Origin of the sequence: Micromonospora sp. DT81.3 (assembly GCF_049847225.1) — a bacterium.
Lineage (GTDB): Bacteria > Actinomycetota > Actinomycetes > Actinomycetales > Microbacteriaceae > Microbacterium.
In genome coordinates, this window is the sequence record NZ_JBNCNY010000006.1 from 223,494 (window position 1) to 278,655 (window position 55,162).

A 55,162-nucleotide genomic window follows, 5' to 3' on the forward strand; every position below is an offset into this window, starting at 1 on the left:
AGGTCCTCGAGAAAGGCGACGCTGGGAACATCCCATGGTGACGCGAACCACTCGAGGCCGCGCAGAAGCGCGTGGTCGCCGATTTCGATGTACTCGTCGCGGCCGAACTCGACGCGGCGTCGGTAGTCGAGGTAGGTCATCGTGCCCCACGGCGTCTCGCGCAGCACCTCGCGCATGTGGTGGGGGGTGGAGATCTCGGGGGTGCGCTTCTGGAACTTGACGGCGTCGGCGCCGGCGTCGGCGGCGACGTCGATCAGCCGCTTCGCGATGTCCACGTCGCCGTTGTGGTTCAGCCCGATCTCGGCGATGACGTAGGCGGGGCGACCCCCGCCCACCACGCGGGTTCCGATGGTGACAGTCATTGCTGGTTCCTTTCGGCCGGTACGGCGCTCTCGTCGGGCAGGGGCGAAGGACGGCGAGCGCGCAGCACGCGGTCGGCGAGCTCTCGAACTGCTCCCGCACCTCCCGGCCTCGCGACCACCGCCCTGGCCGCGGCGAGCACGAGAGGATGAGCGTCCGGCACCGCGACGGGCCACCCGACCAGCTCGAGGCAGGCGAGATCGTTGATGTCGTTTCCCAGGTACGCGATGCGCGACAGCGGGATGCGCCGACTGGACGCCCACTCCCGAAGGGCTGCGGCCTTGTCGTCGAGGCCCTGGCGCACGTCAACGCGCAGCTTCGCCGCTCGGGCCGACACGACCGGGCTCTCCTCCGTCGAAAGGATGAGCACCGGAATCTCCGCCCGGCGAAGACGCGCGATGCCCATGCCGTCCGAGCGGCTGACGCGCACGTATTCGCGGCCGTCCGAACCGATGGTCGCGGTGTCGTCGGTGTGCACGCCGTCGAAGTCGGTCACCACGGCGTCGGCGTGGATCGCCTCGCCGGCGTCGGCCACGGCGACGAGCGGCGCGATCGCCCGCGCCAGGGCGAGCTGCTCCTCCGAGTCGATCTCGAGCGCCGTTCGCTCGGGGACAGGGACGAACCCGGTGCGTCCGAAGAACCGGTGGCGGGCGTCGCGGAAGCCGGCGGCATCCATCACGTAGAACGCGCCGGTCTCGAGGAAGTGCGGCTCGCGATCCTGCCGGCGCGGGCGGTGCTCGCGGTCGTGGCCGAGGGCCTTCGCATCGCCCTTCTTGCCCCGCGACCAGAGGAATCCGTAGCTTTCGGTCGCGCTGAACGCGCTGTCGAAGGTGTGACTCTCGACCAGGTCCACCGCGTCGGCGAGCGCCGACACGTCGATGAACGGCGAGGTGGCCTGGAGGAACGCCAGCACGCCCACCTCGACGCCGCTCGCGTCCAGGTGTGCGAGGGCATGGAGCAGGGCGCTCTCGGATGGCGCCGTGTCGCCCGCCAGGTGGGCCGGCCGGTGCACGATCTCGGCTCCCCACTCCTGCGCCGCGGCCGCGATCTCGGCATCGTCGGTGGAGACGAGCACCCGATCGATGCGGTCCGACGCCAGCGCCGCGGCGATGGCGCGCCCGACGAGGGGCACGCCGCCCACTCGTCGGAGATTCTTGCGCGGGACACCCTTCGATCCGCCCCGGGCGGGAATGACCGCCACCGTCTCCCTCATCGCAGAACCCTCTCTCGGCACCCTTCGCCAGGCGCCCATTCCCGGATCACGCTGCCGGTCCCCTCGAGCACCAGGGGCAGCGTGGTCGTCGTGCTCGATGCGAGCGTGAGCACCTCGAGTGGGCGCGATGCGCCCGCCAGCACGAGCTCAGCAGGAAGGCGCAGATCGCTGATGCGCACGCCGGGGATGGCCCGCACGGCATCCAGCTGCGTCACCGGCTCCCGCCGGTGGGGCAGGTAGGTGAGCGGGGCGATGGATGCCTCGGCGGCGACCCACGCGAGATACACGGCCAGGTCGAGCCGCCCGTCGACGGGTCGTGCGCTGCCGAGCAGCACGCGACCCGATGGGGTGACGTCTTCCCTCGTGCCGCGGGTGGCGCTCTTGCGCGTCCATTCGAAGCGGTGCGACTCCAGCCGCACGCCGCGCTCCTGCAACGCCTCGCGGCGGTTCAGCCCGAGCTGGAAGGCCGTGAACATCTCCAGCGCACCGACGCGCGCCCGATCCAGCAGCAGCTCGAGTGCGAACGGCGCGGCGAGCGTCGTCGCTCCGCGTTCATGCACGCCGGGGCGCACGTAGTCCCGTCGCCCGAGCAGCGTGTCGGCGAACGCGAGAGAGTTGGCGCCGTCATCCAGCAGCGTCACACGCCGCGGTCGGAGCACCGCGGCCGCGAGGCGGAACTGACCCGAGAAGGCGTCGCCGACCAGCCAGTGCCGGTTCTCGGCGAGAAGGCGCCACGGGATGCCGATGTAGGGCTCGAGGCGACCGAACATCGCCTTCCTCGCGACGAGCTCGTCCGCCGTCTCGGACATTTGATCGGTGAGGCGTCCGGCGATGGGCACGCGCTGCCCATGCGCAGCGGCCCACTCGGCCGCTCCGACGAGCTGCAGCGGGGACTCGACCCAGGCGATGATCGACGGCGCGTCGCGATGCACGACACCTCCCGCTTCCCCGACCGAGGACCGGCCGTGCGGCCCATCGTGCGGGGTGCGGATGAATGGCGGCGGCGGTGCACGTGTCGCGCGCGGGAAGAAGAGGTGAACCGTGCGTATCGCACTTCGCAGCGGCCGGCGCTTCGCGCGCGAAGGGCGGATGCCGCGGCTCGCGCGGCATCCGCCCTTCGTCTGGACCTACGGTGTCGGCGACCCTCCGGTCACGCTCAGCGTCTCGCCGGCGACGTAGCTCGACTCCGGCGACGCGAGGAAGACGTACGCCGGCGCGAGCTCGGCCGGCTGACCCGCCCGCCCCAGCGGCGTCTGCTCACCGAAGGAGGGGATCTTCTCCTGCGGCTGACCGTCGCTGACCTGCAGCGGCGTCCAGATCGGCCCCGGTGCCACGGCGTTCACCCGGATGCCCTTCGGCGCGAGCTGCTGGGCCAGCGCCTTCGTGAACGCGTTGATCGTGGCCTTCGTCGACGCGTAATCGACCAGGATCTCGGACGGCTGGTATGCCTGGATCGACGTCGTGTTGATGATCGTCGAGCCGGGCTTCAGGTGCGGCAGCGCCGCCTTCGTGATCCAGAACATCGCATACACGTTCGTCTTGAACGTGTCGTCGAACTGCTGGTCATCGAGCGTCGCGAGGTCCTCGTTGTAGATCTGCTTGCCGCCGTTGTTCACGAGGATGTCGAGCCCGCCGAGGCCTTCGACGGCGCGAGCGACGAGGTCGCGGCAGTACGAGGGGTCCTTCAGATCGCCGGGCAGGGTGAGCACCGTGGCGCCGGCGTCCTGCAGGATGCCGGCGATGCGCTGTGCATCCGGCTCCTCCTCGGGCAGATACGACATCGCCACATCGGCGCCCTCGCGCGCGAAGGCGATCGCCGTCGCCGCCCCGATGCCCGAGTCGGCGCCGGTGATGAGCGCTTTGCGACCGGTCAGGCGGCCGGTGCCCCGGTAGGTGCTCTCGCCGAGATCCGCCTTCGGCGTCAGCTCGGCGTCGAGGGCGGGCTCCGGCTGGTGCTGCTTGTCGGGGCTGAAGTCCGCGTAGAGCTCAGCGGGGTTGGTCAGGGTGTACTGGTCCCTTGTCATCTCTCTCTCCTTCTCTGGTGGTTCCGCCCTGGTGGGGCGGTGCGGGTCAATGACCGCGCAGCCTGTCTTCGTCGACGAGATCGCGGATCGTCAGCGCGGTCCTCACCAGCGCGAGGTGGCTGAGCGCCTGGGGCAGGTTGCCGCAGAAGGCGTTGTCGGATGCCGAGATCATCTCGGCGAAGATGTGCACGTCGTTGCCGAGTCGTACGAGTTCGTCCATGGCGGCGATGCCCTCGTCGTGGCGCCCGACGCACACGAGCGCCGCCGCCCGCTCGTCGAGCAGCCGCCCGAAGACGGGCATGTCGTCGAGGCCGGGCAGCGGCATCCAATCGATCTGCCCCCTCAGCCCGACGAGCGCGACCGTCCGCCCGTCGCCGATGGGCGCGTACGAGCGGAGGTACTCACCGCCCGTGGCGCTGCGTCGCTCGACATCACCCGGCATGCCACCACGGTAAGTACGGTCTGCTGGATCCCGTCGGGGGTTGCACCGGGGCCTGCGAATCGATACAGGCGTGTGGACAGACGGACGGGCGAGGCGTCGGGTCACGCCGTCTGCATGATGCGAGGCCCTGCCACGCCGAATAGCTTGTGAGACGCACCGCCGGGGGGCCCTGCAGTGCGGTCCGCATCCACTCGAGACAGGACGGAACACCATGACCACAGTGACAAGGACCGGATGGGTCGGTTGGGGCATCTTCGCGGGGGTGATCCTCCTCGTGAGCGGCTTCTTCAGCGTCATCCAGGGGATCGTGGCACTCGTCGGGCCCGACACCTACTTCGCCCTCGCCGGCGGTTCGCTCTTCCTCTTCGACGTGCAGGGCTGGGGCTGGTGGAACATCATCCTCGGAGCCCTGCTGGTGCTGACCGGAGCCGCTCTCCTCGCCGGGCAGACGTGGGCCAGGGTCATCGCCGTGATCCTCGCCGTCCTGAGTGCCGTCATCCAGCTGCTGCTCATTCCCGCGCAGCCATGGTGGTCGTTCATCGTCATCGCGATCGACGTGCTGATCATCTACGCACTGACGGTCCACGGACGGGAGATGCGCGAGGTCGCGTAGCCCTGCTGCGTGGTACGTTCCCACTCACGCGGACGTTCCATCGTTCCGGAGGGAGCACGACCCACCATGAGCCTCGCCATCCCCGATACGGATCCGAACGTCACCCCGAAGCGCCTCGCGGTGCTCGCCGTGCCGGCCATCCTGATCGGAGTGCTGAGCGCGCTGGTCCTGTGGACGCTCGAACAGGCCGCGGATCTGCTGGGCGGAGTGCTCTACAAGGCGCTGCCGGGGGCACTCGGCGTCGACCCGTCCGGCTGGTGGATCATCGTGGTGCTCACCGCGACGGGTCTCGCCGTCGGCATCACGCTCACGCTCCTGCCCGGGCACGGCGGACCCGACAGCGCGACGACCGAGCTGATGGGTCCCCCGCTGCCGCTGAGGACCCTCCCCGGACTGGCGCTTGCGACCATCCTGAGCCTCGCCGGAGGCGTGAGCCTTGGACCGGAGAATCCGATCATCGCGATCAACGCCGCGGTGGTCGTGGCCATCCTCGCGCGGCTGATCCCGAAGGTGCCGGTGCAGCTGGCCATCCTTCTGGCCGGCGCCTCGACCATCGGCGCCCTCTTCGGGACCCCGGTGGCTGCGGCACTGCTGTTCACCGGCATCCTCGCAGCGCTGAAGGCCGGCGGCTCGCTCTGGGACCGCCTCTTCCTTCCCGTTGCCGCGGCCGGCGCCGCCGCCGTCACGATGCACCTCCTCGGGGCACCGCCCTTCGCGTTCGATCTTCCGGACTACGGAGCACCGCAGGCGATCGACTTCGTCACGGGCTCGCTGCTCACCTGCGCGATCGTGCTCGTCGGGCTGGTGATGCTGTACGCCTTCCCGCTCGCCTATCGGGCGATGCATGCGCTCCGGCATCCGATTCTCATCACGACGTTCGGTGGCCTGATCCTCGGCATCCTGGGCTTTCTCGGCGGGCCCATCACGATGTTCAAGGGCCTCACCCAGATGGGAGAGCTGCTGAAGGATCCCGGCGCATACGACGCCGGTCAGCTCGCCGTGATCGCCGGGATCAAGATCCTGGCGCTTCTCATCGCCGCATCCGCGCTCTTCCGCGGCGGCCGGATCTTCCCCGCCACCTTCGTGGGAGTGGCGCTCGGCCTGCTGGGCAATGCGCTCTTCCCATCCATCCCGATCGGCTTGGCGGTCGCGTGCGGGGTCATCGGCATCCTGGTCGTCGTCACCCGCGACGGATGGCTGGCGCTCTTCATCGCAGCGGCGGTCGCCGGAGACATCACACTGCTGCCGATACTCTGCGTCATCATCCTGCCCGCGTGGCTGCTCGTCACGGCGGCTCCCGAGTTCCGCATCGTTCCGCCTGCCGATCCTGCGACCGCGGATGCTCCGAGGGCCGCGCCCGCTACGAAGCAGTCGAAACGGGCTCGCGGCGGCGCACCGACGTCGTGACCCGCTCGGGGTGCGTGTAGACGTTCATCGAGGCGCCCCGCAGGAACCCGACGAGAGTGAGACCGGATGCGTCGGCGAGCTCGACCGCGAGCGATGACGGCGCCGAGACTGCCGACAGCATCGGGATGCCTGCCATCACGGCCTTCTGCACGAGCTCGAAGCTCGCGCGGCCCGACACCATCAGCACATGGCCGCTCAGTGGCAGCCGGTCGTTGAGCACGGCCCAGCCGACGACCTTGTCCACGGCGTTGTGTCGTCCGACATCCTCGCGCAGCACGACCAGCTCGCCGGTGTTCGCGTCGAACAGGCCGGCGGCGTGCAGGCCGCCGGTCTTGTCGAAGACGTCCTGCTGGGCTCGGAGCGTATCGGGGAAGGTCGTGAGCAGCGCGGCGGACACGGTCGCGGCATCCGCCCGCGCGTCGTAGGAGGAGACCGTCTCGACGGCCTCGATGCTGGCCTTGCCGCAGAGACCGCACGAGCTCGTCGTGTAGAAGTTGCGGGCGAGGTCGGGGTCCGGAGGGGCGACCCCCGTGCCGAGGGTGACATCGAGCACGTTGTAGGTGTTCTCGGCGCTGGAGATGCCGACCGCGCCCGTGCCCGGACCGCCGCAGTGGATCGCGGAGCGGAAGTCGGAGCCGCGGGCGATCACTCCCTCGGAGACGAGGAAGCCGACGGCGAGCTCGACGTCGTGTCCCGGCGTTCGCATCGTGATCGCCAGCGACGTTCCGCCGACGCGGATCTCGAGCGGCTCCTCGACGGCGAGCGTGTCGGAGCGCCGGCGCTCGTTGTCACCGTCGGTTTCGGATACCGTGATGCGCGTGATCGGCCGCCGCGCCGTGATGCGTCCCATGGTGCAATGCTAGGCGCGCGGGGCGGCGTTGACGCGGGGGGAGCCGTTGGGCGGTGGCGGCGGTCGGGCGTCCGTGGGCTGGTGTGCCCGGGCTCAGCCGCCGATGGCGTTCATCCCGCGAGCCGGCTGCAGGAAGCTCGGGTCGTTGATGGCGTGCCCCGGCAGTTTGCCCCAGACGCACGCGCGCAGCACGGACTCGATGCCCGCGGCATCCGGGTTTCCGTCGCTCGAGCGCAGCACGGGAATCAGGTCGAACTCGCTCGTGGAGAAGAGGCAGTTGCGCAGCTGTCCGTCGGCGGTCAGTCGCAGCCGGTCGCAGTTGCCGCAGAAGGGCGCGGTGACCGACGCGATGACGCCGACGGTGTGCGGGCCGCCGTCCAGCATCCATGTCTCGGCGGGCGCTCCGCCTCGGCCCGGGATCGGGTCGAGCCGCCAGCGAGCGGACAGGGAGTCGAGGATCTCGTCGCGGGTCACCATCGTCTGGCGGTCCCAGGTGTGCCCGGCATCCAGCGGCATCTGCTCGATGAAGCGCAGCTGCGCGTCGTGTGCGGTGGCGAACTCGACGAGCTCGACGAGTTCGTCATCGTTGACGCCGCGCATCGCCACGGCGTTCAGCTTGAGCGGACGGAGAGGGGATGCCGCGGCCGCCGCGATGCCGAGCAGCACATCGTCGAGGCGATCGCGGCGGGTGAGATCGTGGAAGCGATCCCGGCGGATCGTGTCGATGGAGATGTTCAGGCGGTGCAGGCCGGCGTCGATCAGGGCAGGCAGGAACTCGGGCAGGCGGATGCCGTTGGTCGTCATCGCGATGGTGACCGGTCCGGACGGGTCCTCGATGCGCGAGAGTCGTCGCACGACCTCGACGATGTCGTTCCGCAGAAGGGGCTCCCCGCCGGTGAGGCGGAACGTCGTGATCCCGGCGCCGGCCGCCACCCTGGCGACCGTCTCGATCTCATCGAGCGTCAGGATGCTGGAGCGGGCGAGCCATTCGTTGCCCTGCTCGGGCATGCAGTAGGTGCACCGCAGTGAGCACCGGTCGGTGAGCGAGATGCGGAGGTCGCGATGGATGCGTCCGTGCGTGTCGACGAGAGCGCCGGCGGGGGGCGCGACGGTGGTTGTCGGGGTCCGCGGCGCGATCGTGACGGGAATCGCAGCCATGCTTCGAGGGTACGCGCTGGCGGGGGCTGCGTCGGCGGGTCGGTTGCCGGTGTGGGGCTGCGCCGCGGGTCGGGTGTCACCCAGTCCCTTTGGATTCCCACGTTGAGTGCGTCGGCTGCCGGCCCCAGCTGCAACGGGATTCGGATGGAAGTTCGAATGTCGGTGGCGCTCGATACGTTGAATCATGCGATTCTTTCCGGGAGTGGACGCGGGGCTTTCGTCGCTGCGCCGCGTGCTCGGGGAGGAGCTGACGGATGCCGGTCTGCCGGGTATGGTCTCCGGTCTCGGAGATGAGGATCTGGTCGGGGTGCTGCGAAGCACGTCGACGCTGATCCAGGCATTGGAGACCGTGCGGATCGCCGCCACAGGTGCGGTGACGGCCCGGTCCGGGCGGGAGCGTGGGCAGGGCGGGTTGGCGCAGGTGCGGGGGCACCGGTCCCCGGTGACGCTGGTGCAGGAGATCACCGGGTCCACCCGTGGTGACGCGGTGCGGCAGGTGCGGCTCGGGGAAGCCCTGCACGCGGGGGTGCCGGTGAGCGACGCGGATGCTGGCCTGACGGATGTCGGCGGAATGGTGCCGGTGCCGTGGCATGCGGGGCTGGGGGCGGCGCTGCTTGCCCGGACGATCACGTCCGCGCAGCACGACGCGATCCTCCGCGGGCTCGGCGAACCGCCCTCCACCGGGACCGGTGCTTCCGCTTCACCGTCGGCTCGCGGTGCGGACATCGGCGCCGATGCCGATGCCGATGCCGATGCCGATGCGAGCGTGGCCGCGGACGCCGTGTGGCGGGATGCGTGGACGGTGGCGGCGGAGCAGCTGATCGTAGAGGCGCCGGCGTGCACCGTGGAGGATCTGCTGCGCACCGCGCGGGCGGTGCGGGACACGCTGGACCCTGACGGGGCTGCTCGACGGTTCGATGACCGGTTCCAGGCCCGCTCGTTCCGGATGTGGGTGGACGAGCACGGCACCCGGCGCGGTTCGATCAGCTTCGATGACGAGATGGCGGCGTGGGTGCAGGCGATCACCGATTCCGCGCTGCGTCCCCGCCGCGGCGGTCCCCGGTTCGTGGACGCCGACGAAGCCGCCCGCGCCCGGCAGCTGGAGGCGGATCCGCGCACGAATGATCAACTCACCTACGACCTGATCATGGACACGCTCCGCGCCGGGGCCCTCGCCGACACCGAGCAGGTCTTCGGCACCCGGCAAGCGGGAATCCGGGTCGTGATCACCGCCGCCGCCCTGCACACCATCCCCGGCGCCACCGACGCGGATGCGAGTGCGGCGGGAGTCGGCCGATTGGAGGACACCGGCACCAGCATCCCCGCGTGGCTTGTCCGGCAACGACTGTGCGACACCGCGCAGACCACCTGTGTCACCGACCAACGCGGAAACCCTCTGTACCTGGGTCGGGAGCAACGCTTGTTCTCCGGCAAGCAACGACTCGCGCTCGCCATCCGCGATGGCGGCTGCCGATGGCGCGGATGCGACCGCCCACCCTCTTACTGCGAAGCCCACCACATCGACCACTACGACCAGGATGAGGGCCGCACCGACATCGACCGCGGGATCCTGCTCTGCCGCTTCCACCACATGCAACTCCACAACGGCGGCTGGCACATCACCCGCACCCGCCTCGACGACTTCACCCTCCACCCACCCGGCGGGCCCCCGGTCACCCTCCCTCCCAAGCTGGACCTGAAATACGCGTGGGCAAGCGTGCAACCACCACCCCGACGATTCCGGCCCGCCGCATAGGAGCGGCGGCGGGCGGAACGGAAGGTCCTGGCGCGGCCGGAGCTGGTGTCATCGGCTGGAGCTGGTGTCATGGGCCGAGATGGTGCTATCGGCCGGAGTGGGAGTGCTCGCGCGGGCGCGAGACCACGACGGAGCGGAGATGCCGACGCGAGACGCCGCGCGCCGAGCCGACGACATCAGAGGACCGACACCTCGCCCAGCGGCACAGCGGACGCGTTCTCGGCGAGCGCGGCCGCGGCCGTGATCCGGTTCGCCATCCCCGCGAAAATGAACCCATGGAAGGGCAGCACCGCCAGCCAGTACAACCTCCCACTGAGCCCGCTCGGGAAGAACACGGCCCGCTGGTCGTAGCGCGCCCCACCGGCATCCGGCGTGCACCTCATCTCCAACCAGGCCAGCCCCGGCACCTTCATCTCCGCCCGAAGACGCAGCAGAGCACCCGGCTCGATCGCCTCCACCCGCCAGAAGTCCACCGCATCCCCCACGACCAGACGGTCCCGATGCCGACGCCCCCGGCGCAAGCCCACCCCGCCGACGAGCTTGTCCATCCACCCGCGGATCGCCCACAGCAGCGGATTGGAGTACCAGCCCCGCTCCCCACCGATCCCCTGAATCACCCGCCACAGGCCATCGGGCGACGCCTCGGTCCACGCGGTCCGGACATCCGTGAATGCCACCCGCCCCGCCCAGTCCGGGTCGTTGGGCAGCGGATCGCTCGGGACCCCGAGCACCTCGCCATCCTGCCAACTCGTCTCGATATCGTCCTGCTTCACCTTTCCGAGAGCCAGATCCACCGCCCGGCGATACGAGGTGAGACCGCCCTCCGGCCGCGGGATCAGCTCGTCGATCGCGTGATCCTTCACGATGCACTCGTTCTGCAGGGACTCCACCAACGGCATCGCGACCCGACGAGGGATCGGCGTGACGAGATTCACCCAGTGCGACGCGAGCCGCGGGGTCAGCACCGGCAGCGCCGCGATCGCCCGCTGCGGCAGCCCCGCCTCGACCGCATAGCCGTTCATCATCTGGCCGTAGCGCAGCACATCCGGCCCCCCGATGTCGACGGCACGGTTGACGTCCGGCGCCACCCGAGCCGCCCCGAGCAGGTAGTGCAGCACGTCCCGAACGGCGATCGGCTGGATGCGGTTGCGCACCCACTTCGGCGCCGGCATGTACGGCAGCACATCGGTCAGATGCCGCACCATCTCGAACGAGGCAGAGCCCGACCCGATCACCACACCGGCCTGCAGCACGAGCGTCGGCACGCCGCTGTCCATCAGGATCTCTCCCACCTCGACCCGCGACCGCAGGTGCGGGGACAGCGCGATGCCGTCCGGATGCAGCCCGCCGAGGTAGACGATGCGCCCGACGGATGCCGCGGCCGCCGCGCCCGCGACGGCGTTCGCCGCCCGGCGATCCGCATCCTCGAACCCCGTGCCCGCGCCCATCGAGTGGACGAGGTAATAGAGCACATCGATATCCCGCGCGGCCTCGGCGACCGCCCCGGCATCCGTCGCGTCGCCGGTGACGACCTCGACACGACTCCCCCACTCGAACGCCGCAACCCGCGCCGCATCCCGAGCGAGCACCCGCACCCGGTAGCCGGCAGCGAGCAGCCGCGGCACGAGGCGACCACCGATATACCCCGTTGCTCCGAGCACCAATGCGCGCGGGGCGGTCCCATCCGCACGCTGCACGGCCACGAGCGCAGGCTCGCGGCCTGTCGGCGCGGCCGAGGGCGAGGAGAGCGGGAGCGAGGTCATGCCTCGACGCTACGCCCGTTCCGGAGGGTCAGGCCGGGATCCGACCTCCCGGGGACAGCAGGCGACCGAACGCTCGCGAGCCGGGCTCGGAGGGAAGCGCCGTGAACCCCACCCGAGGATAGAACAGCACGGCTCCGGTGTTCTCCTCGGATGCCACGAGGTGCACCCCGGCGACACCCCGCGCCGCCAGCGCGGCCAGCAGCCTGTCGATCAGCCGACGACCGAAACCCTGGCCCTGCAGCTCCGGAAGCAGGTCGATGTGCAGGTGCGCCGGGAACTCGGCCGCGTGCCGCGCGCGCCCGGGCGCGCGGTTCTCGGCGTACGCGATGATGCCCCGCTCCCGCTCCCCCGCGCCGTCCGGCGGGTACCGGTCGCGCACCGACGGCCACCACGACTGCGCGAACCAGCGCTCGAAGTCGTCGGTGTCGGGCGCGGCCACGATGTATCCGACCACCCGACCGTCGTCCGTCTCCACGACGAAGGCGAGGTCGGGATGCCTGACGGCATAGGGCAACGCGAAGATGTCGGCCCACAGCTGGTCGTCCCGGAACATCCCGGTGGCGTCTCCCCCGGCGTCGGCCGTCCGGACGCAGATCTCGGTGAGCGCCGGCTCGTCGCCGGGGCGGAAGGGGCGGATGTCGGTCACCGCTCGACCCTACCCACTCGCGCCAGGCTGCAACCGGACATCGCTCGCAGCCACCCGCAGCCGGACGGGAGCACCTGCCGTGAGGCGCAGCTCAGCGGCCGTGGTCGTCGGCACGTCCACCGCGACCGCCGGCTCGGCCGTGTGCACCCGCACCCCGGCCGGCGTCTGCTCCAGCCGCACGACGCGCGCGAGCCAGGAACCGGCGTCGGTCCGGTCTGTGGCCGCGCGAGCGACGCCCGCCGACTCGGGCGGCCGATCGATCCTCACCGCGCCCGGACGGAACACCGCGACCAGCGGCACCCCATCCGGAGCCGCCGCCGCCCGCGATGCGGCATCCACGCCCTCGAAGAAGACCCGCGCACGCGGGGACCCGCCGCGCCATCCGCCCGCGTGCGAAGTTCCCTCCAGGCGATTGAGCCCCGCCACCGCGGCGGCGAACCGCGTGGCGGGAGCCTCCAGCACGTCGCGCACGTTCCCCGCCTGGCTCACTCGCCCGCCCTCGATCAGCACGAGCCGTGAGGCGACGGCCACCGCATCGACCGCATCGTGGGTCACGAAGACCGCGGTGACCTGCGCCTCGGCCAGCTGCTCCTGCAGCATCCCCCGGATCTCGCCGGCGGTCTCCGGGTCGAGCGAGGTGAGCGGCTCGTCGAGCAGCAGCAGGCGAGGGGATGCCGCAAGCGCCCGTGCGATCGCCACCCGCTGCTGCTGCCCCCCGGAGAGGTCCGAGGGCCGGCGATCGCCGATGCCGGGCAGGCCGACATGCACGAGCCACCCGTCGGCACCCCGGCCCGCATCCGCCCGCGAGACGCCGCGGGATCGCTGCCCGAAGGCGACGTTCTCGCGCGCGGTCAGATGCGGGAAAAGCCGAGGCTCCTGCCCGAGCAGAGCCACGCCTCGCTTCTCGGGTCGCACGTGCAGCGGCGGGTGGCTCGCGGCGACCTCCTGATCGCCGATGCGGATGCGCCCGTCGGTCATGTGCACCAGCCCCGCGACGGCCTCGAGCAGGGTGGACTTGCCGGCGCCGCTCGGCCCCATCACCGCCACGATCTCCCCCGGCGCAGCGGTCACCGCGACGTCGAGGCGGAAGCCGGTGCGGCGGACGATCACGACGCGGGCGTCGAGGGAGGCGCCCATCCCGCCGGGCGCTTTCACCGGGCCGTCCCGGGGCGCCATCCGCGCACCAGCAGCAGCACGGCGAGCGCCGTGACGAGCAGCAGCAGGGAGAGCGCCACCGCGGTGCCCTGACCGACGCCGGAGCCGTTGAATGCGGTGTAGATCGCGAGGGGCATCGTCTGCGTCACACCGGGCGCGTTGCCCGCGAACAGAGCCGTCGCACCGAACTCGCCGATCGCGCGGGCGAAGCAGAGCACGACCCCCGCGATCAATCCGGGTGCGGCGAGCGGAAGGGTGACCCGGCGGAGGATCGTCCAGCGACCGGCGCCGAGGGTGGCCGCCACGCGCTCGTATCCGACGCCGGCCGTGCGCAGCGACCCTTCGAGGGCGAGCACAAGGAACGGGAGGGCGACGAACGCCTGCGCCAGCACCACCGCCGTGGTCGTGAACGGGATGCGGAGCCCCCACACGTCCTCCAGCAGGGCGCCGAGCGGTCCGCTGCGCCCGAACAGGAAGAGCAGCGCCACGCCTCCGACCATGGGAGGCAGCACCAGCGGCACCGTCACCAGCACCCGCAGCAGCGCCGACACCCGGGGACCGGACCGCGCGATCACGAGCGCCAAGGGCACGCCGAGCACGACGCAGATGCCCGTCGCGATGAGGCCCGTGCGAAGAGAGAGAAGCAGGGCGTCGACCGCGGCCGGCGAGGTGATGTCGGCCCAGAGCGTGCTCCACTCGACCCTCGCGACGAGCGCCCCCAGTGGCACGACCAGCAGGGCGAGACCGAGGATCGCCGGCACGGCGAGCACGGGCGGCAGAAACGCGCGGTCATCTCGCCTCACGGTGCCCCGAAGCCGTGGTCGGCAAGGATCCGCTGCCCCCGCGCCCCGGTCACGAAGTCGACGAACGCGCGAGCGGCCTCCGGCTGGGCCGACTCGGTGAGGGCGGCGATCGGGTACCGGTTGACGATGTCGGCGGCGCCCTCCGGCGCCATGCTCTCGACGTCTGCGCGATCGATGACATCGGTGCGGTAGACGAGCCCGGCGTCCGCGTCGCCGGAAGCGACCTTCGTCAGCACGGCCGTGACGTTCTGCTCCAGGCTGGCGGGCGTGACGGTCACCCCCGCGGCGTCGAGCAGTCTCTGCGACGACGCACCGCAGGGGACCTCCGGTTCGCACAGCACAACCGTCACTCCCGGATCGGCGAGGTCCGCGAGGCTCGTGACGTCGGCAGGGTTGCCTGCCGGTGTCGCCAGCACGAGAGTGTTGGTCGCGAAGATCTCGCTGGAGCCGTCGAGAAGCGCGTCGACCTTGCCCATGTTCGTCTCGTCGGCCGACGCGAAGACGTCGGCCTGCGCGCCCTCCTGCAGCTGCCTGGCCAACGTGCTCGACCCGTCGTAGACGATGGGGCGGATGTCGATGGCGGCGTTCTCAGACTCGAAAGCCGCCGCCAGCTCATCGAAGGCGGTCGACAGGGACGCGGCCGCGTAGATCGTGAGCTCGGCCCTCAGTGCGCCCCCGCTCGACGGCGAGGCCACCGGCGGCTCGGGGCTCCCGGACGGCGTAGCGCACCCTCCCAGCGCCAGGATCGGCGCGAGGAGCGCCGCCGACAGCGCGAGAGCTGCACGCCGTCTCACGCTCAGCCCTTCGGAGTCTCGACGATGACGTTCGTTGCCTTCACCACGGCAACGGCAAGCGAGCCGACCTCGAGCCCGAGCTCGTCCACGGCCTCGGCGGACATGAGCGAGACGACGCGGTGGGGTCCGGCCTGGATGTCCACCTGCGCCATGACACCGTCGACCTGCACACGTGTCACGAGCCCGACGAAGCGATTGCGTGCGCTCGAGAGCACGTCGGCAGGGTCCGCCGCACCGCGCGCCAGCTCTACGGCACGGGCGGCGAGGGCATCACCGGGCACCTCGGCGGGCGACACTCCAGTGGTCGGCAGCGCCCCCTGCTCGATCCAGCGACGCACCGTGTCGTCGCTCACGCCCAGAAGCCGTGCGGCCTCGACGACCTTGAATGATGGCACACTCCGACCGTATCACCGCAGATGCGGGTTGAGCCCCCGAATTGAGCCGCGCGTGCGGGCTGCGGGCCGATTCGCAGACACCCGCCTCGGCCGCCGCGCGGCTAGCCTGGGAGCATGCCGCTGCCCCCGCTCGTCGAACCGATTCCGGCCCTGAGCCCGGCCGAACGCGCGCGCACCGCACGCCACACGAGCCTTGCCGCCCTCGGCGAGGTCGGGCAGCGGCGCCTCGCCGCCGCACACGTCGCGGTGATCGGCGCCGGCGGCCTCGGCTCCCCCGTCATGCTGGCCCTCGCCGCGGCTGGGGTGGGCACGCTGACCGTGATCGACGACGACGCGGTCGAGGCATCCAATCTTCAGCGGCAGGTGATGCACCGGCTCTCCGACGTCGGGTCGCCCAAGGTGGCGAGCGCCACCCGCGTCGCCGCGGACCTCTCCCCCGAGACGCGCGTCCTGACCCGGGAGGTGCGTCTGAGCGCCGAGAACGCGGCCGGCCTCCTCGCCGGCGCCGACCTCGTCATCGACGGAAGCGACACCTTCGACACGCGGGAGGCCGTCGCCGCGGCATGCGAGCAGCTCGGCCTGCCGCTCGTGTGGGGCACCGTGCAGGCCTTCGATGCGCAGGTCACCGTCTTCTGGTCATCGCCGCCCGAGGGCTTCCCTGCCGTGCGCCTGTCGGACCTCTACCCGCACGGAAGCACCGGCGACGTGCCCACGTGCGCGATGGTGGGCGTGCTCGGCGCCCTCTGCATGCAGGTCGGCTCGCTCATGGCGACCGAGGCCATAAAGCTCATCGCCGGCATCGGCGAGCCACTTCTCGGCCGCGTCCTCGTGCTCGACTCGCTCCGGTCACGCCAGAGCGAAGTGCCTCTCCGGCCCGGTCGGACGGCGGCATCCGACCACATAGCGCGACCGACCGCAACGTCGACCGCATCCGCCACCGCCAACCCCGCCACCCCCGCGCCCGTCATCCCGGCACCCGCCACCCCCACCCCCGCCATCCCTGCGGTGGCGTCGATGTCGGCCCGCGAGCTCGCCGAGGCGCTCGCCTCGGCGAGCCCGCCCGCCCTGCTCGACGTGCGTGAAGCCCTCGAGGTCGCCGACGAGCCGATGCCCGGAGCCCACCACGTGCCGCTCGCCACCGTACTGGGCGACCCCTCCGCGATCGCCGGCCCGGTCGTCGTGGTGTGCCAGGCGGGGACCCGCGCCCGCCGTGCGGCAGAGGCGCTGACCGCCGTGGGAGTGCCCGCCACGGTACTGACCGGCGGGATGAACGCATGGCGCCAGGCGTTCGCGGATCGCACGGCATGACCGGCGACCTCCGCTCGGTAGAGCGCCACCTCGCCGAGATCCTGGCCGCGCTGCAGCCCCTCGCAGGCGAGTCCGTACCCGTCGGCGGTGCCCGCGGGCGCACCCTGGCGGCGCCGCTGCGTGCGGCCGTGGACATCCCGGTCTTCGACAACTCCGCGATGGACGGCTTCGCCGTGCGCCTCGAGGATGTCGCGATCGCTCGTCCCGACGCGCCCGTGCGCCTGCGCGTCGTCGCCGACCTGCCGGCGGGCACCGACCTCGATCCTCCGTTGCGCCCGGGAGAGGCGGCCCGCATCATGACGGGCGCCCCGATCCCCTCGGCGGCCGATGCCATCGTCCCCTTCGAGGAGACGGAAGGCGGACTGGCGGACTCGCTCGACGTGGTGGCCGTCACCCACGCGCCTCGGCGCGCCGGCGTCCACATCCGCCGCCGCGCGGAGGATGCCGCCATCGGCGACGAGCTGCTGCCGAAGGGGACTCTCGTGGGCGCGCTGCAGGCGGCTGCCGCCGCGGCGGCGGGGGTCACCCACGTGTCCGTCGCGCAGACGCCGCGAGTCGCCATCGTCTCCACCGGCTCCGAGCTGGTGGCCGCGGGCGGGGCGCTGCAGCGCGGGCAGATCCCCGAGTCGAACTCGGAGCTGCTGATGGGCCTCGCACTCGAGGCGGGAGCCGGAGTGGTGCTGCGACGGAGCGTTCCGGACGACCCGCACGCGCTGCGCGAGGCGATCGCACACGCCGACGACGTCGGGGCGGATGTCGTGGTCTTCTCGGGCGGCGTCAGCGCCGGCGCCTACGAGGTCGTGAAGGGCACCCTGGGACCAGCCGGTGAGATGGGGTTCTTCAGGGTGGCCATGCAGCCCGGCAAGCCGCAGGGCTTCGGCCACGTGCCGGGAGGCGCCCTCCTCTTCGGACTGCCGGGCAACCCGGTCAGCGCCGCGGTGTCGTTCGAGGTGTTCGTGCGACCCGCCCTGCTCGCGCTCCAGGGGCGCGCCGACATCCAGCGCCCGGTGCTCCGCCTTCCGGCCGCCGCCGCGTGGCGCACACCCCCCGGTCGTCGCCAGTACCTGCCGGTCGCACTGGACCGCACCGACCCGTCCGCCTGGACGGTCCGACCGGCCACGTCCGGCGGCTCCGGCTCGCACCTGGCCGGTGGCCTGGGTCGTGCGGAGGCCTACGCGGTGGTCGCCGCGGAGGTCGAAGCGGTCGAGGTCGGCGACCTGGTCGATGTCATGCTGATCTCATGAGCTTCACGCACCTCGATGACGCCGGGAACGCCCGCATGGTCGACGTCACCGACAAACAGCCGACCGTGCGCTCCGCCACCGCGCGGGGGTTCGTGAGGTGCGGGGCGGATGTCGTGGCCGCCCTTCGCGACGGCACCGTGCCGAAGGGCGACGTGCTCGCCGTCGCCCGCATCGCCGGCATCCAGGGCGCGAAGAAGTGCGCCGAACTGCTCCCGCTCGCACACGTCATCGGCGTGCACGGCGCCTCGGTGGACCTCTCCATCGAGGACGAGGGCGTCGCCGTCGAAGCGACGGTCCGCACGGCCGACCGCACGGGCGTGGAGATGGAGGCGCTGACCGCGGTGAGTGTCGCGGCGCTTGCGATCGTCGACATGGTGAAGGGCCTCGACAAGGCCGTCGAGATCGAGAACGTACGGCTGATCGCCAAGGAGGGCGGTCGATCCGGCTCGTGGGTGCGGCCGGGCGTATGAACCGGCCCCTCGGTGCGATCATCGTGGCGGGGGGACGCGCCTCCCGCATGGGCGGTGCGCGCAAGCCCCTCTTGACGGTCGGAGGCACCGGCCTGCTGCGCGGCGCCCTCGATGCCGCGATAGCCGCCGAGTGCTCGCCGATCGTCGTGGCCGGCCCGACACTGCTGGACGACCCAACCGTGCGATGGGTGCGCGAGCAGCCGCCCTTCGGCGGGCCGGTGGCCGGCATCCTGGCGGCACTGCCCGCCGTCGACGGCGCCGAGACCGTGCTCGTGCTCGCCGCCGATCTGCCCCGTGCGCAGGATGCGGTCCCGTACCTGCTCGCCGCAGCGGCCCTCGCTCCGTGGGCCGACGGCCTGTGCCTCGCCGACGACGGCGGTCGTCCCCAGTGGCTGACGGGGCTCTACCGCACCGCGGCACTGCGCGAGGGCGCCGCCCGGATGACGGATGCCGGGGCCGGCGCGTCGATGCGCGAACTGCTCAGCGACCTCGAGATCGGCACCGTCCGAGCGCCGGGAGGCATCGCCGCCGATGTCGACACGTGGCAGGATCTGATCAGGGCGCGGCGCTCGGCCGCTGCCTCCAGCACCCGAGGAGCAGCCATGGCAGAGTCAAACCGCACACAGCCGCCAGAAGCCCTCGACGCGTGGGCCGAGGCGCTCCGCGAGCGGCTCGGCTTCTCGGCCGAGGAGCTGCCGGTCTCCCTGATCCTCGACCTGGCCCGGGACGTGGCGAACGACGTGACCCGTCCGGCTGCGCCGCTCAGCACCTTCGCCGCCGGGCTGGCGGCGGGGCGCCGCGGAGGGTCGGCCGCCGACATCGACGCCGTCGTCGAAGAGGTCTCCCAGCTCGCGGAGACGTGGAACGCGAGGCCGTGATGGCACGAGTCCGCTACTTCGCCGCCGCCGAGGAGGCCGCCGGTCTCGACACCGAGACCCGGTTCGAGGCGAGCCTGGGCGAGCTGCGCGCCGCGCTCGGAGCCGAGCACCCCGACCTCGGCGCGATACTCCCCCGCTGCGCGGTGCTGGTCGACGGGTCCCGCGCGGATGACGACGCCGCTCTCGGGCAGGACTCGCTGGTCGACGTGCTGCCGCCCTTCGCGGGCGGCTGAGCCGTCTCAGCGCAGACGGTGACTCGGGGACGACTCAACCCCCGAGGCCCTTCCACGCGGTCGAGCCGTCGGCCTCGATCTGCCGCTTCCAGACGGGCAGCTCCCGCTTGATCGCCTCGATCACCTCGCGGCACACATCGAAGGCCTCGGCACGGTGCGGCGACGCAACGGCGATCACCACGGCGGCGTCGCCGACGCCCAGCCGCCCGATCCGATGGCTCACCGCGACGAGGGCCGCGGTGTCGCCGATCGCCCTCCCGGCGATCGCCTGGAGCGCCGCCTCCGCATCCGGGTGGGCCGAGTACTCCAGCGCGACGACTTCGCCCGCGGCATCCGGATCGTGATCGCGCACGCGCCCGACGAAGGTCGTCACCGCGCCCGCCGACGCGTCGTCGATGGCGCTCAGGTGGGCGTCGAGGTCGAGCGGGCTCGAACTGATCCTCGCGAGGCGCACGCCGGTCATCCGTGGTCCCCTCCCGCCAGCTGGTCGATCACATGGCGCGCCACCGAGAGCACGATCGGCATGCCGGATGCCACCCCCGCCGGTGACCCGGGCAGGTTCACGATGAGGGCGTGCCCCGTGACCCCGGCGAGGCCCCGCGTGAGCATCCCCGCCGGCTTCTCGGCCGCACCGGCGCGGCGCAGCTCCTCGGCGATCCCCGGGACGGCGCGCTCGAGCACGACAGAGGTGCCTTCGGGCGTCGCGTCGCGCGGCCCGACGCCCGTGCCCCCGGAAGTGATGATGAGCCGCGCGCCTGCCGCGAGCGCCGCCCGCAGCGCCGAGGTCACGCTGTCGGCGCCGTCCGCGACGATCGTGGCGTCGAGGCACGCGAAACCGGCCGTCCGCAGGGCGTCGACCGCCACGGGGCCCGAGGCATCCACCCGCTCACCCCGCGCCGAGCGATCCGAGACGGTGATCACGGCGGCGGTCAGGGGCGTAGCGGACATGCACTCACTTTATGGCGCGCGCCGCTCGAGCCGGATGACGATCGACTTAGACGTCGGAGTGCCGCTGCCCTCGGCGACGGAGTCGAGGGGCACCAGCACGTTCGTCTCGGGATAGTACGCGGCGGCGTTGCCGCGGGGCGTGCGGTACCCGACGATCCGGAACGCCTCGGCTCGCCGCTCTTCTGTGTGCCCGGATGCCGTGGGCCACTCCGACACGAGATCGACGATGTCGCCCTCCGCGAAGCCTCGCTCCTGGATGTCGCGGGGGTGCACGAAGACGACGCGGCGGCCGTCGTGGATGCCGCGATACCGGTCGTCCTTGCCGTACACCGTGGTGTTGTACTGGTCGTGGGAGCGGAGCGTCTGCAGCAGCAGCCGGCCGCGCGGGATGCGGGGATACTCCAGCGGGTTGGCCGTGAAGCGCGCCCGGCCGGTCTCCGTAGCGAAGCGCCGCTCGTCGCGGGGGCCGTTCGGCAGCGACAGCGTCGCCCCCTTGTCGATTCGACGGTCGTAGTCCTCGAAGCCGGGGATGGTGTCGGCGATGTGCCCACGGATGCGGCCGTAGTCCGCCTCCAGCGCCGTCCAGTCGGCGCGCGGGGTGTCGGGTCGTCCCTCGAACACCAGCGCGCAGAGCCGGGCGAGGATCGCCACCTCGCTGAGCAGGTCCTCGCTCGGTGGGGCGAGTCGCCCACGCGAGGAATGCACGGCGCCCATCGAGTCCTCCACCGAAACGCGCTGTTCCGCTCCGCCGCGGCGGTCGCGGTCCGTGCGTCCGAGCGTCGGGATGAGGAGCGCCCGCCGACCCGTCACGACATGCGAACGGTTCAGCTTCGTCGACACCTGGACCGACAACTCTGTGCGGCGAAGCGCCGCTTCGGTGACCGCGGTGTCGGGGGCGGCCATCACGAAGTTGCCGCCCATGCCCATGAACACCCGCACCTTGCCGTCGCGCATCGCGCGGATCGCCTCCACGGTGTCGTACCCGTGCGGGCGCGGTGCGGTGAAGGAGAACTCCCGGTCGAGCGCGGACAGGAACGCCTCGGACGGCTTCTCGTAGATCCCCATCGTGCGGTCGCCCTGCACGTTCGAGTGCCCGCGGACGGGGCAGACGCCGGCGCCCGGCCGGCCGATGTTGCCCTGCAGGAGCAGCACGTTGACGAGGTCGCGCAGCGTCGGAACCGAGTGCTTGTGCTGCGTCAGGCCCATCGCCCAGCAGATGATCGTCGCCTTCGAGTGCCGCACGGTCTCACCGACGGCACGCAGCGTCTTCTCCGGCACGCCGGTCGCGGTCACGAGCTCCCGCCACGGCATCGCCCGCACGGCGTCGGCATACTCGTCGAACCCGTCGGTGTAGTCCTCGATGAAGGCCCGATCGAGCACGCCGCCCTCGGCATCCTCCGCTTCCAGCAGGTGCTTGCCGATCGCCTGGAACAGCGCCTGGTCCCCGCCGAGCCGGATCTGCACATACCGGTCAGCGAGCTTCGTGCCGCCCAGCAGCATCCCCTTCGGCGTCTGCGGATTCTTGAAGCGGGTCAGCCCGGCTTCCGGCAGAGGGTTCACGGCGATGATGGTCGCGCCGTTCGCCTTGGCCTTCTCGAGGGCCCTCAGCATGCGCGGGTGGTTGGTCCCCGGGTTCTGTCCGGCCACGATGAGAAGGTCGGCCTCGTGGATGTCGGTGATCGACACCGTCCCCTTGCCGATGCCGATCGTCGCGCCGAGCGCCACGCCGCTGGATTCGTGGCACATGTTCGAGCAGTCGGGAAGGTTGTTCGTGCCGAGCCCTCGCACCAGCAGCTGATACAGGAAGGCGGCCTCGTTCGAGGTGCGACCGGAGGTGTAGAAGACCGCCTCGTTCGGGTCCTCGAGGTTGCGCAGGGCATCCGCGATCTCACGCAGGGCCTCGTGCCACGTGATGGCCCGGTAGTGCGTGGCACCCTCATCCAGGATCATCGGATGCGTCAGCCGTCCCTGCTGTCCCAGCCAGTAGTCGTCGTGCTCGCTCAGGTCCTCGAGCGAGTGCTCGGCGAAGAACTCGGGCGTGATCCGGCGTATCGTCGCCTCCTCGGCGACGGCCTTCGCCCCGTTCTCGCAGAACTCCGCGATGTGCCGCTTGTCCTCCTCCGGCCAGGCGCAGCCGGGGCAGTCGAAGCCGTCCTTCTGGTTCACCTTCAGCAGGGTCTGCGCCGAGCGCAGCACACCCATCTGCTCGATCGAGTACTGCACGGCGTGCATCACGCCGGGAATGCCGACAGCCGACTTCTTGCTGCCGGTGACCCGGACGCGCGCCTCGTCGATGTCTGCTGTGGGAGGCCTCTTCGCCATACCTCCATGCTAAGTCGGGCGCGCCGAGTCAGCGCCGTCCGCTCCCGATGAACGGAAGCGGTCGCGCCGGTGCGCTCAGCGCCGGCCGATTCCGAACACCCCGCGGATCACGCCGTTCAACAGCGTCTGGGTGGTCTTGGACCCGAGAACCTGCTCGATCGTCGACTTCTGCGGCCGCGATGTCGTGCGACTGGTGCCCGAGGTCTTCTTGAGCAGCCGGTCGTACTCCGCCCGAGCCTTCTTGTCGGCCGCCGCCTCGGCCTTGTCGATGGCGGCCCGCTGCTTCGCGAATTCGGCGTCGGCCTTAGCCTTCTCGAGGGCGGCGCGCTCCGCGTCATCCGCCGCCGCCGCCGCATTCATCCGCACCGTCAGGATCTCCCTGGCCGACTCCCGATCGATCGTCGCACCATAGGTCGCCAGCAGGGGGGATGCCGCGACCGCCGCGTCGATCTGCGCGTCCGGCGTCGGCGACATCAGCCCTTGGGGTGCGCGCAGCCGGGTCCACGCTACGGGCGTCGGGGCGCCCTTCTCGCTCATCACGGTCACGATCGCCTCGCCGGTGCCCAGTTCCTGCAGGGTGCGCTCCAGGTCGTATCCCGACTTCGGGTAGGTGCCGACCGTGGCTCGGAGCGCCTTCGCGTCATCGGGGGTGAAGGCCCGCAGCGCGTGCTGGATGCGCGAGCCCAGCTGCGCGAGCACGTCCGACGGGACGTCCTTGGGCGTCTGGGTCACGAAGAACACGCCGACGCCCTTCGAGCGGATCAGCCGGACGGTCTGCGTGATCGCGGAGAGGAAGTCCTTGGACGCGTCGCGGAACAGCAGGTGCGCCTCGTCGAAGAAGAACACGAGCTTCGGCTTGTCGACATCCCCCACCTCCGGCAGGAGCTCGAAAAGCTCGGCCAGCAGGTACATCAGGAATGTGGAGAACAGCTCCGGCTTGTCGGCGACGCCCGGGACCTCCAGCAGGCTGATGATCCCGCGGCCATCGGGGGCGGTGCGAAGGAACTCCTCCACGCTGAACTCGGGCTCGCCGAAGAACACGTCCGCACCGCCGTCGGCGAACGTGATCAGCTCCCGCAGGATGACGCCCGCCGTGGCCTTCGACAGCCCGCCGAGTCCGTCGAGCTCTGGCTTGCCGTCCTCGCTCGTGAGGTAGGTGAGCACTGCGCGCAGGTCCGCGAGGTCGACCAGCGGCAGCCCCTCTCGATCGGCGTAGTGGAAGACCAGGCCGAGGCTCGATTCCTGGGTCTGGTTGAGGCCGAGCACCTTGCTGAGCAGCAGCGGTCCGAATCCGGTCACGGTCGCCCGCACCGGGACGCCCTTGCTGGTCCCCGAACCTGCCGAAGGGCCGCCGAGGGCGTAGTACTCGGTGACGGATGCCGCGGGTTTCCAGTCCTGGCCGATCGCCCTCGTGCGCGCCAGCAGCTTCTCGTTCGCCTCACCCGGGGTGGCGACTCCGGAGAGGTCGCCCTTGATGTCCGCGGCGAAGACGGGCACGCCGTTGGCGGCGAGCTGCTCGGCGAGGCCCTGGAGAGTTCGGGTCTTGCCCGTTCCCGTGGCCCCGGCGACGAGGCCGTGGCGGTTCATCATCGCGAGGGGGATGCGGATCTGCGCCTCGGCGACCGGCTCACCGTTCTGCAGCGCACCGAGGTCGAGTGTCGCCGCCTCGAACGTGTAGCCCCGCACGATGGCGGCGATCTGCTCGGCGTCGAGCGGGCCGACTTCTGGCGCTGGCGGGACTTCTGGCGCAGCCGGCGCTTCAGTCGGGGCGGGCGCTTCGGGGGTGGGCGCTTTATGCGTGGGCGCTTCGGTCGTTGCGGGCGCTTCAGACCTGACGGGCGCTTCGGGGGTGGGCGCTTCATGCGTGGGCGCTTCGGTCGTTGCGGGCGCTTCGGACCTGACGGGCGCTTCGCTGGAGGACGCCGCACCGGCGGCCGCCTTCAGCGCCGCCGCCTCGGCCGCCGCGAGCGCGGCCCTTGCCCGAGCCGCCTTCACCTCGGCCTCGGCGGCCTCGGATTCGGCCCGAAGACGGGCCAACTCGGCTTCGGCTGCAGCGACCGCGGGATCGGTGACGTCGGCTCCTGGGTCGCTCATGGGCTCAGCTTAGCGACGGCGGTGCAACCGCCTCCTCGATCCGCTTGCGACCCCATTCCCGCTCGAGCACGCGCGCGAACGCCGCGGCGACCAGCAGTGTCGCGGCCGCTCCCACGAGCGCGCCTCCGACCGTGTCGCTCAGCCAGTGCGCCCCCAGGTAGGTGCGGGAGAAGGCCATGAGCAGCGTCCAGACCGCTCCTGCGACGGCGACCCACACGCGGGGAAACAGGACCCACATCGCGACGGCGACGGTCGCGGCGTTCGCCACATGCCCCGACGGGAATGAGCCGAAGTCCGAGATGACGATGATGTCCTCGGGCCTTGCGCGCCCGAACAGGTGCTTCATCACTTGTACGGCACCTGCTCCCGCTATCTCGGCGCAGATGAAGAACAGCGCGGCCCACGGTCTTCGGGCTATCAGGAATGCGCCCGCGACGGCGATGGGTATTGCGAAGACACCGAACCAGCCGGCGCCGGCGAAGTTCATCGCGTACGAGACCGCGAGGAGCACATCACCGCGCGCCGCAGCGAGAGTGGTCATCCACCAGACGTCGACCGCGAACGGCCCGTTCCCGCGGAAGAAGAAGATGAAGGCCCCGAGCGCCAGGCTCGCGGCGAGCAGGCCGAACCCCCACCACAGCAGCACGTGGACACGCGGGAACGGGCGAATCGTCACCTGATGTTCGTCCATTGGTCAATTGTGCCCTGCGCCGAGGGGTACCCGGGGAGCCTGGCCGCGAGACAATGAGCCATGGTAAGAGTGGTGGACGTCGCCCGGGCGGTTCTCGCACCGCTGACGCGCACCCGGGTCTTCCGACGATGGGGGCCCATCGTGCTGCCGTCGGTCGAGCGATTCGTCACTCGCCTCACCGGTGGCCGTGTGCAGCTGAGCGGGCTCCTCGTGCCGTCGCTGGTGCTGCACACCACCGGAGCCCGCTCCGGCGAACCGCGTGATGCGCCTCTCATGTACACGCCGGACGGACAGGGGCGGGCTATCGTCGCCGGCACGAACTTCGCGGGCGAGCGGCATCCGGCGTGGACGACCAACCTGCTGGCGCACCCCGACGCGGCCATCACCGTGCGAGCACGACGGATGCGTGTTCACGCGTCGCTCATTGCCGACACGGAACGCGACGCCGTCTGGGCGCGCATCGAGCGGCAGTGGCCCGGATACCGCGGGTACGAGCGCGACTCCGGACGCACGGTGCGGCTGTTCCGGCTGCAGCCGATCGCGGACGACGCGCCGTAGGGGCGCAGCATCGCCGCGCCCCTACGGCCGCGGCATCGCCAGTTGTTCAGGCCGCAGCATCGCCGGCTGCCTACGGCCGCAGCATGGCCACGGTGCGCGGGCGCACCACCAACCACAGACCGAGAGCGCCGATCACCGCGCTGCCCGCCATCACCGAAGCCATCGTGGTGGCGGTGATCCCGGCGTCGTGCGCGATCAGTCCGACCAGCGGAGACACCAGCCCGGCGACGCCGAAGTTCACGGCACCGAGGATGGATGCCGCGGTACCCGCCGCCTTGCCGTGCCGATCGAGGGCCAGCACCTGCACGCAGGGGAACGTGAAGCCGCACGCCGTCATGAAGAAGAAGAGCGGGATGATCGCGCCCCACAGGCCCAGCCCGAGCTGGTCGGCGACGATGAGGACGGTGGATGAGAGGACCAGCACGGAGGTGGAGTACGCCAGCACCCACTGCGGCCCGAAGCGCGCGGCGAGCCGCGACGCGCTCTGCACTCCCAGCACGACGCCGAGCGAGTTCACCGCGAACAGCAGGCCGTACTGCTGCGGATCGAATCCGTAGGTCTCCTGGAAGAGGAACGAGGAGGCCGAGAGGTACGAGAAGAGACCGCTGAAGGTCATGGAGCCGACGATCAGCACGCCCAGGAAGACACGGTCGCTGAGCACGCTCTTGTAGCGCTGCAGCACCGTGGTGCTCCCCCGCTCCTGCCGGCGCGCCTTCGGAAGCGTTTCGGGCACGAAGATGAGCGCGCAGACCAGCATGACGGCGCCGTAGATGGAGAGCACGACGAAGATGCCTCGCCAGGGCATGACGGTGAGCAGGGCCGATCCTATGAGAGGCGCGGCGACCGGGGCGACACCCGTAACGAGCGCGAGGCGCGAGAGCATCACGACGAGGCGCCGGCCGCCGAAGAGGTCCCGCACGATCGCCATGGCGACGACGCCACCGGCCGCGGCCCCCATGCCCATGCCGACGCGGGCCGCCATCAGCAGGTCGAGGGTCGGCGCCAGGGCGGCGGCGACACTTGCCGCGACGTGCAGCGCCGTGGCCGCAAGCAGCGGGACGCGGCGGCCGACCTTGTCGCTCAGCGGACCGACGATCAGCTGACCGAGCGCGAAGCCGATCATCGTGCCCGTCAGCGTCAGCTGGATCGCGCCGGCAGTCGTCTGGAAGTCCCTCTCGAGCACCGGGAAGGCCGGCAGGTAGAGATCGATCGTGAACGGGCCGAGGGCCGTGAGGGCGCCCAGCAGCACGATGTAGAGCACCCGGCGGCGGTTGGGGATGGCATCGCCCGGGTGCAGCATGATCGGCGCGGTGGCCGGGTTCGCCCCGAGCACGCGGATGGCACCGGTGGCGGTGGAGGCCTTGGGCGTCGGCGCAACAGGCTTCTCGTTCTGGACGGGGACACTGGCGGTGGCGGTCACGAAGCCCTTTCGGCGCGGGGAGGGAAGGAAGCGGGGAGCTGTCTCGGAGGAACACGGGGCTCGACCACCGGCGACAGCGGACGTCGAATCGATTCGACGAATACCAATGATACCGGAGCGTTCGAGCGGAGAGCGACACGGCGACGCGATCAGCAACCGTTTTCCGGTTGTGCCGCCGCCGTATCACCGCGCGAGCCGCGCGAGATCAGTGCGCCAGCCGCGACAGGCCCTCTTCGAGGTCGGCGATGAGATCGCGGGCATCCTCGATGCCCACCGAGAGTCGCACGACGTTCTCGGGGACGGCGAGCTCGGTCCCTCGGACGGAGGCGTGGGTCATCTCGGCGGGGTAGCCGATGAGCGACTCGACGCCACCGAGCGACTCGGCGAGCTGGAACAGCACCGTCGACTCAGCGAACGCCCGGGCGGCGCCGGGGCCGGCGGCGAGCGCCAGCGAGACCATCCCTCCGAACCCGGTCATCTGCCGTGCGGCGATCTCGTGCCCCGGGTGCGTGTCGAGGCCCGGGTAGTAGACGGCGTCGAACTCCGAACGGCCGGCGGCCCACTCCGCCACCGCCTGCGCGTTCTCGCTATGGCGCTGCATCCGCAGGGCAAGCGTCTTGATCCCACGAGTGGTGAGCCACGCGTCGAAGGGGCCGGACACGGCCCCCGCGGCGAACTGATGGAAGGCCACCGCGTCACGGATCGCCTCGTCGTTTACGACGATGGCGCCCCCGAGGACGTCGGAGTGGCCGCCGAGGTACTTGGTGGTCGAGTGCACCACCACATCGGCGCCGAGGGCGAGCGGCTGCTGCAGCGCCGGCGACGCGAACGTGTTGTCCACCACGGCGATGGCACCGGCCTCGTGTGCGAGGGCGTCGAGCGCGGCGATGTCGGTGATCTTGAGCAGCGGGTTGCTGGGCGTCTCGACCCAGAGCACCTTGGTCTTTCCCGGTCGGAGGGCCTGGCGCACGGCATCCGCATCGCTCATCTCGACCGTGGTGGTCTCGATGCCCCAGGGGCCGAAGATCCGGGTCAGCAGGCGGTACGTGCCGCCATACGCGTCGTTGCCGAGCACGACATGATCGCCGGGCTTCAGGATGGCGCGCAGCAGCGCGTCCTCCGCGGCGAGGCCCGAGGCGAAGGACAGGGCGTGGGCACCGCCCTCGAGCGAGGCGATCTGCTCCTCCAGCGCCGTACGGGTCGGGTTGCCCGATCGCGCGTATTCGTACCCTCCCCGCAACCCTCCGATGCCGTCCTGCACGAAGGTCGAGGTCTGGAAGATCGGGGGGATGATGGCCCCGGTCGTCGGGTCGAAACGCTGTCCCGCATGGATGGCGCGGGTGTTGAAGTGCTGCTCGCTCATGGTTTCCGAGCCTACCCACGCCCGCAGGGGGCTCAGCGCGATAGGTACGCCAGTAGGTCCTGGCGGGTGAGGACGGTGTGGGGCGACCCGTCCCTCGTCACGAGCAGCGCGTCGGCGTGGGCGAGCGCCTCACGAGCCTCGGCCACCGAATCGTGGATGCCGACCAGGGGCAGCGTCGGCGCGACATGCAGGCCGACGGCATCCGTCACCTTCGCCTCACCGCGGAAGACCCGATCGAGCAGCCCGCTCTCATCGATCGACCCGACGACCTCACCCATGACGACCGGCGGCTCGGCGCTCAGCACGACCAGCTGCGAGACGCCGAACTCGCTCATCATCTGGATCGCCTCGAGCACGGTGTCGCTCGGGTGAGCGTGCACCAGTTCGGGGATGTCGCCTCCCCGCGTGGCGACAACGTCGGCGACCGTTTCGCTCTCGCCGACGTCGGTGAACCCGTACGAGCGCATCCACCGCTCGTTGAAGATCTTGCCGAGGTACCCGCGGCCGCCGTCCGGCAGCAGGACGACCACGACGGCGTCCTCCGGCAGGTCCCGGGCCGCCCGCAGGGCGCCGACCACCGCCATCCCGCTCGAGCCGCCGACGAGGATGCCTTCCTCGCGTGCGAGCCGGCGCGTCATCGCGAACGACTCCGCGTCGGAGACGGCGACGATCTCGTGCGGAACCGTCGGGTCGTAGGCGCCGGGCCAGATGTCCTCGCCGACGCCCTCGACGAGGTAGGGTCGCCCGGTGCCGCCGCTGTAGACCGAGCCGACGGGGTCGACGCCGATGATGCGCACGGTCTCCCCCGATACGTCGCGCAGGTAACGCCCGGTACCGCTGATGGTCCCTCCAGTGCCGACGCCCGCGACGAAATGCGTCACGCCCCCGTCGGTGTCGCGCCAGATCTCGGGCCCGGTGGTCTCGTAGTGGCTGCGGGGCCCGTTGGGGTTCTCGTACTGGTTGGGTTTGAACGCCCCCGGGATCTCCCGCGCCAGCCGATCGCTGACGCTGTAGTAGGACTCGGGACTGTCGGCGGGGACGGATGTCGGTGTCACGACCACCTCGGCGCCATACGCCGTCAGCACATTGATCTTGTCTTCGCCGACCTTGTCGGGCAGCACGAAGACGCACCGGTAGCCGCGCTGCTGGGCGACCAGGGCCAGACCGACGCCCGTGTTGCCGCTGGTGGGTTCCACGATCGTGCCCCCGGGATTGAGCAGGCCGGCTTCCTCCGCGGCATCGATGATGCGGGTCGCGATGCGGTCCTTGCTGGAGCCGCCGGGGTTGAAGTACTCCAGCTTGACCAGGACGGTGCACCGGAGCCCATCGGTCACGTGGTTCAGTCTGACCAGTGGGGTGTCGCCGACCAGGTCGACGATCGTCTCGGCGTACTTCACGCCTCCAGGGTAGACGGCCGGTGCCCCGCGCACAGGATTCCCCCTGGTGCGATCACTTAAGATCGAGGGGTGACCCCGACCGAGAAGCGCGCAAGCGGCAACCCCGTGAAGCAGGCCGAGATCAACCTCACCGTGAAGCAGCAACGCGAGCAGCGGCGTCAGGAGAAGCTCGCCGAGTACCAGAAGCAGCTGGCCAAGCGCCGCCGCAGCAAGCTGGTCTGGTGGGCCGTGGGAATCACCGGGGCACTGGTCGTCGTCGCTGTTGTCGTGGCATCGTTCGTCTTCGCGCCGGCACCTGCCGTGCAGTACGAGGCGGGCGGGGATGGCGCCGAGATCGAGGGCGTCGAGACCTTCACGAACGAGACCCTGCACGTCGAGGACCCGGTCGACTACCCGCAGAGCCCCCCGGCCGGCGGAGCGCACAACCCGGCGTGGCTGAACTGCGGCATCTACAGCGAGCCGCAGCAGAACGAGAACGCCGTGCACTCCTTGGAGCACGGTGCCGTGTGGGTCACGTACGACGCCTCCCGGGTGACCGGCGAGGAGCTGGATGCGCTGAAGGCCGAGATGCCCTCCAGCTACGTCATCCTCTCCCCCTACGAGGACCTCGATTCCCCGATCGTGATGAGCGCGTGGAACGCGCAGCTCAAGCTCGACTCGGCCGCCGATGAGCGCATCCCGCAGTTCTTCGAGGAGTACTGGCGCAACCAGAATGTTCCCGAGCCGTCGGCGACGTGCTCCGGCGCGATCGATGGCCCCGGCAAGGAGTAGGTCCACGTCGTGACCGACTCCGAGCGCAGCTCGTCGCCGCCTCGGTGGCTGCTCATCGGATCGGCGATCCTCGCGGTCGCCGCGCTGGCGTTCGGCATCGGGCGGTTCACGGCGTTCGGCACGGGCGCCGCTCCCCCCGCACCCACGACCGATTCGGCGGATGCCGGCTTCGCGCGCGACATGCAGGTGCATCACGGTCAGGCGGTCCAGATGGCGATGCTCATCTACGAGAAGACCGAAGACGAGGGCGTCCGCACCCTCGCGTACGACATGGCGACAGCGCAGTCGGCGCAGGCGGGCGAGATGTACGGCTGGCTGGTGCAGTGGGGCCTGCCGCAATCGGGCGAGCCGCTGATGGGGTGGATGTCGGATGCCTCGGGGTCGCATTCCGGCCACGACGTCGGCCCATCGGCCACCGATGACGAGCTGCGTGCCGCCATGGGCATGGCCACGCCAGCCGAACTCGCCGCCCTGGATGCGGCGACCGGCACCGAGGCGGACTGCCTGTTCCTGGAGCTGATGATCAGGCACCACGAGGGCGCGATCGACATGGTGGATGCCATCGGCGAGCGCGGCGAGCGGGCGCGGGTGCTCGCGGTCGCGAAGTCCATGGGGTCCGTGCAGCAGAGCGAGATCGACGCGATGCAGTCGATTCAGCGGCGCCTCGGCTGCTGACCCATACCCGTGTCACGCCGATGCTGACGACGCCCGCGTGGCGATCGGCTGCGGTGGTTACAGTGGTCGCGTGGACACCACGACGACCCCGGCACGGCTGACGCAGCCCCTCGTCATCCGGGTGACCGTCGTGCTGATCTACCTGTCCGGCCTGTCCAACGTCGTTCTCGGGGTGCTCGTTCTCTTGAGCCGCTACACCGTGAGCGACGCGAACACCGTCCTTCCGGTCTCCCTTCTCGGCGCGGCGATCATCCTGCTCGGGCTGCTGACGATCGCGGGCGGCTCGGCGATCGCGCGGGGCAGCCGCCTGGCGCGGCTTCTGGTCACGATCTACGTCGCCGTGCTCATGGTCCTGGACGTGCTCACCATCCTGACCACAGAGACGTGGGACTTGCCGGCCGGCGTCAAGATGCTGCTGGGCGCCGTGATCATCGTGGCGATGTGGGTGCCGCCGGGTTCCCGCTACTTCGTGATCCGCCGGGTCGACGACCCGGCCGTCGGGACCGCCTGACTTTCACGCCGTCGCGAGGGCCTTCGCGACAAAGCGGCGATGGAAGAACCGCACGATCTCGATGGCGCCGATCGTCAGCGCCGTGACGATCGTGATCAGGACCGCAGCGTCCTCGCCAGGGTCGACGAGCTGGAAGAACTCCGTGGTCAGGGGAAACGTGAAGACGGCGACCAGCGCCACGAACATGGCACCGATCACGAGCACCTTGAACCGCGTGATCGGACGCGAGAGCACGGTGAGCACCCAGATGCCGACGATCGCCAGGATGATCGTGGAGCCCGTCCGAAGTTCAGGCTCGGGTACCGACAGTGCCATCGCGCCGAGAGTGTACGTCGTCAGGGCGGCGGAGATGACCAGCCCGGCGGGGATCGCGAACATCAGCGACCGCTTCAGAAACCCCGGCACGTAGCGCTGCGTGTTCGGCAGCAGCGCGAGGAAGAACGCCGGGATGCCGATCGTCAGGCCATCGGTGATCGAGAGCTGCCGGGGCAGGAACGGGAACTCGAGCACGAGCAGGCCGAAGATCACCGCCAGCGCCGTCGCATAGGCGGTCTTCGTCAGGAAGAGCATCGACACACGCTCGATGTTGGCGATCACCTGACGACCCTCGGCGACGACGTCGGGGAGGTGTGAGAACTGGCCGTCGAGCAGAACCAGTCGGGCGACGGCCTTGGTGGCGGCGGAGCCGGAGTTCATCGCGATGCCCATGTCGGCCGTCTTGATCGCGAGGGCGTCGTTGACCCCGTCGCCGGTCATCGCGACGGTGTGGCCGCGCGCCTGCAGGGCCACCACCATCCGCTTCTTCTGCTCGGGCGTCACGCGCCCGAACACGAGGCTGGTCTCGAGCACATCGGCGAGGGCGGCGTCGTCCTCCGGCAGCTTCCGCGCGTCGTATCCCTCGTCGACATCGACGCCCACTTCCCGCGCGATCGCCGCAACCGTGCGTGGGTTGTCACCGGAGATGATCCGGATGCCGACTCCCTGCCTGCGGAAGTAGGTCAGAGTCTGAGCGGCATCCGACCGAACCTGCTCCCGGAAGGTCAGCAGCGCCACCGGCACGGCGTCCTCCGGCAGCCGCTCCGCCTCGACGCTTTCGTCGGTCATGCCCCCGTCCGTGCGGGCGAGCACCAGAGTACGGCGGCCCGAGGAGGCGAGGGTCGTCACGCGCGAGCCGAGTGCCGTGGAGGCGTCGGATGCCGCGTCCCCGAAGACCATCTCAGGGGCACCGAGCACCCAGGTGCCCGCGGCGGCGTCACCGAAAGAGACGGCGCTCCACTTCCGCGCCGACGAGAACGGGACGTACGCCGTGACGTCCCGGGGGCCTTCCGCCGGGAACGGCACCGCGAGGCACCGCGCCGTGGCGTTGGCATCCCGCGCCGCCCCGTACCAGGCGAGGGCCCCTTCCCAACCCGCCGGCGGAGCGGTGAGCGGATGCGCGCCGTCGAACTCGATCTCGCCCGCCGTCAGGGTGCCCGTCTTGTCGAGGCAGATCACATCCACACGGGCGAGGCCCTCGACCGCCGCGAGCTCGTTGACGAGCACTTGTTTCGATGCGAGCTTGGCCGCGGCGACGGCGAACGCGATCGAGGTCATCAGCACGAGACCGAGCGGGATCATGGCCGTGAGCGCCGCGATCGTGTTGACCACCGCCTGCTCCCAGGTGCCGGTCTGCACCGCGGTCACCCATCCGCCGGCGACCATCATCTGGGCGTTCAGCACCAGGAGGCCGATGGGACCGATGCCCCAGCCGACCCACTTCAGCACACGGTCGATGGAGCTGCGCAGCTCCGACCGGACCAGGGAGAACCGCTTCGCCTCGTCGGCGAACTTGTTCGCGTACGAATCGGCGCCGACCTTGACGACGCGGCCCTCGCCCTCCCCTGCGACGACGATGGACCCGGACAGCGCCTCGTCGCCCGGGCCCTTGTCGACGGCATCCGATTCGCCGGTCAGCATCGACTCGTCTATCTGCAGCGCCCGGGACGCGACGATCACGGCGTCGGCGGGCACCTGATCGCCGGCGCGAAGCACGAGGATGTCGTCCAGCACGACCTCCCCCGATGCCACACTGACTTCCGCGTCGTCGCGGCGCAGGCGCGCAAGGGGTGCGTTGAGCAGGGCCAGGCGATCGAGGGCGGACTTCGCGCGGAACTCCTGGAAGCATCCGATGACCGCGTTCCCGAACGCCGCGAGGCCGAACAGCGCATCCTGCCACCGCCCGACGAGGAGGAGGACGAGGAAGCAGGCGCCGACGATCCCGTTGAACAGAGTGAACACGTTCGCGCGGACGATGTTCCAGGCGCTTCGGCTTGATCCGGAGGCGTAGGCATTGGTCTTTCCGGCGGCGACGCGTTCGGCGACCTCGGCGCTGCTAAGGCCCCGCGCGGCGTCCAGGACGGTGTTTCCGGCCGTGGGGTCCATGGCTTCACCCTAGGCGTGACGCGCGCCCCGCGTCCAAGGATGCGGGGCGCGCGTCACGCCGGTGCGGACGGGGTCAGCCCTTCGTCGCCCCCGCGAGAAGGCCGCGCACGAAGAAGCGCTGCAGCGCGAAGAACACGACCAGAGGGGTCGCGATCGTGAGGAACGTGCCCGCGGCCTGCAGGAACCACTGGTTGCCCCAGGTGCCCGAGAGAGACGCCAGGGATTGCGTCATGGGCAGTGAGGACGACGGAGCGAAGATCGTCGCCACCAGCAGGTCGTTCCACACCCAGATGAACTGAAGCACGGCCAGCGAAGCGAGCGCCGGCGCCGAGAGCGGAATGATCATCCGGAAGAAGATCTGACCATGGCCGGCGCCGTCCACGCGCGCCGCCTCGATGACCTCGCTCGGGATCTCCGAGATGAAGTTGTGCAGCAGGAACACCGCGAGCGGCAGGGCGAAGATCGCGTGCGCGATCCACACCGTCGCGAAGCTGTGATCCACTTCACGCAGATCGAAGCCGGGGAAGATCGTGACCTCGTTGATGGTGAGGCCACGCGAGAAGAGGCTCAGCAGCGGTACGAGGGCGATCTGCAGCGGGAAGATCTGGAGGGCGAAGATCGCCACGAAGAGCACGAACTTCCCGCGGAAGTCGATCCACGCGATCGCGTATGCGATCAGCGCCGCCACGCAGAGCGGCACCATGGTCGCCGGGATGGTGATCGCCAGCGAGTTGAGGAAGGACTCCCACAGGGTCAGCGCCGTCCCGCCGGAGGTGAGCGCCGCGGAGTAGTTGCTGAAGGTGAAGGACGGGTCGAGGAACACCGTCCACCAGCCGGACGTCTGCGTGTCGGCCGGCGGGCGGAAGGACGTGACGAGAAGCCCGAAAGTGGGGATCGTCCAGAAGAACGCGATGATGATCGCCGCGATCGTGGCGCCCTTCGAGGTGGCGCGCCTCTGCGCCTCCTTCTCGTGCTTTCGCGTGTCGCGCGCGAGCTGGCGCGCGGATCGGGGATCGAGGTTCGGCTCGATGGCGACGGTGGAGATGGTCATCGGATCTCCCTCTGCTTCCTGATCTGGATGACGTTGAACACGATGAGCGGGACGACGAAGAGGAAGAGCACGACGGCGAGAGCCGCGGAGTGCCCATAACTCTGGAATCGCTGCTGCTGGTTGACCATCTCGAACGCGAGGACGGTCGAGTTGTTGCGGCCACCGGTCATGACGGCGACGACGTCGTAGATCTTGAGCGCTCCGATGGCGATGGTGGTGAGCACGACGACGATCGAGGAACGGATGCCGGGGACGGTGACGTTGACGAACCTCTCCCAGGCGCTCGTCCCGTCGAGCTCGGCCGCTTCCATCTGCTCGGTGGGCACGGCTTTCACCGCGGCCGAGAGGATGACCATCGCGAGACCGGTCTGGCTCCAGATGAAGACCACCAGGAGGAAGAACGTGTTGATGAGCGGCTCGACCGCGAGCCACGAGACCGGCTGCCCACCGAAGGCGACGACGATGGCGTTCAGAAGCCCGACCTGATCCTCCTGGCGATAGTCGTACATCAGCTTCCAGATGATGCCGGCACCGACGAACGAGATCGCGAAGGGCATGAAGATCAGAAGCTTCAGCACCCTCTCGCCGCGCGCACGGTCGATGAACACCGCATAGGCGAGCCCGACGACCGTCGCGAACGTCGGAGCCACGATCACCCAGATGATCGTGTTGATGACCGACCAGAAGCCCTCCGGATTGGTGAAGGTCCAGACGTAGTTCTCCAGGCCGACGAAGTTCTCGCCCGTCTTGTCGAAGAACGACTGGACGACCGTGGCCATCGCGGGATAGACGAGGCCGACGAGAAGCAGGATGAGCGCCGGCGCGGTGAACAGCACGAGCTGGAAGAAGTAGCCGGCGCCCTTGCTCGAGCGGTAGTCCACCCAGAAGAGCAGGCCACCGAGGATCAGGGCGATCGCAATGACGTAGAGAACGGCGTTCTGATAGGGCCGCAGCACCATGAAGGCGAGTGTAGGCAGGAGGAAGCAGGCGGCGAGACGCAGCCAGAAGTAGAGGCGCCCCGGGCGGGCCGCGTACTCGATCAGCAGAAGGATGACGGCGACCAGGATGCCGAATGCCAGCACGGCGATCGGGATCTGGACGATCGGGCCCAGGTCGCCGATCCACTTGAAGAAGCTGTTCAGGGAGAAGCCGAGAGAGGTCGGCGGCGCATCTTCCGTCGGTGGTCGGGTGACCATGAAGATGAACAGGGCCGCGATCAGGATCAGCCCGATGGTGACGACGATCGTGGTCTTGCTGTTCTCGCGGGCCGAGTTTCGTCCCCGGCGGGTTGACGGAACCTTGTCTCCCGAGCGTTTCTCGGCATCCGGCAGCTTGGTTGTTGCGGTCATGAGCACCTTCCCAGTGAGGCATCGAGCTCTTCGAGGGGGCGTCGGTCAGCGGGTGAACCGCGGTGACCGGCGGTGATGAATGGTGCGGTGGAGCCGCCCGCCTCCCGGCGCGCGGCCCCACCGCATCGAATCATCCGACTAGTTCTCGTAGCCGGCCTGGATGTCGCTGAGCACCGTCTCCGTGTCCTCGCCGTCGATCCAGCTGATCATGCCCTTCCAGAAGGATCCGGCGCCGACGGTCGACGGCATCAAGTCCGAGCCGTCGAAGCGCACCGTGGTGTTCGGGTCCTGAAGCAGTTCCATCGCCTCGGTGAGGAACTGGCTCGAGGCCAAGCTCGGATCGGCGTTGAGGTTGGCGGAGACGTTCCCGCCGAGGCTGACGCGCTCGTCCGCCCACTCGGGAGTGGACATGTATTCGAGCACCTGCACCGTGGCAGCGTCGTCCGAGAACGCGGTGACGAACTCGCCGGCAACCTCGATCGTCGTTTCGCCCTCTGTGAATCCGGGGAGGACGAACGCGTAGACGTCACCGTCCGGAGCGACCGTCGGCACCTCTCCCTCTGCGTTCTCGACATCGAGGAAGTTCGCCGAGAGGAACGACGCCTGGTGTGTCAGCGGGCAGGCGCCGGTGGCGACCGGAGCGGCGACGGCCGCGAAGGCCGTCGAGTTGATGCTGCGCACATCGCCGAAGCCCGCGTTGACGTTGTCGGGATTGCGGAGGATCTCGTCGAGGGCGTCGAACGCGTCGGCGATTTCCGGATCGGTGAACTTGACGTCACCCGCGACCCACTGGTCGTAAACCTCGGGGCCTGACTGACGAAGGACGATGTCCTCGATCCAGTCGGTGCCGGGCCAGCCGGACGCCGCCTCAGACTCGAAGCCCGCGCACCACGCGGGGCCGCCGGTCTTCTCTCGAATCGTCGCGGTGAGCTCCAGCAACTGGTCCCACGTCTGCGGCACCTGGACGCCCCACTCTTCGAAGTCGGCCGGCGAGTACCAGACGTAGCCCTTGACGTTGGCGAGCATCGGTGCGGCGTAGAAGACGTCGTCGACGGTTCCATACGCCTTCCAGTCCTCCGACCAGTTCGCGTCGACGTTCTCCACGACGCCATCGGGCGCTTCGACGACCTCGCCGGTTCCGACGAGAGTCCTCAGCAGACCGGGCTGCGGCACGATCGCGATGTCGGGGGCGTCTCCACCCTGCACCTTCGTGACGATGTTGCCCTCGAAGCCCTTGTCGCCGGTGTACTCGACGACGATGCCGGTCTCCTCGGTGAAGCTGTCGAAGGACTTCTGCATGTTCTCGGCCTCGATGCCGGTGATGCCACCGGAGATCCGGACGGTTTCACCCTCGACCGAGCCGGAGTCGCCTCCTTCGTCGCCCCCGCCTTCGGCACAGCCGGCCAGCACCAGGGTCGAGATCGCCATGACGCCGAGCCCCACCGCCGCCCGACGACGTACGGATGAGCGCATTCCATTCATTTGTTCTGCCTCCACATAAGTGTCGTTCGATTCGCGCGCATGGACAGAGAAGCCCGGTCGCTCGTTCGGGAACCGATTCCATCATCACCGTAGAGGACAGGTACGCGGACACACAAAGGATGCGATGTCACAACTGGGTAACGCCAATCCGGGCTGATATTGACCTTCTGTACCACTCCTCGGCACACTGAGGACGATTCGGTCACCCATTTTTTGCATGGAACCGTTTCCATATTTCGGGCGTCCCCACCTCGCGTGCGAGGACCGGTGCCCTTTATCGACGGGTGCGGACGGACGGGAGCGACATGGCCGGCATCTCCGACGTCGCCCGCCTCGCCGCCGTGTCGAAGGCGACGGCCAGCCGCGCGCTGACCGGCAACGGCTACGTCGCCCCGGACACGCGGGCGCGCGTCCGTGCGGCGGCCGACGAGCTGGGCTACACGGCATCCACGAACGCCGTCAGCCTGGCGACCGGCCGTACGTCCAACATCGGCGTCATCATGCCGTACGCCAACCGCTGGTTCTTCGCGGAGGTGCTCGAGGGCATTCAGGGCGCGCTCCTGCAGCACGGCCTCGACCTCACCCTGTACGACGCGAAGCCGGGCACTCCGGGGCGCGCCCGGATCTTCGGCGACTTCCTGGCGCGCAAGCGGTTCGACGGGCTCATCGCGGTCGGGATCGAGCCCGAGGACGGCGAGCTCGAGCTGCTCCGTCGCGTCGGCCGCCCGCTGGTGAGCGTCGTGGGTCTGCCAGGGGCGTCGAGCGTCGTCGCCATTGACGACGACCACACCGCCCGGCGCGCCACCGAGCACCTGATCACGCTCGGGCACCGCCGCATCGCGTTCATCGGCGGGCCGGCGGGCGAGCACGGCGCGAACGTCGACCGTCAGAGGCTGCGCGGGTACCGCGCGACGATGGCGGATGCCGGCATCGCCGACCTCGCGACGCATGTGCCGTCCGAGGTGAGTCTGCCGGGTGGGTACGAGGCCGCCGTAGACCTGCTCGGCGACATCCGGCGCCGGCCGACGGGCATCGTCGCGGTGTGCGACGAGGTCGCCATCGGGGCGATCATCGCCGCTCGACGGCTGGGGATCCAGGTGCCGAGCGACCTGAGCGTAGTGGGCATCGACGACCACGAGTACGCCGAGATGTTCTCGCTGACGACGCTGCGGCAGATCCCCCGGGAGCAGGGAGCGGCCGCTGTCGAACTGCTGCTGGCCCAGCTCCGCAACCCGCCGGCCGCCCCGGTCGACGTGCTGTTGACGGCACGCCTCGTCGTCCGGAGCTCCACCGGGCCCGTGGACCCGCAGTCATCGGCGGTCACGGCGGGCACCCGGTTGCGCGCTGCGCACTAGTCGCGCGCGGCGATCGCGCCCCTCAGGCTCACGCTTCCGTGCGGGCTGTTGGTCGAATTCTCCGAGGACGGGCATTTTCGAATGCACTTGACGCCTCGGGTGGTGCCCAGGCACACGAAAGCCCCGGATGCGACATCCGGGGCCTTCGTGGTGTTGTCCGGTTGCGCCTGTGGCGCGGAGGACTACTTCAGGGTGACGGTCGCGCCGGCCTCTTCGAGAGCGGCCTTGCCCTTGTCAGCGGCTTCCTTGGTGACGCCCTCGAGGACGGCCTTGGGAGCACCGTCGACGACGGCCTTGGCCTCGCCGAGGCCGAGCGAGGTGAGCTCGCGGACGACCTTGATGACCTGGATCTTCTTCTCGCCGGCGGCCTCGAGCACGACGTCGAACGCCGTCTGCTCCTCGACCTCTTCGGCGGGGGCGGCACCGGCGGCGGCCGGGCCGGCAACGGCGACGGGCGCCGCGGCGGTGACCTCGAAGGTCTCCTCGAAGGCCTTGACGAACTCGCTGAGCTCGATGAGCGTGAGCTCCTTGAAGGCGTCGAGAAGCTCGTCAGTGGTGAGCTTTGCCATGATGTTTCTCCTTGATTGGGGTTGAACGCCGAGGCCTAAGCCGCGGACTCCTGCTTCTCGCGCAGCGCGTCGACCGTGCGAACGGCCTTCGACAGCGGTGCGTTGAACAGATATGCAGCTCCGAACAGCGAGGCCTTCATGGCACCGGCGAGCTTCGCCAGCAGCACTTCACGGCTCTCGAGGTCGGCGAGCTTGCCTACCTCTGCGGGGCTCAGGGCGGAGCCATCGAAATAGCCGCCCTTGATCACCAGAAGAGGGTGTGCCTTGGCGAAGGCGCGCAGGCCCTTGGCCACGGCGACGGGGTCACCGTGAACGAAGGCGATGGCGGACGGGCCCTGAAGCTCGTCATCCAGCTCCGAGATCCCGGCGTTGTTCGCCGCGATCCTGGTCAGCGTGTTCTTCACCACGGCGTAGCTGGCGTCCTGACGGATGTTGTTGCGGAGCTCCTTGAGCTCAGCCACCGACAGGCCGCGGTATTCGGTCAGCAGAACGGCGGTCGAGTCCTCGAATTGCTTCGTGAGCTCGGCGACCGATGCTTCCTTCTGCGCCATGGCCACTCCTTTTTTGTACGAGACGCTCCGCAATTGTGGGGCGCCTGCCTCGAGGCCGGGTGTCGCGATCTGGGGCGGGCAATGAAAAAGCTCCGGCGCAAGCGCACGGAGCTGAATTCCCGAACCCGGGAGAACATCTGTACACCTGCGCGGGCCCCTGCACTGCAGAGCTTCGATCGTTGTGCGCTTGCACGCACGCCGATGACCGGCGGTCTTTGGCTAGGACCAAGGCTACCCGATTCCCGCCGTCCCCCCAAATCGGCGCCCCTCCTCCCCTTTCCTGCCGCCGAGCGCACGGCTCATCGTCGAACGCACGGCCTATCCGCGCATAGATCCGGTGCATTCGGCGCGAAGCCGTTCCCTCGGCGCCGATGTCGTCGGGGGCGGTCAGGCGCGGCCGGAGGGGTGGATGGCGAAAGCGGCGAGCCTTCGTCCCAGTGCGCCGAACGATCCGATGTGCTCGTCACCCCACCGCGCGAAGCGTCGCTGAGTCGTGCCGCGAATCCAGTCCTCGCGGACCTTCTCGGCGAGCATGACTTCCTCGATCGAGCGGCCGGAGCGAAGCGACTCATCGAGGTATTTCCCCTTGCCGTCGAACTCTCCGAACGAGTGCACATCGTCGAGTGCGAAGTCCATCCAGTAGCTCCCTCCGCGCCCGTCGGCCACCGCGACCTGCAGGCGCGGCGTGGCGAAGCCCAGGCGGGCGAGGTGCAGCCGGCTGACGCTCTCACCCGGCAGCTGAGCGCGACCGTCGGCGAACTCGATCACGTGTCGCGCTTGGCGGATGCCGCGGCTCCCGCGCTCCGCGGACGCCATCTCCCGAAGCGTGCCGCGCCAGCGGGCCGCGGCCGCCTCATCCTGGTACTGCCCGGACACGGCGACGAGGCGCAGGCCGGCGTCCGCCACGCTCACAGCGGCCTCGGGCGAAACGGTGCGCGCCAGATCGAACACGGTGCGTTCAAGCGTCGTGCACTGAATTCCATTGCGGCTCGTGACCTCCGCTTCCGCCAGAACGGCGCAGTGACGCATGACGTCGGGCGCACTGGAGATCCGTATCGGGTTGGCCGTCGTCATGTGCACCCTGCGAGGCGCAAGGCGGAACAGCGGAAGCCCCCACAGCACGGCAGCGGAAGTGTGCGACATCACAGAGTCGCGGCTGGTGGCATCCCGCGACACCGCCAGAACGTGCGCCAAGTGTTGGCCTTCCGCCCACAACTCGCGCCACAATGCGCCATCGAGGTACCACCCGCGACGCACTCGATGGAGGCGACCTTCATCCACCGCCGCCGCGATGGATCTCTCCGTCCATCCGTCCCCCCGCAGGTGCACTCGCGCACGCAGGGCCCGCATCAGTTCTTCGCACTCCACGATCCGCCGCACACGTCATGCTCGGGCATGCCAGATCCGGTTTCCGAGCGTTCCCGCTCACCGTCGGCAGGTCCTCTCTCATGGGGGGCTGTGGAGGAGCGCTCATCGTCGATTACTCCTCGTCGAGCGCACGGCTTGCCGCCGAGTGCACGGTGTCGCCACGGTGGCAAGCCGTGTGTTCGGCGGCTTCCCGTGCACTCGGCGGGGTGGGAGCGGTTCGGAACAAGCGGAAACCGGGAAATCGAGCGGCGCGCCGGGTTCTGGTCGGCGGCCGGGGTTAGGGTCGATGCGTGACCCCGGAACTCGCCGCTCGTATCGTCGCGGACAGCCGCGACCGCGTGGCGTGGGTGCGTGCTCGGTCCCGCGGGATCACGGCGACGGATGTCGCCACGCTGACCTCCGAGAACGCCATCGCGAAGGCCGCCGACGCCAAGCTCATGGGCACGAGGTTCTCCGGCAACGCCTATACGGCGCACGGCCGCGAGCGCGAGCCCGAGATCGCGCGATGGGTGGCGGCGACGCACGGGATCCTGCCCTCGAGCGCGCTCTTCCACGCCGTGATCGAGAAGCGCCACCTGGCCACGCCCGACGGCGTGGCGGTGGACGCCACCGGACGCGTCACCCTCTGCGAGATCAAGACCACCGCGAAGGAGTGGCGCAGCATCCCCCGGTCGTACATGCGTCAGGTGTGGTGGCAGCAGCACGTGCTCGGCGCCGAGCGCACGCTCATCGCGTGGGAGGAGCACGACGGCTTCGTGCCCATCGACGAAGAGCCGAAGTGCGCCTGGATCGAGCGCGACGAGGTCGAGATCGCCCGGCTGGTGCGGCTCGCGACATCCCTCATCGACGAACTTCACCGGCGCACGACGCAGCGAGCGCCGGCCATCCGAGAAGAAGCCGAGCGGATGCCGCGGGCAATGCCCCGCGAGGTGTTCCGGGCCCTCGCCCTGGCCGACTGAGCGCTGCGCGCTGCCCCCGATCGAGCGCTGCCCCACGCAGCGCCGGCTGAACCCGGCGGCGCCCGAACGCGGCATCGCCCCGAACAGAAATTGGTTGACGGAAGTCAACGACCGCGGTATAGTTGACTCAAGTCAACCATCGCGCCATCGCCGTCGCGCCATCCCCGTCGTGAAAGGCCGGTACATGGCCACCGCTGAACCCGCGTCCTCCGCAGAGGCACCCGCACCCATGTCGCACCGGAAGGTGCTGCAGTCGCTCTCGGGCCTGCTGCTCGGGATGTTCGTGTCGATCCTGGCCGCCACCGTCGTCTCGACGTCGCTGCCCGTCATCATCCACGACATCGGCGGTGACCAGGCCGCCTTCACCTGGGTCGTCACCGCGACGCTGCTCACGACCGCGATCTTCACGCCGATCTGGGGCAAGCTCGCCGACCTCTTCGACCGCAAGCTGCTGATCCAGATCGCGCTCGTCATCTTCGTGCTCGCCACCGCGGCGGCCGGCTTCTCGCAGGACCCCGGCACGCTCATCGCCTTCCGCGCGGTCCAGGGCGTGGGCGCCGGCGGCTTGGCCGCCCTCAGCCAGATCATCATGGCCGACATCATCAGCCCCCGCGAGCGCGGGCGCTACATGGGCCTCTTCGGTGCCGTCATGGCGCTCGGCACGATCGGCGGCCCCCTGCTCGGCGGGTTCATCACCGAAGGCATCGGCTGGCGCTGGAACTTCTACGTCGCCATCCCCTTCGCGATCGCCGCGCTCATCATCCTGCAGGTCACCCTGCACCTGCCTCACCGCGCGACCCGCAAGGCCCGCATCGACTACCTCGGAATCGTGCTGCTGTCGGCATCCGTCTCCCTCCTGCTGATCTGGATCACGAACGCCGGCAAGTCCTACGACTGGTGGAGCATCGAGACGATCCTGATGGCGGGCGGCGCCCTGCTCGGCGCCATCCTCTTCGTGCTCGTCGAGCTGCGCTCCCGCGAGCCGCTCATCCCGCTGTCGCTGTTCCGCAACCGCACCTTCACCCTCGCCACGATCGCCTCGATCGCCACCGGGATGGCCATGTTCGGCACGTCGGTCTTCCTGAGCCAGTACATGCAGATGGCACGGGGCGCGACGCCCGCCGAGGCAGGCCTCATGACGCTTCCCATGATCGCCGGGCTGCTCATCGCCTCGATCGTCGTCGGTCAGCTGATCAGCCGCTTCGGGCACTGGAAGCCGTACCTCATCGTCGGCAGCGTGCTGCTGATCACCGGGTCGAGCCTGCTGGCGACCCTGCACTACGACACCCCGTTCATCCTCGTCTCGGTGTACATGTTCCTGCTCGGCGCCGGCGTCGGCATGACGATGCAGAACCTCGTGCTGATCGTGCAGAACACGGCGCGCCCCGAGGAGATGGGTGTCGCGAGCTCAGGCGTCGCCTTCTTCCGCAGCCTTGGCGGCACCGTCGGCGTCTCCGTCATGGGCGCGGCCCTCGCCACGGCGGCAACGGACCTCTTCGCCACGAGCAAGGAGGCGCTCGGCGCCGCCATCGCCGGTCTCGGCGCCGCCGGTGCCGACGTCGCCGCACAGCTGCAGTCCGGCACACTGCCGACCGTCAGCGCCCTCCCCGAGTCGGTGCGCGTCATCGTCGAGGACATCTACGCCCAGGCGATCGCGCACTCCTTCCTCATCGCTGTTCCGGTGGCGATCGTCAGCCTCATCGCGATCCTCTTCCTGCCGAACAAGCCGCTGACACGCATGACGACGTCCGAGCGGATGGCGGCGGCGGAGGCCGACCTCGCGACGGTCAGCACGGCCGAGGGGATGTCGGCCCTCGACGCGACCGGGCCCGTCCCGGTCGCCGACGACCTGGCGTCGTCCCCGAAGCGCCGCTCCTAGGATCGACGTGATGATCGATCAGCAGACCACGGAGGCGCGCACCGAGGCGGTGCGCGCCCTCGAGGTCGAGTTCGGCGAGCTGGCGTCTCAGTTCCGGCGGCACATGCAGGACACGGCCAACCGCATCAGCCCCGGGATGCTGCCCGGTGCCTACAAGATCCTCGGCACGATCGCGCGCATGGGACCGATCACGCTGTCGGCGCTCGCCGAAGCGCTGGTGGCCGACAAGGGCCTGGTGAGCCGCACCGTGCGTGAGCTGGAGGGCCTGGAGCTCGTCACCCGCACGCCCGACCCGACCGACGGCCGGTCGAGCCTGCTGTCGATGACGGACACCGGCGCGACGAGGCTCGCCGAGGCGCGCCGCCCGACCGAGAACCGGCTCAGCCAGGCGCTCGACGAGTGGTCGCTCGACGACATCCGCAACCTGACCAACCTGCTGCACGCGCTCTCCGCCGGCGAGGTCCCGCGCACGCGGTCCTGACCGCCGCGCGCGCCCAGCCCGCAGCGCTACAGCGTTGCGGCCCGGGCGTCCCACCCATCCACGAGGGGCGGCGCCACCGGCGCGTCCGTCTCGATCACGACGGGCGCCCGCCGCTCCAGCGACTGCAGGGTCGAGAGCATCACGTCGAGCACGTGCAGGCCGAGCGCTCCTCCCGCCTGCAGCTCGCCGCCGTTGCGGATCGCCCGTGCCATGTCCACCACGCCCAGACCGCGGCCCTGGCCGTCGGCATCCACCGGCAGTTCGCGCTTCTCGCCATCCGGCGTGACGAGCACCGATGCGCCGCCGAAGGTGTTCGGATCCGGCAGCACGAGCGTCGCCTCGGTGCCCGTGATCTCGACGAATCCCTGCCGCGCGAGCGGGGAATCGAAGCTGAAGTGGCTCGTCCCGAACGCGCCGTCGGCGAAGTCCAGGAGCAGGGCGACGTTCGTGGGCTCGGTGACGGCGAACTCCTCCCCCGCCCGCGGGCCGGTGACGATGCGCCGCACCTCCTGTGCGCGGTGGCCGACGGCCTGCACGCGCTCGACCGAGCCGAAGACGTGCACCAGAGCGCTGAAGTAGTAGGGGCCCATGTCCAGCACCGGACCGCCCCCCGCCTGGAACAGGAAGTCCGGGCTGGGGTGCCAGAGGTCGGGGCCCGGCGACTGCATGAGCGTCAGGGCCGAGAGCGGACGGCCGATGTCTCCGCCGCGGATGGCGCGCAGTGCCGTCTGGATGCCGGCGCCCAGCATCGTGTCGGGGGCGACGCCGATCCGCAGCCCGAGCTCGTCCGCGCGCGCCACCAGGGCCGCCGACCCGGCGCGATCGAGCCCGATGGGCTTCTCGCTCCAGACGTGCTTGCCGGCCTCGAGGATCGCCAGGCTCACCTCGACGTGGGCGGCGGGGATGGTCAGGTTGACGACGATCTCGACATCGGGCTGCGCGAGCAGCTCGTCGACCGAGCCCGAGCCGGGAATCCCGAAGGCCGCCGCCTGGGTGGCGGCTCGTTCGGTGTCGAGGTCGGCGACGAAGAGCACCCGCACGTCGGGGTACGTCGTCAGGTGCTCGAGGTACTGCTTGCTGATCACACCGGCGCCGATCACGCCGACTCCCACGGGGCCGCTCACGCGCGCGCTCCGAGCGCCTCGAGCGCTGCCTTGCTGCGAGCGGATGCGTCGAAGACGTCGCCGCGGAACTCATCGAACTCCACGACCACGAGCTCGGTCGCGGGTGCCGCCGCCAGGATGTCGGCCCAGGGCAGTGCGCCCTCCCCCACAGGCACCTGGTCGAAGCGGTCGGGGCTCAGAATGCCGTTCTCATCGAGCGGCGCATCCTTCACGTGCAGGAACCGCACCCGGGCACCGAGCCGTGACAGGAGCGCCGGCACGTCCTCACCGCCCTGAGCGGCCCAGTACGTGTCGACCTCGAGCGCCACCGATTCCGGCAGGCGCGAGGCGAGTCGCTCCAGCGCCGAGCCTCCGTCTACACGGTTGGAGAGCTCCCAGGCGTGGTTGTGGTACCCGAACCCGAGCCCGAAGGTCGCGGCGGTCGCCGCCGCATCCGCCAGGTCGTCGGCGATGCGGTCGACCGAGTCGGCCGTCTGCCAGCGGTCGGGATCGACCATCGGATCGATGACGGTGACGACGCCGAGCGCAGCCGCGGCTTCGAAGATCGGCGCCTGCTCCGCCCCCAGCACGCGTGCGTGCGCGGTCGGCGCGGTGAGCCCGTTGGCGCTCAGGAGCGGCGCGATGCTCGCGGCCGTCTCGGCGAGGGCGAAGGGCTCGACGAGCCGGAACCCCGCTTCCGCTGCGCGGGCGAGGGTGCCTGCGGCATCGGCGGCGAGTGCCTCGCGGAGCGAGTAGAGCTGCAGGGAGATGGCGGGGTGTGTCATGAAGTGTGTCCTTGCGTGGGGGTTGCGTTCATTCAGGATGCCGCATCAGGCGGCGCCGTAGGGTGTTTCGATCCAGGTGCCGAGGGCGGCCGATTCGAGGACGGCCGCGGCGAGCGTCGCCGCGCGGAGGCCATCGTGAAGCGTCGGCACGTCGCGGGGCGGGAACTCGTCGGCCGCGGCTTCCGCCGCCGCGAGGAATGCGTCGAACGCGTTGTCCTCGGACCGCGCCGAGCGCGATTGCACCTCGACTCGCGAGCCCGCCTGGCGCCCGATCCACAGCTCTCCCGGTCGCTCGCTCGCAACCCCCAGGCTGCCGGCCGTGCCGTGCAGGTTGAGCGTCACGTCATCCGGATGCCCCGCCGCCATCTGCGACACGGCGACCGTGCCGAGGGCGCCGCCGTCGGTTTCGATCAGCACCGTGGCGATGTCCTCGCCCGACACGACCGCTCCGCCGCGGCTGTCGAACACGCGCCGCGTGCGCGCGGTCAGCCGGGCGATGCGATGGCCCGAGACGAACTCGACGAGATCGCACAGGTGCGAGCCGAGCTCCGCGAAGGCTCTCGAGGAGGCCACCCCGAAGCGGCGGGGGTCATCGGTGCCGAGCATCGCATCCTGCAGGTACGTGCAGTCCAGGCTCAGCAGCATCCCCAGTTCTCCACGGGCCACCCGATCGCGCGCCGAGCGCACCGCCGGGTGGTAGCGGGCGACGGAGGGGACGACCCCCACGGCACCGGCATGCTCCGCCGCGTCGACGAGCCGCCGGGCGGTCGACACGCTGTCCGTGAAGGGCGTCAGGCAGATCGCCGAGTCGCCGGCGGCGAAAGCGGCGAGCGCCGCATCCGGTGTCGCCACGTGAACGCTCTCCCGAGCGGATGCCGCGGAACGGCGCCGCGGATGGGCGCGCGCGCCGTCGGAGGAGAGGGCGTGAGCGGCAGTTCGGGATGTGTCGACGGCGATGTCGACGACGGCCGTGGTCATGGTGGCGATTCTGACACGGCACCACGACCTTTTGCTAGTCGCTCGACAGAAGTGATGTGTTCGTGATCGTAAAGTCGCATGCCGAACGGCGGGAGTCGCTGTGCTTTACTGTCGCCATGGTCGAACTCGTGCGCAACGTCGCGCCCGCGAACCCGGGAGCCGGGGAGATCTTCCAGATCCTCCGCGATGGGCGGGGGCGCACGAAGGCAGAGCTCGCGACGCTCACCGGGCTCGCCCGCTCGACGGTGTCGAGCAGGGTCGACGTGCTGCTCGCATCGGGCCTCGTCCGCCCGGCGGGAGAGGCCGTGTCGACGGGAGGGCGGCCGCCCGCGCGCGTCGCCTTCAACCCGCTCGCGGGTATCGTGCTGGCCGTCGATCTCGGCGCCACCCACGCGACCGTCGCGGTCGCGGACCTCGCCGGCCACATCCTCACCTCGCACACGCGGGAGATCGTGATCGCCGACGGCCCGGAGCCGGTGCTCGACGACGTCCTCGCCGAGGGGCGTCGTCTGCTGGCCGCCGACGGCCACGCCGACGCGCGCCTGGTCGGCGTGGGCATCGGCGTGCCGGGTCCCGTCGAGCACTCCACCGGGCGACCCACCAACCCGCCCATCATGCCGGGGTGGGATCGTTTCGACGTACCCGGCTACGTGCAGGAGACCTTCGATGTGCCGGTGCTCGTCGACAACGACGTGAACATCCTCGCCCTCGGCGAGCACGCGGTGGGGTGGCCGGGAGTCGACGACCTCATCTTCGTGAAGGTGGCCACCGGCATCGGCGCCGGCATCATCTCGGGCGGGATCCTGCAAAGGGGTGCGCAGGGCTCGGCCGGCGACATGGGCCATGTGCAGGTGCCGTACAGCCATGACTCCCCCCGGCCCCGGGGTGACGAGCGCGACCTGGAGGCGATCGCAAGCGGCACCGCGATCGCGGCCGCGCTGCGCGCTCAGGGATTCGATGCGGCCGGAAGCTCGGGCGTCGTGGATCTGGTGCGCGCGGGCAATCCCGTCGCCATGGCGGCCACACGCCAGGCGGGCCGCGAGGTCGGCGAAGTGCTCGCGACCGTGGTGAACATGCTGAACCCCTCGATCATCGTGATCGGCGGAAGCATCGCCCGCGCCGGCGAGCACCTGCTCGCGGGGGTGCGGGAGGTCGTGTACCGGCGCTCGATCCCCCTCGCCACGCAGCACCTCGGCATCGTCCAGTCACAGGCGGGCGAGACCGCTGGAGTGCTCGGGGCCGCGATCATGGTGACGCAGCAGGTGCTCTCTCCGACGAGCGTCGACGCCGTCACGGCGCGAGCGGGTTTAGCCGCACGGTAGCACCCGCGTAACACGGGCGAGACAATGTGGGGCTTGACTAGGCGGACAAGGTCGCCGCTCCTCAACGATGAAGTGCGACCATCGCCGACACCCCGCAGAAGGAGCGACCGATGAGATTCCGGCCGCTGCGCCCCGCCACTGGCCCCGAGGCCGTCGGCGAGCCAGTCCCCGATCCACCAGCCACGATGCGCGCATCGGTCCTCGACGCGACCGGCGGCCCGTCCGTGCTTCACCCGGCCATCCTCGATGTGCCCTCGCCCGTGCTCAGCGAACTGCTCGTCCGCGTCGTCGCCGCAGGCGTCAACCCGATCGACGCCAAGACGCGCGCGGGCCGTGGAGTCTCGGCATCCATCGAGAAATACCCCGCCGTGCTCGGCTTCGACTTCAGCGGCATCGTCGTGCGGTCGCCGTATGAGGCGCATCACCTCCCACCCGGGGCGGCCGTCTTCGGCATGGCGCCCTTCCCGCGTTCGGCCGGCACGTACGCGGAGTTCGTCGTCGTCCCCTCGCTGTCGGTCGCTCGCAAGCCGGCATCCCTCTCGCACGTCGAGGCGGCGGGAGTGCCGCTCGCCGCTCTCACGGCATGGGGGCTGGTCGTCGAGACCGCCCGGGCTCACGAGGGCCAGCGCATCCTCATCCACGCCGGCGGCGGCGGGGTGGGTCATTTCGCGGTGCAGTTCGCCGCGTACTTCGGCGCGCACGTCACCGCGACGGCTTCGGGATCCAACGCGCCGTGGCTGCGGGAACTGGGCGCCGCGGCCGTCATCGACTACACCACGACCCGCTTCGAGGATGTGGTCTCGGGCGTCGATGTCGTGATCGACCTCGTCGGCAACACCCATGACCGCACCGGCGAGCGCTCGCTCGGGGTGCTGCGACCCGGCGGACTGCTGATCGAAGTGCCGACCGGAGGGTGGGAGGGCTATGCGGATGCCGCCGCCGAGGCCGGCGTGCGCGCGACCAGCTACAAGGTGATCCCGGATGGCGGCGCCCTGGCGACCATCGGGCGCCTCCTCGACTCCGGGTCGGTGCAGGTCTACATCGACAGGGTGTTCGACCTCGACGACGCAGCGGCCGCGCACCACGAGCTCGAACAGGGCCACACCCGGGGCAAGGTGGTGCTGCGGGTCAGCGACGACTGAGCCGCGCCGCTCAGCCCTCGAGCACGCGAGCGGCCTCCGCCGCGATCTCGTCGGCGATCTCGCTCAGCAGCGGCGAGCGCAGGTTCCACTGCTGCCAGTACAGCGCGACAGAGATGGGCGGGCCGCCGAGCTTGACGAGGCTGCCATCGGCCAGAGAATCGGCGGACTGCATGGGCGGCAGCATCCCCCAGCCGAGCCCGAGCTTCACCGCCTCTGCGAAGTCGTGGGACGCCGGGACGTAGTGCCGCACGACGGCGTCGAGCGAAACGCCGCGAGCGCGCAGCCAGCCGGTCTGCAGGTCGTCCCGGCGATCGAAGTCGACGAAGGGAGCCCGGGTGAGGGCCGCTGCATCCGCTCCGCCAGGCAGCCAGCGCGCGACATACCCGGGCGTCGCGACGGCCTCGTAGCGCAGCACCCCGAGCGGACGCACGCGGCACCCGGCCACGGGAGCGCTCTGGGACGTGACCGCGGCCATCACCGTCCCGGATTCGAGCAGGCCCGCCGTGAAGTCCTGGTCATCGCGATGCACGTCGAAGACCACCGGATGCCGCGTGGCCAACCGAGCCAGGGGTCCCAGGAACCATGTGGCCATGCTGTCGGCGTTGACGGCCAGCGGGATCGTGATGGCGCGGCCCCTCGCTTCGTCGAGGTTGAGCGCCGAGACGGCATCGTGTTCGAGCAGCGCCAGCTGGCGTGCCAGACGCACGATCGCCTCCCCCGCCTCTGTGGCCCGTGCCGGCTTGGTGCGCACCAGCAGGACGCGACCGACCTGCTGCTCCAGCGACTTGATGCGCTGGCTCACCGCGGACGGTGTGACGTTCAGCCGCCGCGCGGCCGCCTCCAGCGTGCCTTCGTCGACGACCGCGGCGACGGTCGCGGCGAGTTCGGGGTCGATGCGCATGAAGCCAGGCTAATGCAGCATAAGGTTTTCGCGCTGGAGCTAATGGTGGGTTCCCCATAGCGTGAAGAGCATGACCTCCCTGTTCGCCGGCTTCGCCCTCGGCCTCTCGCTCATCGTCGCCATCGGCGCGCAGAACGTCTTCGTGCTGCGGCAGGGGATCCGCAGGGAGCACGTGCTGGCCGTCGTGCTCGTCTGCGCGCTTTCGGATGCGGTCCTGATCATCGCCGGCATCACCGGCGTCGGGCTGGCGCTTGAGGCCGTGCCGTGGCTCGTCGACGCCGCTCGCTGGCTCGGAGCCGCATTCCTGATCGGCTACGGAATCCTGGCCGCTCGTCGGGCGTGGCGGCCGAGCGGCGCAGTGCTCGACGCGGGTGCATCCGGCGAAACCGCGCCGAACCCGGGGATGCACGGCACCGTCGCCGTCCGCACCGGGGTCGGCGCATCAACCGCGCTCGCACCCGCGGTGCTCACCTGCCTCGCACTGACCTGGCTGAACCCGCACGTCTACCTCGACACCGTCTTCCTCCTCGGCTCGATCGGCTCCACGCACGGAGACGGCCGGTGGCTCTTCGCCGCCGGCGCCGTCGTGGCGAGCTTCACCTGGTTCTTCGCACTCGGCTTCGGTGCGCGCTACCTGGGCCGCTGGCTGAACTCGCCGCTGTCTTGGCGCGTTCTGGACGCCATCATCGCGGTCGTCATGATCGCGCTCGGGGTCAGCCTGGTGGTGCCGGTGCTTGCGTAGCCGCCGCTTTCCCCGCCCCGTCGATCTGCGCGCGCCGCAGTTCGACGAGCTGCACCACCGCCTCGTCGGGCAGCGGCTCGTCGGGCTGGAAGCGGATCGTGCCCTTGTCGAGTGAGAACCCCGCGAGCTGCGGGGCCACCGCCGCCACGACGTCGGCGCTGAACGGATACACACCGATGTGCGTCTTCGCCCGCATCACGGCGATCAGCGACTTGCCGCGGTACACGAGCGCCGGCATCCCGTACCCCTTGCCCTGCTCCGCATCCGGCACCACCGTTCTCGCCACGGCGTAGACGTGCTCGATGGCGTCGCGGGAGGCCGGGTCGAGGTCCGCGAGATAGTCGTCGATGGTTCCCATGGCGGCATCCTGGCACCACAGCACCGTCGGCACCACAGCGCCCCGTCGGCACCGCGCCGTGGGCACCACAGTGCCGTTGACACCCCAGCGCTGTCAGGAACACGGCGCTCGCACGTCCGCGCCGGAGAGGGCACGATGGGTGCATGCGCCGCGTTCATGTGATCGTCTCGGGAGACGTGCAGGGGGTCGGCTACCGCTACACGCTGAGAATGGTCGCCGCGGACGCGGGAGTCGCCGGCTGGGTGCGCAACCGCCGCGACGGCACGGTCGAGGCGGAGGTGGAGGGTACGCCCGAGCAAGTGGACGAGATACTCGCCTGGATGGCGGAGGGGCCGCCGGGCGCGCGCGTCGACGCTGCGCGGGTGACGGATGCCGCGGCCACCGGCGAGACGGGGTTCGAGGTGCGCCGCGACGCCTGACCCGGGCCGCACAGGCCGGCTCGCCGCTCCCCGCCCCGCTGCCGTTGCGCGCGCTGCGCTCAGTCGGCGGCAACGCCGAGCGCGTGCCGGCCCGCAGCGAGGAGCGTCGCCTCCGGGGTGAGCGGATGAAACGCCGCCGCACGGATGTCGCGGTAGCAGCGCTCGATGACAGAGCCCTTGAAGTAGGAGCTTCCGCCTGCCACCTGCATCGCCAGGTCGCACACCTCGACCCCCGCGCGGGCGATCTCGGCCTTCGCCGTCATGACGGCGAGAAATCCCTCGTAGGACGGCGTCGGGTCATCGCCGAGCTGCGCCAGCGCGCCATCCAGGGCCCATCCGGCGACCTGGAGGCGTGACCGCATCAGCCCGATCAGCCGCTGCGCAACCGGATCATCGCTGTTCCGCCCGCCGGCCTTCACCGCCTCGGCGAAGGCCGCCTCGGCCACGCCGAGATACGCGCCGGAGATGATCGCGAAGCCGATGCTCGCGATCACCTGCAGCGGCGGATCGATGACCCCGTAGGGGCGGTCGGCGAGCACCCGTTCCTGCGGGACGAAGACGTCCGTGAGCACGACGTCGTCGCTGGCCGTTCCGCGCATGCCGAGCACGTCCCAGTTGTTCGCGACGGCGACCCCCTCGGCGGCCAGCGGCACCGCCATGTTCAGCACGCGCATGCCACGCACGGGATCGGAGAACGGGAACATCGTCGACATCACCGTGCCGGCGCTCGATTGGCTGACGAATCGCTTGCGTCCGCTGACGCGGTATCCGCCGTCGACGGCGACGGCCTCCCCGGAGGGGTGCGTGAAATCGCCGCCGCCCGTGGAGACGAGCACGATCTGCTCGTCGGCGATGCGGCGGAGGGTTGCTTCGGCCCCCGGCAGGCCGCGCCGGTACCGCCACGCGGTGAAGCAGGTGACGTGCTGATGCATGGCGCTGGCGAGCGCCGTCGCCCCGCAGTAGTGGCCGAGCGTGCGCTGCAGACCCGCCAGGTCGCGGATCGTCGCGCCGCTCCCGCCGAGCTCGACGGGGACGGCGGCGCTCAGCAGACCCGCCTCGCGCAGCGCGTCGTACGACTCGGTGACGAACGTGCCGTCCCGATCGTGGCGTGCGGCGTGCTCGGCGAGGATGGGGCCGATCGCGTCGGCCCGTTCGATGAAAGCGCGATCGATGAGAGGGGTGGCGGCCGGGACCGCGCTGGTGTCAAGAGTGGTCATACCGCCAGCATCCGCTCGTGCCCGCCGCCGTTCCAGTGCACGTTCGCGACCGCACCGGTCCAGATTCGGGACTACCCACCGCGTCCCCAACGGCGGGACCATAGGGACATGGCAGATTACGGGCGGTACTGTCCCGTCGCGATGGCCAGCGAGATCATGGCCGACCGCTGGACTCCCCTCATCGTGCGCGAGCTCGTGCTGGGCAACACGCGATTCAACGACATCGCGCGCGCATTGCCGGGGATCTCGCGCTCGCTGCTGGTGCAGCGACTGCGGCACCTCGAGCGGAACGGCGTGCTCGAGAGATGGCCCTCGCCGACGGGTCACGGCAGCGAGTACCACTTGACGCCGGCGGGCCGCGACCTCGAGCGGGTCATCGACAGCCTCGGGCGCTGGGCCATCGAGTGGCTGTTCGATGACATGCAGCCCCACGAAGTCGAGCCCACGACCCTCATGTGGTGGATGCAT

55 protein-coding genes (2 of these 55 only partly in view) are annotated in these 55,162 nt (G+C 70.2%); 21 read left to right on the top strand and 34 right to left on the bottom strand.

Annotated elements, in window-relative coordinates; all coding sequences use genetic code 11:
- From ACPW96_RS15215 to ACPW96_RS15235, 5 genes are all read right to left on the bottom strand, one after another.
- Window positions 1-362, bottom strand: partial view of an N-acetylneuraminate synthase family protein gene (locus ACPW96_RS15215; RefSeq protein WP_425820718.1) — the 5' end (the start) only. 511 nt of this gene lie to the left of the window's left edge; the window shows 362 of its 873 coding nt (coding positions 1-362); it begins with the start codon at window positions 360-362; its stop codon lies off the left edge, out of view.
- On the bottom strand, window positions 359-1,573 hold the full coding sequence (locus tag ACPW96_RS15220; protein ID WP_425884081.1) for a cytidylyltransferase domain-containing protein: 1,215 nt from the start codon (window positions 1,571-1,573) through the stop codon (window positions 359-361). Before ACPW96_RS15220 ends, ACPW96_RS15215 begins: the two co-directional genes overlap by 4 nt.
- Window positions 1,570-2,505 carry a hypothetical protein gene (locus ACPW96_RS15225; RefSeq protein WP_425884083.1) on the bottom strand — a complete coding sequence of 312 codons (936 nt, stop codon included), beginning with the start codon at window positions 2,503-2,505 and terminating at the stop codon, window positions 1,570-1,572. Before ACPW96_RS15225 ends, ACPW96_RS15220 begins: the two co-directional genes overlap by 4 nt.
- Before the next feature lie 195 nt (window positions 2,506-2,700).
- Window positions 2,701-3,597 carry an SDR family oxidoreductase gene (locus tag ACPW96_RS15230; RefSeq protein ID WP_425820715.1) on the bottom strand — a complete coding sequence of 299 codons (897 nt, stop codon included), beginning with the start codon at window positions 3,595-3,597 and terminating at the stop codon, window positions 2,701-2,703.
- 46 nt (window positions 3,598-3,643) lie between these two features.
- Window positions 3,644-4,039: a hypothetical protein gene (locus ACPW96_RS15235; protein WP_425820714.1), complete on the bottom strand. Its 396-nt coding sequence runs from the start codon at window positions 4,037-4,039 to the stop codon at window positions 3,644-3,646.
- Between the two features lie 211 nt (window positions 4,040-4,250).
- On the opposite strand from ACPW96_RS15235, the gene ACPW96_RS15240 reads away from it, so the two are divergent.
- Both ACPW96_RS15240 and ACPW96_RS15245 read left to right on the top strand, forming a co-directional pair.
- On the top strand, window positions 4,251-4,652 hold the full coding sequence (locus ACPW96_RS15240; protein ID WP_425820713.1) for a DUF7144 family membrane protein: 402 nt from the start codon (window positions 4,251-4,253) through the stop codon (window positions 4,650-4,652).
- A gap of 66 nt (window positions 4,653-4,718) precedes the next feature.
- Complete coding sequence (locus ACPW96_RS15245) at window positions 4,719-6,059, top strand: ion channel protein (protein ID WP_425884085.1); 1,341 nt, start codon at window positions 4,719-4,721, stop codon at window positions 6,057-6,059.
- Here ACPW96_RS15245 and fdhD read toward each other — a convergent pair.
- On the bottom strand, window positions 6,013-6,909 hold the full coding sequence (gene fdhD / locus ACPW96_RS15250) for a formate dehydrogenase accessory sulfurtransferase FdhD (RefSeq protein ID WP_425884087.1): 897 nt from the start codon (window positions 6,907-6,909) through the stop codon (window positions 6,013-6,015). The genes ACPW96_RS15245 and fdhD overlap by 47 nt on opposite strands.
- Before the next feature lie 93 nt (window positions 6,910-7,002).
- Window positions 7,003-8,067: a GTP 3',8-cyclase MoaA gene (moaA, locus tag ACPW96_RS15255; protein WP_425884089.1), complete on the bottom strand. Its 1,065-nt coding sequence runs from the start codon at window positions 8,065-8,067 to the stop codon at window positions 7,003-7,005.
- 184 nt (window positions 8,068-8,251) lie between these two features.
- On the opposite strand from moaA, the gene ACPW96_RS15260 reads away from it, so the two are divergent.
- A complete protein-coding gene (locus ACPW96_RS15260) occupies window positions 8,252-9,823 on the top strand; it encodes a DUF222 domain-containing protein (protein ID WP_425884091.1) in 1,572 nt (523 codons plus the stop codon).
- Window positions 9,824-9,999: 176 nt separating this feature from the next.
- Here the strand turns inward: ACPW96_RS15260 and ACPW96_RS15265 are convergent, their stop codons facing one another.
- From ACPW96_RS15265 to ACPW96_RS15290, 6 genes are read right to left on the bottom strand one after another with little or no spacing between them, the layout of a single operon-like run.
- Complete coding sequence (locus ACPW96_RS15265; protein WP_425884092.1) at window positions 10,000-11,586, bottom strand: SDR family oxidoreductase; 1,587 nt, start codon at window positions 11,584-11,586, stop codon at window positions 10,000-10,002.
- A 28-nt stretch (window positions 11,587-11,614) separates the two neighbouring features.
- Window positions 11,615-12,232, bottom strand: a complete 618-nt coding sequence (locus ACPW96_RS15270) for a GNAT family N-acetyltransferase (protein ID WP_425884093.1) — start codon at window positions 12,230-12,232, stop codon at window positions 11,615-11,617.
- Window positions 12,233-12,241: 9 nt separating this feature from the next.
- Entirely contained in the window at window positions 12,242-13,369 is a 1,128-nt protein-coding gene (locus tag ACPW96_RS15275) for a sulfate/molybdate ABC transporter ATP-binding protein (protein WP_425884094.1), read from the bottom strand.
- A 14-nt stretch (window positions 13,370-13,383) separates the two neighbouring features.
- On the bottom strand, window positions 13,384-14,190 hold the full coding sequence (locus tag ACPW96_RS15280; RefSeq protein WP_425884096.1) for an ABC transporter permease: 807 nt from the start codon (window positions 14,188-14,190) through the stop codon (window positions 13,384-13,386).
- A complete protein-coding gene (gene modA, locus ACPW96_RS15285; protein WP_425884097.1) occupies window positions 14,187-14,984 on the bottom strand; it encodes a molybdate ABC transporter substrate-binding protein in 798 nt (265 codons plus the stop codon). Before modA ends, ACPW96_RS15280 begins: the two co-directional genes overlap by 4 nt.
- A gap of 2 nt (window positions 14,985-14,986) precedes the next feature.
- Window positions 14,987-15,379, bottom strand: coding sequence for a TOBE domain-containing protein (locus ACPW96_RS15290; RefSeq protein WP_425820703.1), 393 nt, complete (start codon window positions 15,377-15,379; stop codon window positions 14,987-14,989).
- Between the two features lie 114 nt (window positions 15,380-15,493).
- On the opposite strand from ACPW96_RS15290, the gene ACPW96_RS15295 reads away from it, so the two are divergent.
- Genes ACPW96_RS15295 through ACPW96_RS15315 form a run of 5 tightly spaced genes read left to right on the top strand, consistent with a single transcriptional unit; the run spans window position 15,494 to window position 19,512 of the window.
- Window positions 15,494-16,687, top strand: coding sequence for a ThiF family adenylyltransferase (locus ACPW96_RS15295; RefSeq protein ID WP_425884098.1), 1,194 nt, complete (start codon window positions 15,494-15,496; stop codon window positions 16,685-16,687).
- The gene (glp, locus tag ACPW96_RS15300; RefSeq protein ID WP_425884099.1) at window positions 16,684-17,931 is read left to right on the top strand and encodes a gephyrin-like molybdotransferase Glp; all 1,248 of its coding nucleotides are present in this window, start codon (window positions 16,684-16,686) and stop codon (window positions 17,929-17,931) included. Before ACPW96_RS15295 ends, glp begins: the two co-directional genes overlap by 4 nt.
- Complete coding sequence (gene moaC, locus ACPW96_RS15305; RefSeq protein ID WP_425820700.1) at window positions 17,928-18,401, top strand: cyclic pyranopterin monophosphate synthase MoaC; 474 nt, start codon at window positions 17,928-17,930, stop codon at window positions 18,399-18,401. The genes glp and moaC overlap by 4 nt, the downstream gene beginning before the upstream one ends.
- A complete protein-coding gene (locus ACPW96_RS15310) occupies window positions 18,398-19,279 on the top strand; it encodes an NTP transferase domain-containing protein (RefSeq protein ID WP_425820699.1) in 882 nt (293 codons plus the stop codon). The genes moaC and ACPW96_RS15310 overlap by 4 nt, the downstream gene beginning before the upstream one ends.
- A complete protein-coding gene (locus tag ACPW96_RS15315) occupies window positions 19,279-19,512 on the top strand; it encodes a MoaD/ThiS family protein (RefSeq protein ID WP_425820698.1) in 234 nt (77 codons plus the stop codon). The genes ACPW96_RS15310 and ACPW96_RS15315 overlap by 1 nt, the downstream gene beginning before the upstream one ends.
- A 34-nt stretch (window positions 19,513-19,546) precedes the next feature.
- Here ACPW96_RS15315 and ACPW96_RS15320 read toward each other — a convergent pair whose 3' ends face one another.
- The 5 genes from ACPW96_RS15320 to ACPW96_RS15340 all read right to left on the bottom strand — a co-directional run bounded on the left by ACPW96_RS15320 (window position 19,547) and on the right by ACPW96_RS15340 (window position 25,567).
- Entirely contained in the window at window positions 19,547-19,975 is a 429-nt protein-coding gene (locus tag ACPW96_RS15320) for a molybdenum cofactor biosynthesis protein MoaE (RefSeq protein WP_425820697.1), read from the bottom strand.
- On the bottom strand, window positions 19,972-20,460 hold the full coding sequence (locus ACPW96_RS15325) for a MogA/MoaB family molybdenum cofactor biosynthesis protein (protein WP_425820696.1): 489 nt from the start codon (window positions 20,458-20,460) through the stop codon (window positions 19,972-19,974). Before ACPW96_RS15325 ends, ACPW96_RS15320 begins: the two co-directional genes overlap by 4 nt.
- Window positions 20,461-20,469: 9 nt before the next feature.
- Window positions 20,470-22,782, bottom strand: a complete 2,313-nt coding sequence (locus ACPW96_RS15330) for an FdhF/YdeP family oxidoreductase (protein WP_425884100.1) — start codon at window positions 22,780-22,782, stop codon at window positions 20,470-20,472.
- A 75-nt stretch (window positions 22,783-22,857) separates the two neighbouring features.
- Window positions 22,858-24,876, bottom strand: a complete 2,019-nt coding sequence (locus tag ACPW96_RS15335; RefSeq protein ID WP_425884102.1) for a helicase HerA-like domain-containing protein — start codon at window positions 24,874-24,876, stop codon at window positions 22,858-22,860.
- Between the two features lie 4 nt (window positions 24,877-24,880).
- Entirely contained in the window at window positions 24,881-25,567 is a 687-nt protein-coding gene (locus ACPW96_RS15340) for a phosphatase PAP2 family protein (RefSeq protein WP_425884104.1), read from the bottom strand.
- 60 nt (window positions 25,568-25,627) lie between these two features.
- On the opposite strand from ACPW96_RS15340, the gene ACPW96_RS15345 reads away from it, so the two are divergent.
- Window positions 25,628-26,125 (top strand): nitroreductase family deazaflavin-dependent oxidoreductase, encoded by a 498-nt coding sequence (locus ACPW96_RS15345; protein ID WP_425884105.1) that lies wholly within the window; start codon window positions 25,628-25,630, stop codon window positions 26,123-26,125.
- 70 nt (window positions 26,126-26,195) lie between these two features.
- Here the strand turns inward: ACPW96_RS15345 and ACPW96_RS15350 are convergent, their stop codons facing one another.
- From ACPW96_RS15350 to ACPW96_RS15360, 3 genes are all read right to left on the bottom strand, one after another.
- A complete protein-coding gene (locus tag ACPW96_RS15350) occupies window positions 26,196-27,545 on the bottom strand; it encodes a multidrug effflux MFS transporter (protein WP_425884106.1) in 1,350 nt (449 codons plus the stop codon).
- A gap of 205 nt (window positions 27,546-27,750) precedes the next feature.
- Window positions 27,751-28,908 (bottom strand): cystathionine gamma-synthase, encoded by a 1,158-nt coding sequence (locus ACPW96_RS15355; RefSeq protein WP_425884108.1) that lies wholly within the window; start codon window positions 28,906-28,908, stop codon window positions 27,751-27,753.
- Window positions 28,909-28,940: 32 nt separating this feature from the next.
- A complete protein-coding gene (locus ACPW96_RS15360; protein WP_425884110.1) occupies window positions 28,941-30,305 on the bottom strand; it encodes a cystathionine beta-synthase in 1,365 nt (454 codons plus the stop codon).
- Window positions 30,306-30,374: 69 nt separating this feature from the next.
- Here ACPW96_RS15360 and ACPW96_RS15365 point away from each other — a divergent pair, with 69 nt between their 5' ends.
- The 3 genes from ACPW96_RS15365 (at window position 30,375) to ACPW96_RS15375 (ending at window position 32,262) form a co-directional block, all read left to right on the top strand.
- Window positions 30,375-31,076 carry a DUF3105 domain-containing protein gene (locus ACPW96_RS15365; protein ID WP_425884111.1) on the top strand — a complete coding sequence of 234 codons (702 nt, stop codon included), beginning with the start codon at window positions 30,375-30,377 and terminating at the stop codon, window positions 31,074-31,076.
- A gap of 9 nt (window positions 31,077-31,085) precedes the next feature.
- A complete protein-coding gene (locus ACPW96_RS15370) occupies window positions 31,086-31,751 on the top strand; it encodes a DUF305 domain-containing protein (protein ID WP_425884112.1) in 666 nt (221 codons plus the stop codon).
- A gap of 70 nt (window positions 31,752-31,821) precedes the next feature.
- Window positions 31,822-32,262, top strand: coding sequence for a hypothetical protein (locus ACPW96_RS15375; protein ID WP_425820686.1), 441 nt, complete (start codon window positions 31,822-31,824; stop codon window positions 32,260-32,262).
- A 3-nt stretch (window positions 32,263-32,265) separates the two neighbouring features.
- Here the strand turns inward: ACPW96_RS15375 and ACPW96_RS15380 are convergent, their stop codons facing one another.
- The 4 genes from ACPW96_RS15380 to ACPW96_RS15395 form a co-directional block, all read right to left on the bottom strand.
- Complete coding sequence (locus ACPW96_RS15380; RefSeq protein ID WP_425884113.1) at window positions 32,266-34,683, bottom strand: HAD-IC family P-type ATPase; 2,418 nt, start codon at window positions 34,681-34,683, stop codon at window positions 32,266-32,268.
- A 73-nt stretch (window positions 34,684-34,756) separates the two neighbouring features.
- Entirely contained in the window at window positions 34,757-35,734 is a 978-nt protein-coding gene (locus tag ACPW96_RS15385) for a carbohydrate ABC transporter permease (protein ID WP_425884114.1), read from the bottom strand.
- On the bottom strand, window positions 35,731-37,083 hold the full coding sequence (locus ACPW96_RS15390) for a carbohydrate ABC transporter permease (RefSeq protein ID WP_425884115.1): 1,353 nt from the start codon (window positions 37,081-37,083) through the stop codon (window positions 35,731-35,733). Before ACPW96_RS15390 ends, ACPW96_RS15385 begins: the two co-directional genes overlap by 4 nt.
- A gap of 138 nt (window positions 37,084-37,221) precedes the next feature.
- Window positions 37,222-38,565 (bottom strand): ABC transporter substrate-binding protein, encoded by a 1,344-nt coding sequence (locus ACPW96_RS15395; RefSeq protein ID WP_425884116.1) that lies wholly within the window; start codon window positions 38,563-38,565, stop codon window positions 37,222-37,224.
- A gap of 305 nt (window positions 38,566-38,870) precedes the next feature.
- Between ACPW96_RS15395 and ACPW96_RS15400 the strand changes: the two genes are divergently transcribed.
- Window positions 38,871-39,920 (top strand): LacI family DNA-binding transcriptional regulator, encoded by a 1,050-nt coding sequence (locus ACPW96_RS15400; RefSeq protein ID WP_425820681.1) that lies wholly within the window; start codon window positions 38,871-38,873, stop codon window positions 39,918-39,920.
- 182 nt (window positions 39,921-40,102) lie between these two features.
- Here the strand turns inward: ACPW96_RS15400 and rplL are convergent, their stop codons facing one another.
- The 3 genes from rplL to ACPW96_RS15415 form a co-directional block, all read right to left on the bottom strand.
- Window positions 40,103-40,489: a 50S ribosomal protein L7/L12 gene (gene rplL / locus ACPW96_RS15405; RefSeq protein WP_425820680.1), complete on the bottom strand. Its 387-nt coding sequence runs from the start codon at window positions 40,487-40,489 to the stop codon at window positions 40,103-40,105.
- A 35-nt stretch (window positions 40,490-40,524) separates the two neighbouring features.
- Window positions 40,525-41,040, bottom strand: a complete 516-nt coding sequence (gene rplJ, locus ACPW96_RS15410) for a 50S ribosomal protein L10 (protein WP_425820679.1) — start codon at window positions 41,038-41,040, stop codon at window positions 40,525-40,527.
- 387 nt (window positions 41,041-41,427) lie between these two features.
- The gene (locus ACPW96_RS15415) at window positions 41,428-42,234 is read right to left on the bottom strand and encodes a hypothetical protein (RefSeq protein ID WP_425884117.1); all 807 of its coding nucleotides are present in this window, start codon (window positions 42,232-42,234) and stop codon (window positions 41,428-41,430) included.
- Window positions 42,235-42,698: 464 nt separating this feature from the next.
- On the opposite strand from ACPW96_RS15415, the gene ACPW96_RS15420 reads away from it, so the two are divergent.
- From ACPW96_RS15420 to ACPW96_RS15430, 3 genes are all read left to right on the top strand, one after another.
- Window positions 42,699-43,367 carry a YqaJ viral recombinase family protein gene (locus tag ACPW96_RS15420; RefSeq protein WP_425820677.1) on the top strand — a complete coding sequence of 223 codons (669 nt, stop codon included), beginning with the start codon at window positions 42,699-42,701 and terminating at the stop codon, window positions 43,365-43,367.
- Between the two features lie 184 nt (window positions 43,368-43,551).
- Complete coding sequence (locus tag ACPW96_RS15425) at window positions 43,552-45,246, top strand: MDR family MFS transporter (RefSeq protein WP_425884119.1); 1,695 nt, start codon at window positions 43,552-43,554, stop codon at window positions 45,244-45,246.
- Window positions 45,247-45,256: 10 nt separating this feature from the next.
- The gene (locus tag ACPW96_RS15430; RefSeq protein ID WP_425820675.1) at window positions 45,257-45,727 is read left to right on the top strand and encodes a MarR family winged helix-turn-helix transcriptional regulator; all 471 of its coding nucleotides are present in this window, start codon (window positions 45,257-45,259) and stop codon (window positions 45,725-45,727) included.
- Between the two features lie 26 nt (window positions 45,728-45,753).
- Here ACPW96_RS15430 and ACPW96_RS15435 read toward each other — a convergent pair whose 3' ends face one another.
- The 3 genes from ACPW96_RS15435 to ACPW96_RS15445 are packed head-to-tail and all read right to left on the bottom strand — an operon-like array spanning window position 45,754 to window position 48,593.
- Complete coding sequence (locus ACPW96_RS15435) at window positions 45,754-46,851, bottom strand: Gfo/Idh/MocA family protein (protein WP_425884121.1); 1,098 nt, start codon at window positions 46,849-46,851, stop codon at window positions 45,754-45,756.
- Window positions 46,848-47,615 (bottom strand): sugar phosphate isomerase/epimerase family protein, encoded by a 768-nt coding sequence (locus tag ACPW96_RS15440; protein ID WP_425820673.1) that lies wholly within the window; start codon window positions 47,613-47,615, stop codon window positions 46,848-46,850. The genes ACPW96_RS15435 and ACPW96_RS15440 overlap by 4 nt, the downstream gene beginning before the upstream one ends.
- A 45-nt stretch (window positions 47,616-47,660) precedes the next feature.
- Entirely contained in the window at window positions 47,661-48,593 is a 933-nt protein-coding gene (locus ACPW96_RS15445; protein WP_425884122.1) for a Gfo/Idh/MocA family protein, read from the bottom strand.
- Window positions 48,594-48,709: 116 nt separating this feature from the next.
- Here ACPW96_RS15445 and ACPW96_RS15450 point away from each other — a divergent pair, with 116 nt between their 5' ends.
- Together ACPW96_RS15450 and ACPW96_RS15455 are read left to right on the top strand one after the other, a co-directional pair.
- Window positions 48,710-49,915, top strand: coding sequence for an ROK family protein (locus ACPW96_RS15450; protein ID WP_425820671.1), 1,206 nt, complete (start codon window positions 48,710-48,712; stop codon window positions 49,913-49,915).
- A 110-nt stretch (window positions 49,916-50,025) separates the two neighbouring features.
- The gene (locus ACPW96_RS15455; protein WP_425884123.1) at window positions 50,026-51,057 is read left to right on the top strand and encodes an NADP-dependent oxidoreductase; all 1,032 of its coding nucleotides are present in this window, start codon (window positions 50,026-50,028) and stop codon (window positions 51,055-51,057) included.
- 10 nt (window positions 51,058-51,067) lie between these two features.
- Here the strand turns inward: ACPW96_RS15455 and ACPW96_RS15460 are convergent, their stop codons facing one another.
- Window positions 51,068-51,958: a LysR family transcriptional regulator ArgP gene (locus ACPW96_RS15460; RefSeq protein WP_425884125.1), complete on the bottom strand. Its 891-nt coding sequence runs from the start codon at window positions 51,956-51,958 to the stop codon at window positions 51,068-51,070.
- A gap of 70 nt (window positions 51,959-52,028) precedes the next feature.
- Between ACPW96_RS15460 and ACPW96_RS15465 the strand changes: the two genes are divergently transcribed.
- On the top strand, window positions 52,029-52,700 hold the full coding sequence (locus tag ACPW96_RS15465; RefSeq protein ID WP_425884127.1) for a LysE/ArgO family amino acid transporter: 672 nt from the start codon (window positions 52,029-52,031) through the stop codon (window positions 52,698-52,700).
- On the opposite strand, the gene ACPW96_RS15470 is transcribed toward ACPW96_RS15465, so the two are convergent.
- Entirely contained in the window at window positions 52,672-53,058 is a 387-nt protein-coding gene (locus ACPW96_RS15470; RefSeq protein WP_425884128.1) for an iron chaperone, read from the bottom strand. The two genes, ACPW96_RS15465 and ACPW96_RS15470, sit on opposite strands and share 29 nt — an antisense overlap.
- A gap of 143 nt (window positions 53,059-53,201) precedes the next feature.
- Between ACPW96_RS15470 and ACPW96_RS15475 the strand changes: the two genes are divergently transcribed.
- Entirely contained in the window at window positions 53,202-53,477 is a 276-nt protein-coding gene (locus tag ACPW96_RS15475) for an acylphosphatase (protein ID WP_425884130.1), read from the top strand.
- A 59-nt stretch (window positions 53,478-53,536) separates the two neighbouring features.
- Here ACPW96_RS15475 and ACPW96_RS15480 read toward each other — a convergent pair whose 3' ends face one another.
- A complete protein-coding gene (locus tag ACPW96_RS15480) occupies window positions 53,537-54,694 on the bottom strand; it encodes an acyl-CoA dehydrogenase family protein (RefSeq protein ID WP_425884132.1) in 1,158 nt (385 codons plus the stop codon).
- A 108-nt stretch (window positions 54,695-54,802) separates the two neighbouring features.
- On the opposite strand from ACPW96_RS15480, the gene ACPW96_RS15485 reads away from it, so the two are divergent.
- Window positions 54,803-55,162: the 5' portion of a winged helix-turn-helix transcriptional regulator gene (locus ACPW96_RS15485; RefSeq protein ID WP_425884134.1), read on the top strand. Its footprint extends 408 nt past the window's final position; the window shows 360 of its 768 coding nt (coding positions 1-360); its start codon is at window positions 54,803-54,805; its stop codon lies beyond the right edge, outside the window.

What these genes read in the sequence shown, in the direction of transcription:
- ACPW96_RS15220 (WP_425884081.1), bottom strand. Translation starts at nt 1,573, where the DNA reads ATGAGGGAGACGGTGGCGGTCATTCCCGCCCGGGGCGGATCGAAGGGT.
- ACPW96_RS15230 (WP_425820715.1), bottom strand. Translation starts at nt 3,597, where the DNA reads ATGACAAGGGACCAGTACACCCTGACCAACCCCGCTGAGCTCTACGCG.
- ACPW96_RS15235 (WP_425820714.1), bottom strand. Translation starts at nt 4,039, where the DNA reads ATGCCGGGTGATGTCGAGCGACGCAGCGCCACGGGCGGTGAGTACCTC.
- ACPW96_RS15240 (WP_425820713.1), top strand. Translation starts at nt 4,251, where the DNA reads ATGACCACAGTGACAAGGACCGGATGGGTCGGTTGGGGCATCTTCGCG.
- ACPW96_RS15245 (WP_425884085.1), top strand. Translation starts at nt 4,719, where the DNA reads ATGAGCCTCGCCATCCCCGATACGGATCCGAACGTCACCCCGAAGCGC.
- fdhD (WP_425884087.1), bottom strand. Translation starts at nt 6,909, where the DNA reads ATGGGACGCATCACGGCGCGGCGGCCGATCACGCGCATCACGGTATCC.
- moaA (WP_425884089.1), bottom strand. Translation starts at nt 8,067, where the DNA reads ATGGCTGCGATTCCCGTCACGATCGCGCCGCGGACCCCGACAACCACC.
- ACPW96_RS15260 (WP_425884091.1), top strand. Translation starts at nt 8,252, where the DNA reads ATGCGATTCTTTCCGGGAGTGGACGCGGGGCTTTCGTCGCTGCGCCGC.
- ACPW96_RS15265 (WP_425884092.1), bottom strand. Translation starts at nt 11,586, where the DNA reads ATGACCTCGCTCCCGCTCTCCTCGCCCTCGGCCGCGCCGACAGGCCGC.
- ACPW96_RS15275 (WP_425884094.1), bottom strand. Translation starts at nt 13,369, where the DNA reads ATGGGCGCCTCCCTCGACGCCCGCGTCGTGATCGTCCGCCGCACCGGC.
- ACPW96_RS15295 (WP_425884098.1), top strand. Translation starts at nt 15,494, where the DNA reads ATGCCGCTGCCCCCGCTCGTCGAACCGATTCCGGCCCTGAGCCCGGCC.
- glp (WP_425884099.1), top strand. Translation starts at nt 16,684, where the DNA reads ATGACCGGCGACCTCCGCTCGGTAGAGCGCCACCTCGCCGAGATCCTG.
- moaC (WP_425820700.1), top strand. Translation starts at nt 17,928, where the DNA reads ATGAGCTTCACGCACCTCGATGACGCCGGGAACGCCCGCATGGTCGAC.
- ACPW96_RS15310 (WP_425820699.1), top strand. Translation starts at nt 18,398, where the DNA reads ATGAACCGGCCCCTCGGTGCGATCATCGTGGCGGGGGGACGCGCCTCC.
- ACPW96_RS15315 (WP_425820698.1), top strand. Translation starts at nt 19,279, where the DNA reads ATGGCACGAGTCCGCTACTTCGCCGCCGCCGAGGAGGCCGCCGGTCTC.
- ACPW96_RS15320 (WP_425820697.1), bottom strand. Translation starts at nt 19,975, where the DNA reads ATGACCGGCGTGCGCCTCGCGAGGATCAGTTCGAGCCCGCTCGACCTC.
- ACPW96_RS15325 (WP_425820696.1), bottom strand. Translation starts at nt 20,460, where the DNA reads ATGTCCGCTACGCCCCTGACCGCCGCCGTGATCACCGTCTCGGATCGC.
- ACPW96_RS15330 (WP_425884100.1), bottom strand. Translation starts at nt 22,782, where the DNA reads ATGGCGAAGAGGCCTCCCACAGCAGACATCGACGAGGCGCGCGTCCGG.
- ACPW96_RS15335 (WP_425884102.1), bottom strand. Translation starts at nt 24,876, where the DNA reads ATGAGCGACCCAGGAGCCGACGTCACCGATCCCGCGGTCGCTGCAGCC.
- ACPW96_RS15340 (WP_425884104.1), bottom strand. Translation starts at nt 25,567, where the DNA reads ATGGACGAACATCAGGTGACGATTCGCCCGTTCCCGCGTGTCCACGTG.
- ACPW96_RS15345 (WP_425884105.1), top strand. Translation starts at nt 25,628, where the DNA reads ATGGTAAGAGTGGTGGACGTCGCCCGGGCGGTTCTCGCACCGCTGACG.
- ACPW96_RS15355 (WP_425884108.1), bottom strand. Translation starts at nt 28,908, where the DNA reads ATGAGCGAGCAGCACTTCAACACCCGCGCCATCCATGCGGGACAGCGT.
- ACPW96_RS15380 (WP_425884113.1), bottom strand. Translation starts at nt 34,683, where the DNA reads ATGGACCCCACGGCCGGAAACACCGTCCTGGACGCCGCGCGGGGCCTT.
- ACPW96_RS15385 (WP_425884114.1), bottom strand. Translation starts at nt 35,734, where the DNA reads ATGACCATCTCCACCGTCGCCATCGAGCCGAACCTCGATCCCCGATCC.
- ACPW96_RS15390 (WP_425884115.1), bottom strand. Translation starts at nt 37,083, where the DNA reads ATGACCGCAACAACCAAGCTGCCGGATGCCGAGAAACGCTCGGGAGAC.
- ACPW96_RS15395 (WP_425884116.1), bottom strand. Translation starts at nt 38,565, where the DNA reads ATGAATGGAATGCGCTCATCCGTACGTCGTCGGGCGGCGGTGGGGCTC.
- ACPW96_RS15400 (WP_425820681.1), top strand. Translation starts at nt 38,871, where the DNA reads ATGGCCGGCATCTCCGACGTCGCCCGCCTCGCCGCCGTGTCGAAGGCG.
- rplL (WP_425820680.1), bottom strand. Translation starts at nt 40,489, where the DNA reads ATGGCAAAGCTCACCACTGACGAGCTTCTCGACGCCTTCAAGGAGCTC.
- rplJ (WP_425820679.1), bottom strand. Translation starts at nt 41,040, where the DNA reads ATGGCGCAGAAGGAAGCATCGGTCGCCGAGCTCACGAAGCAATTCGAG.
- ACPW96_RS15425 (WP_425884119.1), top strand. Translation starts at nt 43,552, where the DNA reads ATGGCCACCGCTGAACCCGCGTCCTCCGCAGAGGCACCCGCACCCATG.
- ACPW96_RS15430 (WP_425820675.1), top strand. Translation starts at nt 45,257, where the DNA reads ATGATCGATCAGCAGACCACGGAGGCGCGCACCGAGGCGGTGCGCGCC.
- ACPW96_RS15440 (WP_425820673.1), bottom strand. Translation starts at nt 47,615, where the DNA reads ATGACACACCCCGCCATCTCCCTGCAGCTCTACTCGCTCCGCGAGGCA.
- ACPW96_RS15445 (WP_425884122.1), bottom strand. Translation starts at nt 48,593, where the DNA reads ATGACCACGGCCGTCGTCGACATCGCCGTCGACACATCCCGAACTGCC.
- ACPW96_RS15450 (WP_425820671.1), top strand. Translation starts at nt 48,710, where the DNA reads ATGGTCGAACTCGTGCGCAACGTCGCGCCCGCGAACCCGGGAGCCGGG.
- ACPW96_RS15455 (WP_425884123.1), top strand. Translation starts at nt 50,026, where the DNA reads ATGAGATTCCGGCCGCTGCGCCCCGCCACTGGCCCCGAGGCCGTCGGC.
- ACPW96_RS15460 (WP_425884125.1), bottom strand. Translation starts at nt 51,958, where the DNA reads ATGCGCATCGACCCCGAACTCGCCGCGACCGTCGCCGCGGTCGTCGAC.
- ACPW96_RS15465 (WP_425884127.1), top strand. Translation starts at nt 52,029, where the DNA reads ATGACCTCCCTGTTCGCCGGCTTCGCCCTCGGCCTCTCGCTCATCGTC.
- ACPW96_RS15470 (WP_425884128.1), bottom strand. Translation starts at nt 53,058, where the DNA reads ATGGGAACCATCGACGACTATCTCGCGGACCTCGACCCGGCCTCCCGC.
- ACPW96_RS15475 (WP_425884130.1), top strand. Translation starts at nt 53,202, where the DNA reads ATGCGCCGCGTTCATGTGATCGTCTCGGGAGACGTGCAGGGGGTCGGC.
- ACPW96_RS15480 (WP_425884132.1), bottom strand. Translation starts at nt 54,694, where the DNA reads ATGACCACTCTTGACACCAGCGCGGTCCCGGCCGCCACCCCTCTCATC.